The following is a 57671-nucleotide window of genomic DNA, read 5'->3' on the forward strand; positions in this document are numbered from 1 at the left end:
GCGGTTCCCGCAGGGACCGTGTTGAGAAGAGAAGAGAGGGCAACTTCTTTTAGGAGAACAGGGGGAGACAAGGGGGGGGGGGGGGCCAAAAAACCCCCCCCCCCCCCCCCCCCCCCCCGCTCAAGGCAACCTGACCCCCGCAGGATCAGCGCCGAGCACTAGCCATCACCGCGGACTGTAACCGACGTACAGGCCAGAGCCCCCCGTTGCGCCAGTTCCGCAGCATCGAGGGCATCCAGAAGACGATCCAGGTGGTATCCGGCCCCTGCGATCGTGACCAGGGAGAGACCCCAGCCCGTCTCAAGTCGGGCCGCCTCCTCCAAGCCTCCGGCCAAGAGACCGAGCCGCAGTCGTTCGGCGGCGCTCGGTCCCGCGGCGCCCGACCGGAGCGTGGCCATCGCTCACCCATGCATGTCAGTGGCCATCGATATGGTGCGGTCGTGATGGTGGGAAGCGAAGAGACGCGATTGATCGTTCTGCGCGGGAACAGCGCCTCGGGGAAGTCTGCGATCGCTGCTGGCCTGCGCGATCAGTTCGGCCGCAACCTGGCCCTGGTCGGCCAGGACAACTTGCGCCGCATTGTGCTGCGCGAGCGCGACCGTCCCGGCGCAGCCAACATCGGCTTGATCGGCATGACAGCCCGCTACGCCTTGGACTCCGGATTCCACACGGTCGTCGAGGGCATTCTGTACGCCGACCGGTATGCCGCGATGCTGGAAGACCTCGTGCGCGACCACCGCGGCATCTCTCGGTGCTACTACCTGGACGTGCCACTCCAGGAGACGCTGGTTCGTCACGCGATGAAGGCCGACCCGGAATACCTTGCCCAGGTCACCGACGAGCATCTGCGTGACTGGTATCGCGAGCGGGACCTGCTGCCCAGCGGCGTCGAGACCGTCATCGATGCCAGCAGCGGCCTGGACAACACGGTGAAACGCATCGTGCGTGAGACGGGCCTGGACAAAGTGCCAGCCATCGACCGCTGAGGGTGCTCGGACGCCGGCTGTCAGCAGCACCAAGGGTCGGCTTCGCGGAGCAGGGCGGGTTCCCTTCAGCGCCCGCAGTGCGGGCAGCGGCGACTGCGTACTCTGCGGGTGCCGATGTCTATCCCGTCGTCTCGCATCCGCGTCAGGTGGAGACTTGCGGTGGACGGGGAGATGCCGACGGCCCCTGCGAGTTCACGCACGGATGACTCTTCGCCGTACTCGGCGATCCATGCACGTTGCTTGCGCAGCCGTTCATGGCGCTGCTCAGCGGCAGGCTTCCATACGGCGCGTGTCACGAGCCCGCCTCAGGCTGGGTGCGGGCGATCTCCTTGAGAGCCATCCGGGCGGCAGGCGTCCCGGCAGGCATCTTCCAGAAGGGGTGCCCCGCGACGCGGCGGGAAAGTTCCAGCAGGCGACGACGTCGCGCCGCCGTCTGCGCCCCGGCGGGGTCAACGGCCAGTTCGTCGTAGGTCAGGTACCAGGCGATCTGATCCTTCAGAAGGTCACTGGGGAAGCGGTCACGGTCCATACGTTCAAATAGACCACATGTTCGATTTACGAGCCAAAAGTATCGCCCTATCTGTGCTGACCCGATGTGGTCGGGTAGCCGGATCACACCCGATGCGGTCGGGTAGCCGCTGTCCCGTGTCATCGAACATTGAGCGTTGTCAGCGAGACCCCGCGGCCGGCTCTACGGGCTTCGGCGGCGCGAGCCACCGCCACACCGTCCGCTTGGAGACCTCCGGCGCGTCCGCGACCGTACGGACGTGCGCGGCGGTCAGCGCCTCGTCCTCCCGTAGCCGAGACAGCCGTTCGACGGCCGTCGGCGCTTCTCCGCCGACACCCTCCCCGTGAACCGAAGTGTCAGTGGTATGCGCCCGTATCCACACGTCCGGGGGGGACCTTCGCCGAACCGGTGGCGTACGCAGGTCCGGCATGATCCGGATACGGCCGGAAGGCCGGGGTTTTGAGGGAGTGGTTGAAGGCTCTGGAGCCTCTCTCGGAGCTCGTCGGCCGGTCCTCAGAAAACGTTGGTTTCTTGACGAGAGGAGGCCGGTCTAGGCTGCGACGGTCGCTGGCCACCGAGGCCGGTGCGTCAAGGAAGGCAAACATGCCGCAAGCGCGACACGCGACCAGCCCGGCGGGCAAGCCGGGGCGCCAGACGCTTAGTGCGGTGGAAGAAGCGGCCCGGATGAACGCCGTGCGCCGCTACGACATCCTCGACACCCCACCCGACGGCGCGTTCGACCGCGTCGCGGCGATGGCCGCCCGGCTGTTCAAGGTGCCGGTGGCGAGCGTGACGATCGTGGACGAGGACCGGATCTGGTTCAAGGCCGCCCACGGCCTGGAGGGCGTTAGCGAGATTAGCCGGGAGCCGGGCCTGTGCGGCTCGGCGATCCTCGCCGACGAGACCCTGGTGATCCCCGACACTCTCACTGACCCCGTCGCCGTCAACAACGGCCTGGTCACGGGACCGATGGGCGTCCGTTTCTACGCCGCCGCGCCGATCACCACCCGTGACGGGCACCGGCTGGGCACCGTCAACATCCTCGACACCAAGCCGCGCCTGATCACCGAGGATGACACCGACACCCTCGCGGATCTGGCTGCGATCGTGCTCGATGAGCTCGAGATGCGCCTGGCGGCCCTGAACACCCTGCGCGGGGAGCAGGAGAGGCGCGTCGAGCAGGAGGAGGCCCGTGAGCGCGCGGAGCGCGACATGGCCGCCATACAGGCGTTCGCCTCCACCCTCCAGCGCACCCTGCTGCCGCCGGCACTGCCGGTGGTCCCGGGGCTGGAACTGGCCTGCCACTACGCCACCGCCTCCCCGCAGGATGTGGGCGGGGACTTCTACGACGTCTTCCCTCTCGACGACACGAGGTGGGCGTTCTTCCTCGGAGACGTGTGCGGCAAGGGCCCCGAAGCCGCTTCCGTCACCTCCCTGACCCGCTACACCCTGCGCGCCGCCGCCCTCATCGACCCCGACCCCGACAAAGTCCTCACCTCCCTGAACACGGCACTGCTCCTCGACCCGGCCGTCGGTACCCGGTTCTGCACCGCCGTCTTCGGCACCCTGGAACCCCACAAGAAGGACGGGTTCACCGTCACGGTGGCCACCGGCGGACACCCCCCGGCCTACCACCTACGCGGGCAGGGGACGGTGGAGGCGGTGCGCCCGCAGGGCGGCATGCTCATCGGTGCCCTCGCCGAGGCCCGCTTCGCCTCCCACACCCTCCACCTCGCACCGGGTGAAGGACTGCTCCTCTACACCGACGGATTGACCGAGGCCCGCACCCTGGGCGGAGAAATGATCGGAGAAGAGGGCCTGACCCGCTTCCTCTCCGCACGCACCGGGCCCATCAGCGCGGCGGAGGTCATTGGGGACACCGTCGACCTCATCGACGCCACACCCCAGGGGGCCGGTGACGACGTCGCCCTGCTGGCCCTGTCCGTCCCCCTCGCACGCGACGCGGACGGCCTCACCGCCAGCGCCACCGCCCACACCATCGCCCCCGTCGGCGAGACGCCGGAGAGCCGACCGTGACCGACTTCCGCCTCACCACACAGCACACCGACGGCGACCTCGCCCTGGTCCACATCGCCGGGGAACTCGACATGACGACCGCCCCCCGCTTGCGCGCCCAGGCACTGGCCCTGATCGAACAAGGCCACCGGCACCTGATCCTGGACCTCTCAGCCGTCACCTTCTGCGACTCCACGGGCTTCAGCGCCCTCATCGGCATCTACCGCTGCGCCAAAACCAGCGGCGGCACCCTGGCCCTCGCCGCCGTCCCCGGCCGCCTTGAGCGGCTGCTGGACCTCACCGGTCTGAGCACCCTACTGCCCGCCCACCCCACAGCCGCCCACGCCCTCGTCGCGCACACCCCCAACCCAGACACGGCCACCGCATAACCCCCTGCGGTGGCCGTCGCGCAAAAGCTGCCACCGCAGTGTCAAGAGAGGGCACGTTCAACACAGAACGGAGCCCGCAGACAACACATGCTGGGACGGCTGATCGCACTGTGACCTCTGAAAGACGGGTTAGGGGGGGTGTTCCTCAAGGCGCATCGACGAGCGGGGCGATCAAGTCGAACCGGGGACGGCTCGACCAACAGCCCTCGCCCAGGGTGAAGAAGCTGTTGTCAGTGCCGCGCCATAGGTTGGTGGGCCGTCGTGCCGATAGACGGCACAAGATCTCGGAAGGCCCCACCCGTGCCCAACGTCAAAGAGCGCCTGCGCGCGCTGGAGATACCCAGGCGGGTCAGAGGGCTGACCGAGAACCAGCAGTTCGCTATCGCGACCGGCCTCGGTTTCGCGGTGCCCATGCTCATGTTCGCAGCCATCGCCACGGGCTCCAGGGTCTGGCTGATGGTTCAGCTCCCGGTCAGCGTGGCGCTCGCACTACCCGTGCTCTGGCTGCTCAAGCCCTGGTACGAGGGGCTGCCCAAGGAGAGCCAACGCCGGTTCACCGCCGCTCCCCTGGCGTACTACCTCACCCTCGTGACGTTGTTCGCGTGGCTGGCCCTGGCCTCGGCGCCGGACGATCGCGGAAAGGCTGCCGGGCTGCTGCTGCTGGTGTGGTGCCTTCAGTTCGTATACGGGACTGGCGTTGAGCCGAGCAACTTCGCGGTGGAACGCCTTCGAGGCCGGCTCGGCAGAGCTGCGCCGGTGCGGGCCCTCGCCCTCTGGTGCGGGCTGATTGGCGTGCTGTGGTTCATGCAGTACACCCAGGATGATGCGCGGTTCCGGCCGGTTCTGCTGGGAGCGACCCTCACCTTGGGCGCGGCCGGAGCCGCCGTAACTCTGAAGGTCTTCGCCCGAGTGCGGAGGATCTGCACCACTCTGCATCTGCGCACGCAGGAGATGATCCGATCCCTGGAAGAACTCGCCCGCGCCCCAGACACCGATCGGCAGGACAAGCAGGCGGCTGCTCGGCGTGCCTGGGATGTCCTGGAAGCAACTCTCCTCACTCGGGTCGACACGGGCTTTCACCTGGCCGGTTCCTTCGTGCTTCCGACCGAATCCATCACGGAGCTGGGGCGCACACTGATGACGGTCATTGACACACCCCATCACGACGAGACCATGCAACAGCTCGCCGTGGCCGACCTCCAGGCGATCCGTGCCGCCTGCCGAGGGCGCATCGACGTTTTGGCGTAACCCTGTCTCACGAAGAGGACATGAGGGCCGCCCCGAAGGGGGCGGCCCTCATGTCTGGAGGACGCTTACTTCACGGGCCAGTCACCGAACGGGATGGGCGGCAGTTCACTCGCGCCTCGTTCCGCTTCGTCCAAGCCGCAAGGGGTGCAGATGAAGACCTCACGATCAACGGTCAGCCGGGAACGCGCGGGCCGATCACCGAGCGGGCCACCACACCGCGGACAGCAGATGTCGGGCACGGGTCACTCCTCAGGGTGCTCGCGGGCGGACTTGAGGATCAAATTCCACGTCGGGCGGGAGTACGTCTTCTCCGTCTGCTCCTGAAGCTGGGGGATCAGTTCGGCATTCGTCGCGCCGGGGTTCGCCGCGATGGCCTGTCGCGCGAGGTTCAGCCGCTCGTCTCCTTGATAGGGGTAGGCCAGTCCGCGGCGACCCGCGGGCCGTCCGCCGGCGTGACCGCGGCCCTTCCGGTCCGCGAGGTACTGCCACAGCCTCCAGCGCTTCCACTTCGGACGCCGCCGGGTCGGCAGCTCGTCCCAATCGTCCGGAGCCGGCCACCCCTCGGGCGGGTTCTTGACGTAGTGGGAAACGGTGGCGGAGTCGGCGAACCCGCAGACCTTCGCCGCTTCGGCCGGGCCCACCATCTCTTCGGGATCGCCGTCGAGTTTGGGCGGGTTGGTGGTGTTCGCGGCGGCGCGCTGACGCTGAAGCTCATGGTGCCACTTCGCCCTGACGTCGCCGTCCCAGTGCATAACGCCGTCGATGGTCTCCGCGACGGGCGGGTGTCCGTTGTTCTCCCGGTCGGTCCAGAGGTTCTGAAGCGTCGGCTCGCTGATGCCGTGGGCCTTGCGCAGGTCCGCTCGTGAGTAGAGCGTGCGGCCGGTCTTGCGGGGCACGGTCGCCTCCTGTTCCTCTTCGGGTTCGTGACCGCTCGGCGGGGTCACTGGATGTCGTCCGGTTCCGGGGCCGGCGCCCACCTACGGCTGCCGCTCGGTTCGAGTCGGGTGAGCGTGGCTATGTCGTCCAGGGCGACGGCGACGGCGGCGGCTCAGTCGGCGCGGCCGGGGTGGTCGGCAGGGAGGTTGAGCACGAGGTGTCGGCAGGTCGGGGGAGAGTCCTCGACTATGACGAAGCTGTCGGCGTGATCAGCGCCGATGCTGTTCCCCCTCTTGAGCTGGGCGATGTCGCCGGTCTAGGGACAGTCGGGGTGTCGGTCGCATAGCATGGTTGGGTTCTTTCCTGGTGAGAGCACACTGACGGCCAGCGCCTTGTTGCCCTTGTGCGCTGGCCGTCATCTGTTGTCTGGGGTGCGTGGCGCCCTGTGGGACGCACGGCCGGTCGGAGGTTGCCCGCTCCGCTGACGGCGGGGTAATTAAACCACCTTTGGGTTGAGCGGGTGGGGCCCTGATCCGGAGGACGGCGGTCATCAGAAGAGGGCGCCCTGGTCTGTGGGGCGTCGGCCCCGGTTGCTCGGTGGCCGGGTGACGCGGAGTTCGTAACGGGGGTGTCCTGCGTGCGGCGGAATGTGGGACTCACGGCGGTACCGGCGCCAGGTCAGGCCGACGGCGTCCTGGTCGATCCAGCCCGCCGGATACTGGGAGGTGAGCTGAGCCCAGCGGCTCCGGCTCTGCAGAACAGCCCACCGGTCCCCGGCCTTGGTGATCGGCGGCAGCGTCCGCCAGCCGGGGAACGCGTGGTCGTGGGCGTCCTCCACTGCTTCGGTGTAGCCATCGCCGTACCCGCTTCCGCGGTGGACGGGGCCTTCCCAGTCGCAGGCGAGGCATCCGCCCCGGAACTCCTACTCCCCCCCCCCGGCGGCCGGTCGGCCGGCTGCGGGAGAGCAGGGTTGGGGTGTGGTGTGCGGGCGGGTCCAGCTCGTGGCCGAGGTCGCAGTACGCGCCGCCGGGGTGTCCTGGCTGGATGTGCCACGCCTGTCCCGCGCTCGAGGGTGGCTGGCGTGTCCGCGCGTTGCGCACTCGCCAGTAGTACGTCTGCCGTTCCCGTGCTCCGGTCGGTTCGGCGACGGATGCAGTCACGACTTCTCACCTCCGGCGGCGGCGAGCACTTCGCGGAGAGGATCAGCGAGCACGGCCTGCTCGTTGGGGGCGTCGATGAATCGGCCGACGTACGCGCGCCGCACTGCGCGGCGGGCGTCCTGGTGGCGGTCGAGTTCCGGGTAGTACGGCGATCGGTCGAGCCCGTCATAGCCGTGCTGGGTGAGCACAGGGTCGAGAGTGGAAAGGTCGGTCTCCACCGGGGCCGCGAGGAGTGCGCGGATCAGCTCGGTCGCGCTGAGCCGGGGGCTGAGAGGCACGCTGAGCCGGTGGACGCCGTCCCGGCTGGAGGTAGCGGCTCCTCGGCGGCTCGGCGTCCTGGTGGTGCTGCGGTCTTCTGTCGTCTCGTACATCGTTGCTGGCCTTCGATGACTCGGATGATGGCGGGTGGGGGCTGTCAGAACAGGGCGTGTTCGGCGCGGGCGGCGGCGGTGCGGAATGCGCGGGCTGCGTCGGCGGCGGTGCGGCCGGGCTCGGCGCTCCACCGGTCGAGGACCTCGCGGTGCAGGACCTTGGCGGTGTCCGGCTCGTCGGCGTCGACGGGGTGACCGGTGAGGGTTTCCGCGAGGATGCCGAACGCCTGATCGCGAGCACGGCCGATGCGGTCCCAGTCGTACATCCGGCCGGCGGCTGCCCGCCCGCGACCGGCAGCGACTTCGAGGGCACCGCGCGGCCAGCACGCCAGTGTGGCCGTACGGCCCGGACCGGCGAACAGGTGCAGGCCCTGGTGAATGCCGACGTGTTCGATGTGGCAGGCGGCCCATTGCAGGATCGCGGCCGCGGTGTCTGCGATGACGATGCTTTCGGGGGTGTGGCGGGTCGGCACGGTGGTGTCCTTCGGGGAGTCGGGGGCGGCGGCGCGGTGCCGCCGCCGCCCCGGGCCCGGGCTACTGCTGGTAGGCGGCGATCAGTTGGCGGACCTTGTCTTCTCCGATGCACCCGCCCTTGTGGCGGCGCGGGCTCGGCGGCTCTCCGTTGCGCCCGCGCAGGTGGCTCCAGAACTTCGGGCCTTCCCACGGGCACAATTCACAGCTGAGGTACCAGTGGTTGTCGCTGCCCGGGAACCCGGTGAGGACTGCACGCCAGTGGTGGGCCACGAGTCCCGCGAACGCGGTCTGCGCGCTCTCGGTATTGCGGTCGTTGACCGGCATCCGCGGGTGGAGGAGAGGCACCGGCCCGCACAGCGGCGTGGGGGCCTCGGCGAGCACCTGGTCCAGGGGAACGGCCCCGATCCGACCGGCGGCGCACTCCTCCGCGAGATGGGCGGCGGCCATGTCGGTGCCAGGGGTGCCCTTCGGCGGGCGACGGAGGTTGTGTTCGCCCTCGGTGGTGAGGACGAGCCAGTCTCGGTGCCAACGGTAGGCGCGGCCGATGACCTGGTCTTCACCCACGATCACGAGGTATCGGCACTGGATGTCGGGGGCGCTGACGCGGTACGTCGGGACAGTGGTGGTTCCCACGGTCGCGGGGACGATGAGCCTGCCCGCTTCGGCGTCGGGGACGGTAGCGGTCGTGGGTCGTTCGAGGAGTTGAGTGGTCATAGTGGTGCCCTGTTCTGGTGAGAGAGGGGCCCGCCCCGTCGCGCTCGGCCGCCGGGGCGGGCGGGGCGTGGTTACGCGGCCGGGGCCTGCGGGGCGGGGGCCCATTGACGGCGCGGGGTGATGCCCAGGTCTTCAAGAACCGGGGCGAGGCTCCCGTTGTCCGGGACCCATTCCCAGTCGGCGCCTTCGGTGCCGGGCCGCTCGGTCCAAGTGAGCATGTACGAGCGGCCGGAGGTACGGGGGTCACCGCACACGGCCTGTGCCTCGCGGCGGGTCATCGCCCACAGGGCGCGCTTGCGGGATCGGCGGGAGTTCTTCGAGGCGATGAGCACCAGCGCCATGCGCTCCTGCCAGTTCGCCCCTGTGGCGGGGGCCGACGCGGGGGTCGGCTCCCCTTCGGGGGCGTGGTGACAGTGAGCGCAGCGGCGTACTTCCGCGTGCCACTGGCTGGAGTGGCACATGGGGCACGTCTCGGCCGCCGGTACCGGCTCCTCGATCGGCGGGGACTGCTCGGCCTGCTCCTGGTGTCCGGGCGGCCTCGCCCTGGGGCGGCTGCTGCATTTCGGCGGTGCTCCTGCGCCCGGATACGTCGTCGTAGGGGGCGGTCCAGGTCCAGCCGTCGTGCCGGTTGTCCGTCGCGCGGACGATGCGCTTGCCGGTGCCGTTGTGGATATACGGGATGGTGACCGACTTCGGGTTGACGCGCAGGACCTCGTACCAGGTGCCGCGGTAGAGAACGACGTCACCGCGCGTGAAGTCGGCTTTCGACCAGACCTTGAAGCCTTCGGCCTCGGCGTCCTTGATGATCTGCTGCCAGTGCTCGATCTCTTCGGTCAGTTCCTCATGCCGGATCGTCAGCTCGGGGTCGTTCGGGTTGCGGGAGTAGCCCTTGGTCGCGGCGCGGGAAGCTGCTGCTGTAGCTCTGCGGCTGTTTGACAACGAGCAGAGCTGGTCGCGGAACTGCTGGGTGTGTCGGCGGAGGAACTGGAACGCGAGGCGAAGCCTGTTACCGCCGCTCGCGCGAAGGAGATCATCGAAGTGCTGCGAGCTCGCGCTGAACGCCCGTGCTCCAGCCGCCCCCGTAAGCCCCGGACAGAAGCGTCGGCCCCGTCTCCCCCGCCCCCGGACACCACGGCCCCGGTCTTCACGCCGGACGGCAGCCGGGCTGATGCTGTCTGAGAACGAGCTTGGGCCCGGACTCTTCCCGCTCGCGGCGGTGAACGGGTCCGGGCCCGCTCTGGTAGATGGACAGCCTGCCCTCATCGGCGAACCAGCGCCCGTACGCATACCGGCGGTTGAGTGGGCGACCTGGCTGGCCGACGAGTCTGTTCAGGCCCGCTACTGGGCCAAGGTCTACCGCACCTCGTCGACTGCGGACTGCTGGTTCTTCTTCGGGGGGATCTCCAGCACTGGTCACGCCAGCTCAGAGCCGCCTCGCGGCCGGGCAGGACGCGACGCGGCACGGTGCCGGGCCACCTGTACGGCTACCAGCTCGCGCACGGCGTCATCCCTCGCCTCGGTTGGGGGTCCGACAGCCCGGCGGTCTGCCACACGTGCGTTTTCCGGCCGGGTCGGCGCCGTCCGTTCGTGATGTGCCGCTCGAGCCAAGACGAAGTGGGGGTGGGAGTTTCGTGATGGCGTGATCCGCGGCGGCCTGGTTAAGCGCGTCAGCCCCGGCCATGATCCATGCGTCCTTCGACTACTTGACGCAGGAGTATCCGCGCACCGCTGACCGACAGTCACACCGCCATGTGTCGCTCGGTGCGGTCCCGAGTCAGCCCCAGATTTCATCCAGGAGCTCGGTCAACGCGCGTACCTCGAAGCCTTGCGAGGCTGCATGCGCGACAACTGTCTGTACAGGGTGTGAACTGGTGGGGCGTGACGGCGGCGTGTGCGACTCGTTGGTGAGGTGATCATTCCTGCGACCCCAAGGATTGCCGTCGTGTCGAAGAGTGTGGGCGCTGCGCGTCACCGCCGTGTCGCCCCTCGCTCGCGTCGCTACAGCTGGTTCGTCTTCGCGGGGTGTCTGTCGGGTGGTCTGGCATGCGCGGGAGGGTTGGCGTTCGCGGGGGCGGCTGCTGGGGTGCCAGTGTCGTTCGCGGTGTCGGGGACGGCGTTCAAGGTGTCAGCTTCCCGGCTGGACGGTAAGGGGTTCGTGCAGTACGCGTCGCTGGATCATGACCGTAAGGGGGTCGGCCGCCCGGTCGCGGTGACGGGTATCCGGTCGGCCCGACTGCGTGATCTGTGTCAGTCGGTGGTCACGCCAACGCCGCTGGGCGAGGTGACGCTGCGGGTGACAGCGGGCCGTGACGAGCCGGTGCGCGTGGATGAGATGGTGATCGACTTGGAGAAGATGCGCGGCGATGTGTCATTCACCCAGTTGGAGTTGGGCAGGGATGCCGCAGACAGCCGGATGCCGCAGGCAGCGGGGGCACCAGGCACCTACAGCCAGCAGGCGTCGGGGATCGTGATCCGCGGATTGCGTCAGAACACAAGCTCGATGACGGCGGGCCAGTTCCATCTGACGGGCATGCGTCTGACAGTCGACTCCGGGCGGCACGAGTGCTTCTGACAACCCACCGTCCCGCCAGTCAGGCGGCGGGCCGGCCGTGGGCGGCTGCGGCGTTGGCGCTCTCGGCGGCCGGTGTGGTCCTCGTCCTGCCGTTGGCGCAGGTGCCGTTCCTGGCGGTGCAGCAGACGTGGGGGGTACTGCCTGTGGTGACCGCAGGAGCTTGGGTGGCGGCTGCGGTCCGGTTGCTGCGTCGGCCGGAACGGGCACGGAGCACCGGATTGATGATCATGGGGGTGGCGCTGGCCTCGTGGTTCACGACGACTTTCGGTGGGCTGGGCTTGGGCCTGCTGCTCGGCTTGGTGGCCGGTTCACTGGCGATCGCCCGCCTTCCGGCGTCCCGGTCTGAGACCGGCATCCAGGAATGATCCGGGCGGTCGCGCTCGCGGCGGTGACGGCATTGCCGTCCTGGCTGGCAGTTCCTTTGTCTCCCAACCCAGCCCCCTCCACTCCACCTGTTGCCGAGACGGGCATCGCCGGGAAGGGGGCTGCCACCGGCCCTGGACACACTCCGCCACCCGCCGACTGTGCTGGCGGCCGAGGGAAGGGGGCCGCTCAGGACGAACGGCGGGCTGCGCGGCAGATGCTGCGGTGCCTGAGCCCGCTGGTGCAGAAGCGCTCGGCTGCTCCCTCCTCGGCGGCCGGTGAGGCGGAACTGTCGGCGCGGCGCCTGGTTTTGACGGGTGTGACTCTTGACGTGGTGCCGAACGGTTCGGGCGTGGTGCTGCGCGTTCGCGCAGCCCAGGTGAGGGCGGATGGTGCGGTGTTCCGCTTTCCCGGAGTCCACGACACCACCTCTGGGGTACTGCGGGCACCGCAGCTGGTGTTGCAGGGACCGCTTGAGGTGCAGGCCCGACAGGTGCGGGGCCTGCTGCTGGGGCTGCTGCCGGTACTCCTTGAGGCACGGACACCTCATGTGCTGGCGGTGCCGTTGGTGGTGCCCCGGTTGGAGGTCACGGATGCCAGGGTGAGCGGGGTCAGCGTGCGGGCAGCGTCCGCCGCTGCGACGTCCGCTGCCCTGGGCGTTCACCAGAATGGTGGATGAGTCGCCTCACCTCACCCTCACCACGACTGACCGCGCATGGCCCCCGGCGACGATTGCTGCCGTCGCCGGGTAGCTCCCTCCTATGCCCGGCGACGGGCTAGGGCCGGGTTCTAGCGACCCGTGTGGGCCGGCTAGCACGTCAACAGCCTGGGTCAGGGACGGTCGTGAAGTTCGCGTGCAGGTGTGCCGGGACGATCCCTGAAGCAGGGGCGCCCCGGCGCCGTTGGCTGTCAGGGCTGGGAGGCGGGGTGCAGAGTGCGGTGTAGTCGTTGAGCCAGTCCGTTGACGGTGCCGGCGGCCATGAGTTCCATCAGGGGCAGTTCGCAGCCGAAGGTCTGCTGCAGAAGCACTTTGAGCTCGGCGCCCATGAGGGAGTCCAGGCCGAGGTCGGCGAGGTTGGCAGCCGGGTTGATGCGGTCTGGAGTGGTCTGCAGGATGTACGCCGCGACGCCGATGAGCGCGTCTGTGATCAGGTCCAGGCGTGACTGGTCGTTGTCAGCTGCATTCAGGCGCCGACGCAAGTCATGGGTCGCGGTGTTGCGGGCGCGATCGCTGAGGTGCCGCAGTTGTGCGGCGAAGCGCGGCACGGTCAGGGCTGGGAGGAGCTGGGTGAGGCGTTCCCAGTCCATGACGCCTACGGTTGCCGTCACGGTGGCACGGCTAAGGTGCCGGTCGAGGGCAGCCAGGGCCGTGTCAGGGCTGATGAGGCTGAGCCCCGAGCGGACGATGGTGTCTTCCAGTTGGGTACGGGCGACGTAGCCGGTGCCGCTGATGCCGCCCCACGCGAGTGCCAGGCCGGGCAACCCGAGGTCCCGGCGGGCGCGCATGAGGGACTCCAGGTGGAGGTTGGCAGCGACGTAGGGGGACTGGTGGAGGTTGCCGACCAGGGCGGTGAGGGAGGAGTAGGCGACGAAGAAATCCAGGTCACGGTCGATGGTGAGCTGGTGGAGGATCTCCGCGCCGCGGATCTTGGGCGCTAGCACGCTTTCGAAGCGGTCCGCGGTGAGGTCTTCCAGAGGGCTGTCGTCCAGGTGCAGGACGGCGTGGATGACACCGCGGACCGGCCGCCCGCAGGCGTCGGCCTGCAGGAAAATGGTGCGCACACTGTCCGGGTCGGTGATGTCTGCGACATGGGCCTGCGCGTCCACGCCCATCCGCTCCAGGTCTGCCAGCAGTCCGGGCGCTTCGGGTGAGGCCGCACCGCGGCGGCCGATGAGCGCCAGGTGGCGGGCACCTCGTGCTGCCAGGTGCCGTGCGGTGGCCGCTCCCAGCCCGCTCAGTCCGCCGCTGATGAGATAGGTCCCCGTACCGTCCAGCGGTTTGGGAACGTCGGGCTGTTCGATACGGACGGGGGAGCTGGCGGTGAAGGAGATGACGACCTTGCCCAGGTGCCGGGAATGGCGCAGAGCGGCCATGGCATCATCGATGCGCGGTGCCGGATAGCTCTGGTGGGGAAGCGGCCGGCAGACGCCGGCGGTGACACGGTCGGTGACGGTGCGGAAGGCCGCAGCTGCTTCGTCGGGGGTGTCGGCGAGCAGGCGGGTGATGTCGACGCCGAAGAAGGCCAGGTTGTTACGGAAGGGGCGAAGCAGCAGCGGCTGATTGGCGTAGATGTCTCGTTTGCCGAGTTCGACGAAACGCCCGCCTGGGCGCAGGCACTCCAGGCTGCGGGCCATGGCCTCACCCGCCAGGGAGTTCAACACGACGTCGACCCCGCGGCCACCGGTGGCCTGCCGGACGTCGTCGGCGAAGGTCAGGTCCCGGGAGTTGAACACGTGGGCGGCACCGAGCATCCGCAGCAGATCGCGTTTGGCCGGGCTTCCAGCGGTGGCGATCACGGTCGCACCGATGTGCTGGGCGTACTGCAGGGCGGCGAGGCCGATGCCGCCGGCCCCGCCATGGACCAGGAGAGTTTCGCCGGCGGTGAGGCGTGCGCAAGTCTCCAGGCTGTGCTGCACGGTCAGGTGGACCGCGGGCATCGTGGCGGCCTGGTTGTAGGACGTGCCGTCGGGGATGAGCCCGGTCTGTTCGGTGCGGACCCGCACGTGCGAAGCAAGTGTGCCGTGGCCGAAGGCGAACACCCGGTCGCCGACCGCCAGGTTGCTCACACCGGGGCCGACGCCGACCACGTCACCGGCGCATTCCAGGCCAAGCTGGGGCCCGCTGGCGGTGGCGGGTTCGGCACCGGGCGGCAGCATGCCCTCCGCGAGCATGACGTCGCGGTAGTTCAGCGCCGCTGCCCTGACCTGTACGACGACTTCACCCGGCCCGGCGCTCAGGGGTTTGTGGGCAGTCCACGACAGTCGGCGTCCGCGTCCCGGGCGGCCGAGGTGAAGACGGTAGTGATCACTCGGGCCCGCGGGGCTGGCGAGGGAGGGGACGGGGTGCAGGCGGGGTGCGAACCGTCCCCGGCGTCCGAGGATGATTTCGTCGTCCTCGGGCGGATCCATGAGCTCAGCGGCCAGTCGGCTCGCGTCCGCGGTCACAGCGCCGGAGGTATCCAAGCTGATACGCCGGATGGTCAGGGAAGGGTGCTCGTTGGCCATGACCCGGCCGATGCCCCACACCGCGGCAGCGACCGGCTCCCCCGGGCCCTCGGGTGCGGGGAACAGCCCAGTCGGCCCGGTGACCAGCCATACCTGCGTGTTCTCTTGCCGGGAGGCAGTGCAGGCCCCCGCCACCGCCTTGAGCAGACCGGCGGCACGGGTGACCGCTGCGGTTGCCGACTCGCCCTCGCCACGTGACAGCAGCACGACGACCCGCGCCCCGACATCCAAGGCGCCCGAGCCAGCCGCCCACAGGTCACCTGGCGGCACGACGACATCGGCATGTACTCCCGCTGCGGACAGTTCGCTGACCAGAGCGCCGGCCAGGTCACTGCTGGGATCCTCCGCGATGATGTTCCAGCTGTCCCGCCCGCCGGCCGGTTCCGTAGAAGGCTGCAATTCCGGCGTGGTTGTCGCGGTGAGGGGTCCGCGACGGGCCAGCAGCAGGGAGTAGTCTGCGGCCGCTTCCACGCAGTTGCTGCCGATATCGGCTACCTCTTTAAAACCGCACCGGCCCAGCAGCGGCGCCCACTCCTGCCTGCGCAGCAGCGGGCTGGTGCGCAGATCGGTGTCCGTGAAGGACCAGTACTCCTCCAGCAGCCCGAAGCAGGGACCGATGATGTCCTCGTCGTGGCTCTCGATGGCCAGCAGCTGTCCGCCTTCCTCCAACAACGAGGCAACGCGTTCAAGAGTGGCTCGCAGGTCGTTGGTGGCGTGCAGCACGTTGGAAGCGAGGACGAGGTCGTAGCTGGCCGGCTCAAGGCCCTGTTCGCCCAGGTCCTGGTTCAGGTCGAAGGTGCGGTAGTCAAGGAAATCGATGTCGCCGAAGCGGGCCTGGGCGCGGGGGAAAAAGGCCGGGGAGATGTCGCTGTAGGTGTAGCGGGTCAATTCTGGCGGCAGGATGGGCAGCAAGGCGCTGGTCAGGCTGCCCGTCCCGGCCCCGACCTCCAGGATGCGAAGCGGTCGGCCGACCGGCCACGCGGCCAGTGCCGTACTGAGCACACTGCGTACGTACTGGGTGTGCAAGCGCATCTGCGGGGTGTCGGCGTAGAAGCCGTCGACCAGGTGCCGGTCGGACTCGGTGAACAGCAACTCGCGCGGGTCGGTACGGCCGGTGAGGATGTCGGTCAGGTGCGTGTGGAACCGGGTATGGACGGCGATCGCAGTCACCCACTGTGGGCACCGACCCGCCCACGCCCGCGTGTGCTGCAGCGCGTCGGGCGCAACCCCCGTGAACCGCCACCGCCCGGACGCGGGTGTGCCGGGCACCTCCTCCAGAAGCCCGGCCCGGACGGCCATGCCGGCCACCAACTGCGCGTAAGCCATGTAATGCGGGCGGACTCCGGCTGCCAGCAGTTCCTCCGTGCCGAACTCCCGGACACCGTGCATCAGTTTGGCGAACCCGGCAGCCGCCCAGTGACTGGCAGCCGTTTTCGCCATCGGCGCGAAAACACCGTAGTCATTGGGTTGCTGCTGTTCCAACAGAGCCCGCTCTTCGACGGTTGCTGCGACCTGCCAGGCGGGCATGGGCAGTGGCACGGGACCAAGAGCGGGTTGGCCGGAACGGGGTGCGGCCCTCAGCACCGTGGCCAGCTGTTGCAGGTACCGGCCGGCCCCAGTCACGGCGCGCAGGCGACAGCCGACCATCTCCGCGGTGACGCTGCCGTCCTGTTCGGCCACGGTGACATCCACGACGGCGTCGGAGCCGGACAGTTCTCGAAGCCGTACGTGCACCATGCCCTGCGCGCCCGGCTGCTGCCAGACGCGGACGGCTCCCATGGCGGTGGGCAGGAACATGCGGCCACCTGCGGCGCGGGCGAGCAGCGGTGCGGCAGCCTGCAGCGCCCCGTCCAGGAGCACGGGGTGTGCCTGGAACGCGCCCTGGGAGCCGACGGCTGTGGCGGGCAGGGTGTAGGTGGCCCAGACTTCGCTCTCGCTCAGCTGCAGGCTGGTCAGCACCCGGAAGGCGGGCCCGTAGGCCAGTCCGGCGCGGGCGGCCTGCTCGTAGTGGACAGCGGCGTCGATCCGTACGGCGTTCTCACCCTCTCCGGCAGGGGCCGTGCCCAGGGCCGGGGCAGCGGGACTGACCAGGCGCCGTACTCGGCTGCGGGCGTGGAGTGTCCACTCTCCGTCTGCCCCGGTGCGGGAGGCGAACTGGACGATGCCGTCCTCCACGGACAGGGAGGTCTGCACCGACAGGACGCCCGGGTCGTCCTCACGGGGAAGGACAAGCGGGCGGACGATGTCCAGGTCGGTCATTTCACAACGGTCCCCCAGCGCGTACCAGCCGGCTGCCAGGGCGGCCTCGACGTAGGCAGTGGCAGGCATGATCACACCGCCGTCTACCTGATGGTCTCTCAGCCACGGCAAGCGCGAGGCACTAACCGTCTGATGCCAGACAGGTTCGGCGACCGCCGCCCGCCGGCCCAGCAGCGGGTGCACGACAGCCTTGTCCTGCGGCACGGCGGCCCACCAGTCGGCCGTGCCGTTCCAATGCCGCTCACGCTGCCACGGATAGGCCGGCAGCGACACCAGCCGCCCGGGGTGCGGAAAACAGCGTCTCCCGGGCTGCACGCCGGCCGCCATCAGCGAAGTCGCTGCCCGGCGCACTGCCGACACCCCGGGCTCGTCGCGGCAGAGCGTCGGCAGGGCTGAGCCGACCGACAGAAGACGGCGGAGATACGGGGCCAGCACCGCGTGCGGGCCGATCTCCACGAACCGCGTGCATCCTTCATCAACCAGGGCGCGTACCGCGTCGGCGAACAGCACCGGCTCCCGTACGTTGCGCCACCAGTAGCCGGGATCCAGATGCTGCCCGTCCAGCAGGCCACCGGTGACGGTGGAGGCGAACAGCCGCCGGTGCGCGCCCGGACGCAGGCTTGCCAGGGCGTCCTTCACCTGGTCCTCGATGCCATTCATAGCGCTGCTGTGGAAGGCATAGTCCAGGTCCAGCTCCCGGAAGAAGACCTCCCGCCCGCTCAACTGCCGCCCCAACTCCGCCAATGCTTCGCGATGCCCGGCGACCGTGACGTCACTGTCGCTGTTGACACCTGCCAGCTCGATCCGCCCGTGATAGGCGAACAGCTCTTTGACCGCGTCTCTCACCGGCAAGCCGACGGCTGCCATGCGGCCGCTGCCTGCGGTCGCGGCCTGTGCCTGGCTGCGCGCGGCCAGCACCGTGCATGCCTGAGCCAGATCCAGGCTGCCGCTGACATGAGCGGCGGCAATCTCACCGACGCTGTGCCCCACCACCGCGTCCGGCTCGATCCCGAAGTCCTCCAGCATCCGCACCACGCCCACCTGTACCGCGAACAGCAGCGGCTGCGCCATCTCGGTACGCGCCAGGCGCGGCGAGCCCTCCGCCAGCTCCTCGCACACCGACCAGCCCAGGCGGGGCCGCAGCTCAGCATCGACGGCTCGTACGGCGGCTTCGAAGACGGGTTCCTGGGCGAGGAGATCGGCGCCCATGCCCGCCCATTGCGAGCCGTTGCCGCTGAAGACGAACGCCACCTTGCCCGGCGGGCCCGCCACCGACGTCACGGCCGCTCCGTCGTCCTGCCCGTTGGCGAGACTGAACAGAGCGTCGGCCGCCTCCTGCGGACTGCCGGCCACGACTGCGGCGCGGTGCTCATGGTGGCGGCGCCGCAAGGTGGAGGTGTAGGAAAGGTCGTAGAAGTCGCCGTCTTCGGCAAATTGCAGATGGTGTGCCATCTGCTCGGCCGCGACCCGCAGAGCGGCCGCCGTGCGGGCGGAGACCACCACCGGAAGCCGGCCGCCCGGCTCGGAAGGAGTCGCCACGGAGCCGGGGTGGGTGAGAGCGTCGGCGGCCAGCACCAAGTGAGCGTTGGCGCCGCCGAAGCCGAAGGAGTTCACCCCGGCCAGCGGCAGGCCGGTATGCGCCAGTGGTTCGGTTCGGGTCACCGGCCGCACGCCCAGGCCGGTGAAGTCGATCGCGGGATTGAGGTCTTCTGCGTGCAAGGTGGGCGGGATCTGCCGGTGCTTGAGGACCAATAGTGCCTTGAGCAGACCGGCCATGCCGGAGGCCGCCTCCAGGTGCCCGACGTTGCTCTTCACCGACCCGATCGGGAGCGCACCCAGGCTCCGGCCCACCCCCAGAGCGCGGCCGATGGCCTCACACTCCAGCGGGTCCCCCGCCTGCGTGCCGGTGCCATGGGCCTCCAGGTAGGCCACGTCATCGGGCACCAGACCCGCACCTTCGTAGACTTCCCACAACAGCGCCTGCTGTGCCGTACTGCTGGGCAGTGCCAGCCCGGGCGTGCGGCCGTCGTTGTTGACGCCGCTGGCCACGATCACGCCGTGCACCCGGTCACCGTCGGCTCGCGCGTCGCCCAGCCGCTTCAACAACACCAGGCCCCCGCCTTCGGAGCGTACAAATCCATCCGCCTGGGAGGAGAACGCCCGACAGCGGCCGGTGGGAGACAGCATCGACGCACCGGAGAAGCCAGCGAAAATGTGAGGGTTGATCAGCGCGTTGACACCGCCTGCCACCGCCATTCGCGACCGCCCGGTCCGCACGTGCTCACATGCCTGGTGAAGCGCGGTCAGTGCCGAGGAGCACGCCGTGTCGACCGTGACGCTCTGGCCGTGCCAGTCGAAGTAGTGCGACAGGCGGTTCGAGACGATCGCCCCCGCCATACCCGAGACGCTGTAGGCGTTGCCGGACTCAGGCGAGCATTGCTGCAGTTCCCCGTAGTCATGGCTGGAACAGCCGACGAACACAGCCGTGTCTGAGCCCTCCATGCGGGCGGGGTCCATGCCTGCATCGTCAAGAACTTCCACCGCCATCTCCAACAGCAGCCGCTGCTGCGGATCCATGCGGGAAGCCTCCCGCGGCGAGATGCCGGTGAAGAACGACGCGTCGAAGCCCGTGATGTCCTCCAGGAAGCCGCCGCTCGCCGTGTAGGACTGACCTGGGCGCCGACGCCCACTGTCGACAAAATCATCGACGGGGAAGCGGTCCGCAGGGACTTCGCCGACCACATCGCGACCGGTCAACAACACCCCCCACAGATCGTCGATGTTGTTGACGCCACCGGGCAGACGACAGGCGGCCCCAACCACGGCCACAGCGTCATCGGAGAGAAGAGAGACGCGCAAGGACAACGGATGCTCCAAAATGGGCAGGAAAGGCAACAGTGAGCCAGAGCGGGGCGGGTCCACTGGTAGGAGAGCTCTGCGGCAGGACGACACGTCCGGCACCTGGGGGACCCCGCACGCAGGTCCCGGACCTCAGGTAGTGGCAGCGGTGACCGGCGCCGCGGTGCTGTCGGCGCCCACGGCACCGCCCGGCGCCAAGGCGCTGACCAAATAGGCATGATCGAGCGCGGCAGGATCCGCCAGATCCGAGGTCAGCGCCACCGTGTTCGAACGGTCATAGGTGCGCCGGTGGCGATAGCTCAAGAAGCCCGGCAGAGAAGCAGCGACGAACCGTTCGACGTCCGTGGGATCGGCGACATGATCGACGCACCTGATCCGCAGACCCGGATACCGGCTCTCGATTGCGGCCGCCAGTTGGCCCATTGATGTCTCCACCGGGTGCACGACATGGAACGTTCGCGGACCGCTACCGTGCCGGCTGTCCTGGCCGATGCGGAGCATGGCGTCGATGGCATAGCCGTCCGGGACCAGGTTGAACGTGACATCCGCGGGCACAGGCAGCCGCAGATCCAACCGGGCCCCGCTGCGCGCGGGCGCCGGGATACCCGGCGCACCGCTCCTGGCGATCGCCTCGATCATCTGCCCCAGCACGTTCAGGGGATGAGAAGGTGCCCCCGTGACGCATTCACGGTCGCTGGTGACCACGCTGGGCCGCAGCACGACCGCCAGGCGCCGGTGACGCTCCGCCCACTGCCGTACCAGCAATTCCGCTTCGAACTTGGAGGCGTCGTAATGCGTCACGAATCCGTGCGCGTCACTGAGATAGTCCTCGCCGACGACACCATCACCCAGCCCACCGGCCACGGCCATGGTGCTCATATGGACCAGACGGCATGACAGCGGGGTCACTTCCGCGAAGGCGAGCACCTCGGCAGTGCCCCGCGTATTCACCGCGTACAGCCGCTCACGCTCACCCGCCAACGCAATATCACCCGCACAGTGCCACACCGCCTCACAGCCCCGAGCGAGCCGTGCGTACAGAGCCGGAGGCAACCCCAGCCATGCCTGCGTGACATCCCCGCTGACACAGCGCAGCCGCGCCCGCGCCTGACTGTCAAGTGCCTGTCCCGACACGGCCTGCAGCACTCCAAGGAGGCGAGACCTCAAAGCGGCAGGCGTTCCTCTTCCCAACGCAACTACCTCTTGCGCCCGGGTAGTCAGTAGATCGAAGAGGAGACGCGAACCCAGAAATCCGGTAGCCCCGGTGAGCAGAATAGCCACGTTGGCAGAATGGGCCCAATGCCGCAGAAGTGCAAAATCAACGGTACCGCTATCTTCAGATAAGAAGATAAGAGCTACGCCATCCCTGCCTATGAATTTCGGACGTCCCGTCAGCTGACTGTCCATGACCTGGTGTCCGGGCACCTGTGCCGGTCTTTACCCGCAGGGGTGGAACGTTCCCATAATGGTCCCCGAGGCGGGCTCTAACGTTCCCGCACATTGCCGCGCGCCCTGATGGCGGGCGGCCTCTATTTTGAGGGCAGTGCAATGACCGCCGCCATGAGGACCAGAAGTTCAGTCTTCTCTTCGGGTAGTTCGACCAGGACCGGGACGGACAGCTCACCCGGGAGGACCTCCAAGCGACGGCGCGGGCCTTAGCTGCGGATGAGGACCACACCCACGTCACTGCCATTGACGAAGCCTTCGAGTAGTGGTGGCAGTTGCTCCTGAAGCATGCCGTCCATGTTGCAGCGGCCGACTTCGGCCGAGGGCGGCAGGAGTGATCAAACCGGTTCTGGGTGATCCAGGCCAAGGTGGTTGTGTTCGGTCGCAATCGAGACGCTGCAACAGTACCTGGGCTTCGTCGAGCAGGGCCTGACCGTGTGCCGTCGGGGCGACCGGCCGTCTGCGGGGGTTGAAGGTCGCGAAGCCCGCGGTCGTCTCCAGCTTCTTCAGACGCCCGTTGAGGGAGGTTCGGGGGATGCCGAACGTGAGTGTCGCCGCGCGGCGTGTGCGATACCCGGGAAGCAGCAGAGCAGTCCGTAGTTCTTCCAGTGCGCCCGCGCGCGTGCTGATCCGTTCGATGTCCGGCGACAGCGGCACGCCGAGGGGGGCAAAGGGACTCGGCTGCCACGCTGGAGGCGCACTGTGGCCGGCCGTATGGCGGGAGATCTCCCAGGCGTCGAGGAGCTGTGAGACGTTCGTTTCGGGGGCGGCCAGTTCGCGGGGGATGTTGGCCACCGTTCTGCCCTTGTCGGGGCACTCGGTGCGCAGCCATGCCGGGTCGACGGATCGTTTCAGTTCGCCCGCCGCGCGGCGCGGGCGCAGCGGGATGTTTGCTTGGCTTCAGCGCGGTCTTGACGATCGAGGGGGTGCATCCGGCGAGTTCGGCGCTCTGCAGCTGCTGCAGACTTTGCCGTTGGTAGAGGTCGCGCGGCTGGGCGGGTACCAGGTAGCTGGCGCGGTGGGCGGGGGTAGTTGCCCGTGGTTGCACTTGTTGTGCGGGCGGGTTTGCTCGCTCAGGCGGCGGTTCTCCATCAGCAGACGGAGCTGCCAGCGCAGCCGGTAAAGGTGGAATTGTTGGAACTGCCGGGTGCCCAGGCTCTTGCAGATGCGTGTTCTCATCGAGGAGCAACGGATTCGCCTCGTCGGCGAACAGGGCTCGGCGGCGTGCGTAGTCGATCGGCCCCTCGTGGGTGTCGAGGACGCGCGCGTAGTTGGGGCAGCGTGCTGCAGATGTGATCGACGTCGACCAAAGGCCAGCAGTGCCTCCAGGTTGCTGCGGAAGTGCGGGTGGCCCATGATCCGGGCGGCCTGACGGTATCCGGCCGGGCTCCCGGGAATGAGCATGAGGCTTGCGCAGGCGCGTCGCAGGCCGGCGACCCTCGGCTGGTGTGGGCTCTTGGGCGGCAGCAGCCGTAGCGTCCAGGACGGCCAGAGCATGGCGGGCGTCTTGGACGCCCGCACGGTGATGTCGGTCTCGCTCAGGTGGGGCTCGGCGGGCTCGGCGGTCGCTGTGTCGTAGCGCAGGCGGTCCTTGAGCGTGAGCTGGCTGTCGGACGCGGCGAGGATGCGCTTGATCAAGCGCGGGCCTGCGGTCCTCCAGTTGGGCAAGTGCCGGGTGGGGTGTTCGCGCAGCTCACCCACTTCGCGGTCCGGCGCGAGGCACATCCACGCGAACACGTCCTCGCGCAGCGGATTCTCGGGATCGGTGGCGATGGCGGCCAGGGTGGTTCCGATGGCAACGTTGCGCGCATCGTGGATCTCCATCGTCGCGGCGCCGACGAGAAGCTCTCCGCCGCAGGCCGTGATGATGTCGCGTGCGATGGGTGGCACGTCTTCGGAACGGGCGCCGATGTTGCGTAGCGCTCGTCGTCCCAGGTGTGACAGTTCGCACCCCGCAAACGCGCCCTGTTCCAGGCCGCGTTCGCCGCGGTCGGCTGCAAGTCCGACCCGTCATCGCCGGGGGGCGCACCTCATGCACGGTGGCCGTGGCGTCCGCCGGGAGGTGCCCTGCAGGCGCTGTCCCTGCGAGCCTGCTTCGCATGCTTGGCGACTCTTCCCGTGCCGGTCTCCGCCGATCGGCGCGGCGCCACCACGCACCGAACCAGCTGAGCGGCGCCACGCTTCTTATGCTAGGCCGCCCTTGACTGTGGCTCAGACTCTGCCGATCCCATGGCCCACTCCACGGCCGCCACGACCTCGTCGTCCGAGGAGTCCAAGAGATGTCCGTACCGGTCAACGGTGGTAGTGATCGACTCGTGGCCGAGGCGGGCCTGAATCACGGGCAGCGGCACTTTGCCGGCGATGAGCCAGGAAGCGTGAGTGTGGCGAAGGTCGTGGATACGCGGGCGCTTGGTGAGACCCGCGGCGTTGGCTGCATCCAGCGCAGGCTTCCAGCGGTGTGCGTAGAACACACCGGAGTGCCAGGCTCCGCCCTCTGGTGCGGTGAAAACCAGGTCGGTCGGCTTCTTTCCCAGGCAGACCCGCTGGAACAACCGCACCTGCTCCGGGGTGAGCACGAGGGTCCGGCGTGACTTCTTCGTCTTGGGGGCACCGAGGAACGCCCCTCCTTCCCCTCGCCGCTTCCACGCGCGCTGCACACGGAGCGTAGGCCGTTTGGACGCGAAGGCGAAGTCCCGGGGTTGCAGTGCCGTCACCTCGCCCCACCGGAGACCGGTACTCACCAGCGCATCGACGATGTCGACAGCGTCGGCACGCAGGTTCGTCTTGAGAAGGGCGTACTCCTCGGGTTCGAGGAAGACCTCGTCATCCTCGGTGCCGTCTCCTTAGGCAAGCGAGTGTGGGCGCACGGGTTCGAGTCACGCAAGGCAGGGTCGGCGCTCACAGCGGACTGGAAGATGCTGTAGAGCAAGCTGTGAAGGTTGGCGATCGTCTTCGGCGCGTAAGACCGGCGCACCGTACCCGCGGGGTGCAGGGGGCCCGGCTTCCCGTTCCGAAGGTCCAGAATCCACTGGCTGACGTGGTCTCGGGTGAGTCTGCTCCCTCGTCGGAGACTGACAGCTCGCCGAACCACGGAATCATGTGGTTATCAATGAACCTGGTGTAGTTAGTTCTGGTGTGGACTGATATGTCCGTCAGCAAGCCTACGTAGGCGTGCGCGTAGACCGAGAACTTTTCCGCGTCCGGCATCGGCGGCTCACCCGGCTCGACGAACCCCTCCCCCTTGACCCACCCCGGCGGCCATTGCTGTCCGTGACCGTTGACCAGATCCCGGAAACGTTCCGCCTGCTTCTCATCGTCGAAGGTCTCGCGGCACCAGTCCCCCGTGCGGGACCCGCCGGCCCGCCACACGACGGTGTAAGAGGGGTCTCCGGACTTCCGGGGATTGGTCTTGATCGAAGCCATGAGAGAAAACGTACGGGGCTTCGGTGTGGCGCTCGTGTGGCGAACGCGGTGTCTGCGCTAAAACGCTCTTCGGCCGCTGGCGACGTCCGGAGGCCCACTACCGGAACGAACGATGCCTTTGCTACGCCCCCGTCGAAGCCAGACGGCCAGCGGCAGGTGCATCGGTGAACGACGCCTATGGAGAAGGCCGAAGGGGTAGCCCGGGTCACTCGTCTGAGACCAAGATCCGGACCATCTGCGGACCACGTTCTCACCCGCCCACCTGCACCGCACTGTCACCGCAGGTCAGCGAGGGGACTACTCGTGTACCACCAAGAGACGAAGAACGTTCTGACACGTACAGCCCGAAGAAGCTCGGCTTCTTCTAGGGCTTCCCGCCCGATTGCCTGGAGACGCAGAGGCCCTCCAGGCAACCCACGGCGTCATCGGCCACGACCGCCCAGGCCAGGCCCCTCCGACCGGCCCGCACCCGCCCCGACCGGTCCGACCCCGACCGGATAAAGTGCGCGCGACGGCAGCCTGGTTGCTTGAGAAGGGCACGCGTGACCGACACCAGCGAAACCCAATCCGCCGACAATGCCGCGCACACGGCTCAGCACAGTCCGCTGCGCCGCCTGATGCGCTACATCCCCTTGGTCGCACCCGTCCTGCTGTGGGCCGTGCCCTGCTGGGTGCTGTTGCACACCGGCCAGCGCTGGCCGGTGCCTGTCGCTCTGGGCGGCACAGCCCTGTTCGCCCTCGGTCTGGTCGGTATGCCGATCGCGATGATGCGCGGCCATGGCCGACGCCAGCAGGACCGGGCCGCGATCGTCGGGGACACCCTGCTGGGCTCCGCCTGGGTCCTGTTCACGTGGTCCGTCGTGCTCGGCCTCCTGCTGCGCCTCGCGCTGGCCGCGGCCGGCGTCGGCGAGGGTCAGGACCGGGCCCGGATCGTCACGTGGGCGATCCTCGGTGTCACCGCCGTGCTCCTCGCCTGGGGTTACTTCGAGGCGCGCCGGGTGCCTCGGGTGCGCCGTCTCGATGTGGAACTCCCGCGGCTGGGGGCCGGATTGGACGGCACCCGCGTCGTCCTCATCACCGACACCCACTACGGCCCGCTCGACCGTGCACGCTGGTCGGCGAAGGTCTGCGAGACGGTGAACACCCTGGAGGCCGATCTCGTCTGCCACACCGGCGACATCGCGGACGGCACGGCCGAACGCCGTCGCGCCCAGGCCGCCCCGCTCGCCACCGTGCGGGCCACCCGGGCGAAGGTCTACGTCACCGGCAACCACGAGTACTACAGCGAGGCCCAAGGCTGGGTCGACCTGATGGACGAGCTGGGATGGGAGCCGCTGCGCAACCGCCATCTGCTGCTCGAACGCGGCGGTGACACTCTCGTGGTCGCCGGCGTCGACGACGTCACCGCCGAGTCCTCCGGCCTGGCCGGCCACCGCGCCCACCTCGACGGAGCACTGGACGGTGCCGACCCCGAGCTGCCCGTCCTGCTTCTGGCCCACCAGCCCAAGTTCATCGACCGGGCGGCAGCCGGCGGCGTCGATCTCCAGCTCTCCGGCCACACCCACGGCGGCCAGATCTGGCCCTTCCACTACCTGGTCCGCCTCGACCAGCCCGCCGTCGCGGGCCTCAGCCGCCACGGCGCCCGCACCCTCCTCTACACGAGCCGTGGCACCGGATTCTGGGGCCCGCCCTTCCGCGTCTTCGCGCCCAGCGAGATCACCCTGCTCGTGCTGCGCTCGCCGGGACGGCCCTCGTCACCGTAGGACCAGGTCAGAGCCCCTCGGCCTCGAACGTGCGCAGCAGATCCGCGGCGACGCTCACCGCGATGGTCGCGGGTTCCTTGCCGGTGACGTCCGCGAGGCCGATCGGTGTCTTGATCCGGCCGATGGTGGACTCGTCGTGACCGCCCTCGGTGGTGAGGCGGTGGCGGAAGCGCACCCACTTGGCCGCCGACCCGATCAGCCCGATGGAGCCGAGATGGCTCGTGCGCAAGGCGGCGTCGCACAGTGCGGCGTCCTCGGCATGATCATGGGTCATGATCAGGACGTGGGTGCCGCGCGGCAACTCCTCCAGCACCGCCTCGGGCAACAGCGGAGTGTGGTGTACGTGCACCTGCCCCACCGCGTCTGCCAGCACGTCGAGCCGCTCCTCGGTGAGGATGTCGGAGCGGGTGTCGATCAGATGGAGGTCCAGGTCCTGACGTGCCAAGATGCGTGCCAGTTCCAGGCCGACGTGTCCTACGCCGAAGATCGCCACGGCCCGTACCACCGCCAGCGGTTCGAGCAGCACCGAGACCGTGCCGCCGCAGCACTGCACGCCGTGCCGGTTGGTCACCTTGTCGTTCAGGGCGAAATCGATCAGCTCCGGCGTAGAGGTGGACGCGGACGTGTAGGTGGAACCGGACATGGACGTGGCGATCATCTCCCGGGCCCGGTCGATCGCGACGGCCTCGACGTTGCCGCCACCGATCGAGCCCCACGCCTCCGTCTCCCCCACCACGAGCTTCGCGCCTGCGTCGCGCGGGGCGTGTCCGCGCACGGACGCGACGGTCACGAGCACGCCGGGCTCCCGGCGTGCTCGCAACCGCGCGACCGCGGCGATCCACGTCATGTCAGGCACCGCTCAACGTTTTTGCGTCGGCCGCGTCCGGTGCGCCGGTTCGGACCTCGCCGTTGAGGGCGAGCCCGTCGCGGCGTACGTCGGCCAGGTGAGTCTCGCGAGCCTGGCGCGCCCCCTCGATCGCCCAGTACACCGCCTCCGGAGTCGCGGGCGAGGCCAACTCGACGCTGATCCCGCTCGGCCCGAACGCGGCGGCAGCCTGCCGCAAGGCTTCCCGTACGCAGAACGCCAGCATCAGCGGAGGCTCGCCCACCGCCTTGGAGCCGTACACCGCGCCCTTTTCGGTGGCGTTCTCCAGGAGTGCCACGTTGAACTCCTCGGGCATCTCCGAGAAGCTCGGCAGCTTGTAGGTGCTGGCGGCCTGGGTCAGCAGGCGGCCCCGGCTCGGCCCGTCTCCCGCGTCCCAGCGCAGGTCCTCGAGCGTCAGCCACCCCGCGCCCTGCACGAAGCCGCCCTCGACCTGACCGATGTCGATCATCGGGGACAGGCTGTCGCCGACGTCGTGCACGATGTCCACGCGTCGGATGCGGTACGCGCCGGTGAAGCCGTCCACCTCCACCTCGGCCGCGGCGGCGCCGATGGCGAAGTACTTGAACGGGGAGCCGGTGAAGGACTTCGCGTCCCAGTGCAGCCCCTCGGTGCGGTAGAAACCGGCGGCCGACAGCTGAACGCGCTGGAAGTACGCGGTGCGCACCAGGTCGTCCCAGGCCAGTGCCTTGTCGCTGCCGAGAGCGCGGGCGACGCCGTCGACGATACGTACGTCCGCGGCACTCGAACCCAACTGGGTGGCGGCCACCTGCAACAGTCGCTCGCGCAGTTGGTGGCAGGCGTTCTTCACCGCCGCGCCGTTGAGATCCGCTCCGGCGCTCGCCGCCGTGGCAGAGGTGTTGGGAACCTTGTCGGTTCGCGTGGGGGCCAGCCGTACCTTGTGCAGCGGGATGCCCAGCGTGGTCGCGGCCACCTGCAGCATCTTCGTGTGCAGGCCCTGGCCCATCTCGGTGCCGCCGTGGTTGATCAGGACCGAGCCGTCCTTGTAGATCAGCACCAGCGCGCCGCCCTGGTTGAAGGCGGTGAGGTTGAACGAGATCCCGAACTTCACGCCGGTGATCGCGAGCGCCCGCTTGGTGTGGGGGTGCGCGGCGTTGAAGGCGACGATCTCGCGCCTCCGATCGGCGAGATCGCCGTTGTGCTTGACCTGCTCCCATACGGCGGAGATCCGTTCGGGCTGAGTTACGGGCTGTCCGTACGGCGTCGACTGGCCCGGCCGGTAGAAGTTGCGCTCGCGCAACTCCGTGGGATCCAGGCCGAGCAGCGGCGCGCACCGGCCCATGATGTCCTCGATCACCAGCATTCCCTGCGGCCCGCCGAAACCCCGGAAGGCGGTGTTGGACGCCTTGTTGGTCTTGGCGATGCGACCGGCGACACGCGCGTTCGGAATCCAGTAGGTGTTGTCGATGTGGCACAGCGCACGAGCCACCACCGGTTCGGACAGGTCCAGGCTCCAGCCGCCGTCGGCGGTCAACTCGGCGTCGAGGGCCTGGATGCGGCCCTCGGCGTCGAAGCCGATCTTCCACTGGGCGTGGAACCCGTGGCGCTTGCCGGACATGGTCAGGTCCTGCGTCCGGTTGAGTCGCAGCCGTACCGGACGGCCGGTGAGCTTGGCGCCGAGGGCTGCGATGGCCGCGAACCCGTGCGGCTGCATCTCCTTGCCGCCGAAGCCGCCGCCCATCCGCAGACACTGCACGGTCACTTCGTGGCTGTGCAGGCCGAGTACGTGCGCGACGATCTCCTGGGTCTCCGAAGGGTGCTGGGTGCTGCTCTGGACGAAGACCTGCTCGGCCTCGTCGATGTGGGCCAGCGCCGCGTGCGTCTCCAGGTAGAAGTGTTCCTGGTCGGAGAACTGGAACTCGCCGGTGAACACGTGCGCGGAGTCGGCGAAGCCTGCCTCGACGTCGCCGGCCAGCATCATGGGGCGGGCACCGTGAAAACTGTCGGCCGCGATCGCGTCCTGAAGGGTGATCAGGGAGGGCTGTTCGTCGAGTTCCACCTCGACGGCCGCCGCACCGAGCCGGGCCGCTTCCAGCGTCTCGGCGAGCACCCAGGCGACTGCGTGCCCATGGAACATGACCACATCGGGGAAGAGCGGTTCGTCGTGCTTCATCCCGGCATCGTTGAGGCCGGGTACGTCTGCGCCAGTCAGTACGCGGACCACGCCCGGCACGTCGAGTGCGGGCTCGGTGCGCAGGGCGGTGATCCTGCCGTGGGCCTGAGTGGCCTGGACCGGGTAGGCGTGCAGCACGTCCTTGGTGCGGTGGATCAGGTCGTCGGTGTAGAGCGCGCTGCCGGTGACGTGCTGGACAGCACTCTCGTGCGGCACGGAAATGCCGACGACGGGCTTCTCGGGGCGCTCGGACAGATGGCTCATGACGACACACCCTCGGTGGTTTGTGCGTACAGCTTCAGCAGACTCTGGCCGAGCATCGCGGAACGGTAAAGGGCGCTGGCGCGGTGATCGTTCATCGGCGTGCCCTCCGCCCGCAGCACCCGGGCGGCGGCTTCGACGGTCTCCGCATCCCACGGCTTGCCCTCCAGGGCCGCCTCGGTGGCGAGGGAGCGGATCGGCGTGGCGGCCACGCCGCCCAGGCCGATGCGCGCCTTGCGTACGAGCCCGTCCTCGATGTCGAGCGCGTAGGCGACCGCGACGCTGGAGATGTCGTCGAAACGCCGCTTGGCGATCTTGTGGAAGCCCACGACCGGCGAAAGCGGCAGGGGAAAACGCACCGCGCGGATGAGCTCGCCGGGACTGCGCACGCTCTGCCGGTATCCGGTGAAGTAGTCCGCCAGCGGGACTTCGCGCTCGCCGTCGGCGTCGGCGAGGACCACCGATGCCTCAAGGGCGAGCAGCGCCGGGGGGCTGTCACCGATGGGCGAGCCGGTACCCAGGTTGCCGCCGAGGGTCGCGCTGTTACGGATGAGCCGGGACGCGAACTGCGGGAACAGCTGGCCCAGCAGCGGCACTTGGCCGTCCAGGCGGCGCTCGATCTCGGTGAGCGTCAGTGCCGCCCCGATCTCGATATGGCCGGATTCGACGCGCAGCTCCCGCAGTTCGGGCAATCGATCGATGGCGACCACGCAATCCGCCCTGCGGGCGCGGATGTTGACCTCCACGCCCCAGTCGGTGGAACCGGCGACGACCACCGCGTCCGGCTGCTCACGCAGCAGCCGCAGTACGTCCGCCAGGGTGCCCGGCCGAAGGAACGCCTTGTCGTCACGGGTGTATTCGGTGGCGGCCGGCGGGGGCGGGGACTGCTCACGACGCTGCGCGAGGTGGTCCTCGTCGGTGGGCGTGCCGACGGCGAACGCGGCATCGCGGATCGGGCGGTAGCCGGTGCAGCGGCACAGGTTTCCGCTCAGCGCATGAAGGTCGAACCCGTTCGGACCGTGCTCGGCGTCGGTGTCTCCGATCGAACCGTCGCTCTGGGCCGAGTCCGTGGGAGCCGCGTGCGCGCACCGGTCAGGGCGGTAGTACTCAGCGGCCATGCTGCAGATGAATCCCGGTGTGCAGTAACCGCATTGGGAGCCGCCGCGCACCGCCATTTCCTCCTGGACCGGGTGCAGCGTGCGCGGTGTGCCGGGTTCGCCGACGGCGGCGAGGCCCTCGGAGGTCACGATCTCCTGTCCGTCCAGGGCCGCGGCCGGGACCAGGCAGGCGTTGATCGCCACCCAGTCGGTCGGCTTGTTCACCCCGGGGCGGGCCACCAGGACCGAACAGGCCCCGCATTCGCCCTCGGCGCATCCCTCCTTGGCGCCGGTGAGACCACGCTCGCGCAGGAAGTCCAGCGCCGAGGTGTGGGACGCGGTCGGGGAGATCGGTGTTTCTTTCCCGTTGACGGTGATGCGCGCCGCTGTCATGAGAGGCCTTCGCTTCGATGCGCGATCGGTTGATGCATCTGACTCATCTGATTCTTCATGTTCGCCAACTTCAGGCAGCTTTCTGTGTTCAGACGCGCCACGCGGGAGGGGCGCACGACAGCACGCGGCAGTGACGTGCCGGAAGGCGGTGGTGAGGTGATGGGGTGGTGGTGATGGGGTACGCGAACGGCGCCCGAGACGGCCGACGTTGATGTGCTGCCGACAGCAGGCACACGCATGTGCCACAGACGGGCACATCAGAAGGGCTTACTCGGGCGCCGTGGAGGCGTACTCAGGCGCCGTGCGCGATCCGACCCGGAACCCAGACAGTGCGCTGGGCGAGGCGACCAAGATCAGAGCTGGTGTTCATCCGCTGGGTCGCCCCCTTTCGGTCGTGACAGGTCGATGGCCACCGAAAAGTAGTTCGCCGGAGCCACCGAGGTCAAGGGGTGCGGTCGGGCGATCCGTGCCCCCGGCGACCGCGGCGCCTACCGCGTGGCCAGGGCCTCCCCCGTCCACGCGGCGCGCAGCGCCTTCTTGTCCACCTTGCCGACCTTGGTCGTCGGCAGCCGGTCAAGCAGGACCGTCTTGCGGGGCGTGTAGAGCTCTCCCAACTCGGCGGTCACCGCCGCGCCGACGGTGTCCGGGTCGACGTCGGCGCCTTCTGCCGTGGCCAGGAAGATCTGTACGGCCTCCCCGAACTCCTCGTCCGGTACGCCAAGAGCCGCCGCGTTGCGCACCCCGGGAAGCGTGAGCAGGAAGTCCTCGAGAACCCTGGAGTAGACGTTGTCGCTGGTGCTGCCGGTGACGATGATGTCCTTGGCCCGGTCGACGAGAAAGAGGTACCCGTCGGCGTCGAGATAGCCCAGGTCTCCCGTCCGCAGCCAGCCTTCGTGCAGCGCCTGCGCGGTGCGCTCCGGGTCCTCGTAGTAGCCGAGCATCACCGTCTCGCCCCGGACACACACCTCGCCGACCTGCCTGGCGGGCAGTGCGGCCGCGCTGTCCTCGCCGCGGATCTCGATCTCGGTGTCGGATATCGCGCGACCGCAGCTGCGCCACAGCTCGGGCCGGCGAGCCCCCTCCACGGCGAGGTCGTCCGCGCCGAACGCGGCGATGCCGAGCGCCTCCGACTGTCCGTACCCCTGGCTGAGGACCGGTCCGAAGACCTCGACCGCCTGCTGCAGACGGCTGGGCGACGAGGCCGCGCCGCCCACGACGATGCGTCGCAGCGCGGGCAGGGCGCCCGCCACGCACTCCGGGTGGTCGAGCAGCGCGTACAGCATCGGCGGCACGAACATGGTGGCGGTGATCCGCTCCTCGCGCAGCACCGTCAGGGCCGCGCTCGCCTCGAATTCGGGCAGCACGACGAGGGCGGCCCCTGTCACCAGGGCCTGTATCGAGGTGAGGTGACCGCTGCCGTGGGTGAGCAGCGTGGAGGTGAGCACCCTGTCCGTGCCCGGGTTCGCGGTCGGGAAGACCGCGGGGCTCGCGTCCTGTCGTCCTTCCGCCAGGTCCACCAGTGCGTCGTACAGCCGGTGGCTGTGTGCTGCGAGCTTGGGGCGGCCCAGGGTGCCGCCGGTGTAGAGGACGGTAACGGCTTCGTCGGGTCCCGGGGCGGGCACCCCCTCGGGACGTTCCGCGGGGCATTCGGCCGCCACGGCCAGCAGGTCCGTGCAGCGCCGTTCGCAGGGCCCCAGGCTGAGCAGCACGGGGGCGTGGACGCTGCGGTCCGCCGCGTCGGCGGCCCGCTCGGCGAAGAGCGGGTCGGTGACCACGGCGCGCGCCCGGGACTGCTCGACCAGCGCGGCGAGCTCCCCGGGCCCGGGTTCGGGCGGCAGGAACACGACGCGGCAGCCGATGAGATGGACCGCGAGCTGGACCAGGACGGAGTCCACACGGTTGGCCAGGAACAGCCCCACTCCGTCGCCGGGCGCGAGCCCTTGGCGACGCAGCGCATGCCCCAACTGGAACAGCCGCCGCCGAGCCTCCGCTCGGGTCAGCCGCTGGGCGCCCTGGACGAGCGCCTCGGCGTTCTCGTCCGTGTGCCACTGCTCCAGGACGCGGTCCACGTACGTCTGCGGCCCGGATGTTTGCTGTGCGTTAATGATCATGGACACATGCAAACATGTCGCTTAGGTGCCGTGTCCTTATAGGGGGTCAATTCGGCCATCGGACCACGGAGTACTATGCCCCGGCCCGGGAGGGGGCGTGGCCTTCGACCGCATGGCCTTCGCCCCGGACCTAGAACCCCCGGCGGCTCTCCCGTACCAGCAGCACCAGCAGGTACGCCCCACCTACGCACACGGTGACCGCGCCGGTCGGCAGCAGCACGCCCGGGATCGTGTGCTGCGCCGCGATGTCCGCCCCGAGCAGCAGGACCGCGCCGACGAGCGCCGAGCCGGCGAGGTCGACGGAGGCCCCGTGCCCGGTGAGGCGGCGGGCGATCTGCGGGGCCGCAAGCGCGACGAACGCGATGGGTCCCGCCGCGGCGGTCACCGCGGAGGTCGCGACCACGCCGAGGACGACAAGCAGCACCTTCGTGCGTTCGACGGGTATGCCCAGCATCGACGCGGTGTCGTCGCCCAGTTCGAGCCGCCGCATCCGGCGCTGCGCCACCGGGGACGCGATCGCCACCGCCACGAGCACGACGGCAGCCAGGGCGATGGCGGGCCACCCGATGCCGCTCAGTGATCCCGCGCCCCACACGGCGGCCCGCAGCGCGGTGTCGACGTCGGCCTCACCGAGAACCACGTGTAGACCGAGGACAGCAGCGCGCCGACCGCGATACCCACGATGATGAGCCGAAAGCCCTGTACCCCCCGCCGGAACGCCAGCAGATACACGGCGAAGGCGGTGACGAGTCCGCACACGAGCGAGGCCACGCTGCTCCTCACCCTGCTCGCCGACTGGACCCGGACGGCGGTCCTCGTCGAGGCCTCCCGCCCCGACGGCCTGAGCCCGCACGCGACCGAGGCTGCCTTGCGCGCGTATGCCGCCACCGGCAGCCCCCTGCGCGACTCCGCCGCCATCACCGCCCTGGCACAAGGATCAGGCTGGTACGTCGACCGCACCATCGCCCTCGGCTGGGGCGCGGAGGCGACGGTGCTTCGCCGGCCCTGACCCCGGGATGTCAGGGCCTGCCCAGTGTCAGGTCTCCCGCGGCCCGTCGCGCCAGCGCGGCGGGTCGATCCGGCCCTCGTACAGCGGGAGTTCGAGGGGCGGGCGGTCGTGGGCGAACGGGTCCCAGACCCGGGTGAGGCCCGCTGTGCCGTGGGTGCGGACCCGGCTTACCTCGGCGAGGTCGAGGACGTCCGTCACGACGATCTCGGGTTCGGGGCCCGACTCGGCGCGGACCCGGCCCTCGGGGTCCACGACGACGCTGCGGCCGATGCCGTCCGGGGGCGCCGCGTTCACACTGGCGAGGAACACCTGGTTGACGATCGCGTTGGCGCGGGCGAGGACGATTTCCTGGGCGCGGTCGACGGTCGGTGTGCGCACCAGGTTCACCACGAGGTCGGCGCCCTGCCACGCCAGGTGGCGCGTGACCTCGGGGAACCACGCGTCGTAGCAGATCGACAGGCCGACCCGTCCGTGGCCCTCCAGGTCGAAGACGACGAAGCTGCTGCCCGCGGCCGTCGTCTCGCAGGGGAGCCAGGGGAAGACCTTGCGGTACGCGGCGACGCGCCGCCCCTCGGGCGAGTACACCGGTGCCGTGTTGTAGATCTGGCCGTCGGCAGCGCGCTCGTACACGCTTCCGGGGATGAGCCACAGTCCGAGTTCGCGGGCCAGGCCCGCCAGCATCCCGCCCCGGGGGCCGTCGATGTCCTGGGCGGCCGCGGACATGACCCGCTCGGGGTCCTCGTCCGGCCGGTGGCCGCACACGTGCAGCTCCGGGAACGCGAAAAGGCGCGCTCCCGGATAGGCGCGGGCGAGGCGGCGCAGCTGGTCCGCGAACGTGTCGAGGCTGTCGTCGGCGTGATGGAGGGCGGCCGCCTGCACCAGGCCGATCGGCAGTGGGGTGGGCATGGGGAGGGGGCACCTTCCGCGTTCGGGGGTGTCCGGGCGAGGGACGTGCAGCAGGTAATCACCCGGCTGCCGACGGGACAAGATCCCCATTTCCTGTGCGAACCACAGGACAATCCTGCGGGTGCGCGGACGCCACGGTTTCGCCGGGCGGGTGTACCGCAGTTGTGCCCGTCCCGGGGACAGCGGATTCTGTAGGGGATGAACGGGGCTGATGTGGCGCCATGAAGGCATGGAACGAGGAGCAGGGTGCTGAATTTCGTGGTCCCCTCGACGTCACCAGGGCGGCCACGGTGGTCGTCGATGCCCAGGACACGGTCATCGGCTGGAGCCCCGCGGCGGAGCGGCTCCTCGGATACCCGCCGCAGGAGATCGTCGGCAGGCCCCTGACCACGTTCCTGTCCCCCGGCCCGACGCCCTCCTTCCTCCCTCTCCCTCCTCAGGTCCGGGGGAACGAGCTGCACGTCGCCCGGCATCAGGACGGGCGTGACCTGATCGTCGCCACCGCGGTGTGCCCCCTGCCCGGCGCGGGCCCGGCCGCGCGCGTCCTCGTCGCGACGGAGCTGCAGGATCTGCGGCTGTGGGAGTCCCGCCTTGCGCTGCTGCAGGGCCTGGCCACCCAGTCACCCGTCGGTCTGGGCATCTACGACTCCGACCTGCGCCTGACCTGGTGCAACGCGGCGTACGAACGAGAGATAGGGCGTCCGTTCGCCGAGTTCCGTGGCCTTCGGGCCGATCAGCTGTACTCCGGCGGGAAATTCGTGAGCAAGGGGCATCCGCCCACGCTCGAAGAGGTCATGCGGCACGTCCTGGACACCGGAGAGCCGTTTCTGGACCTCCACTTCAAGGGCAGGCCGCCCAGCGACCCGGAGACGGACCACCTCTGGTCGTGCGCCTACTACCGGCTTCAGGACGCCGACGGGCGTGTCATCGGGGTGTGCGAGGACGCCTTCGACATCTCCGACCGCTACAAGGCCCAGCGACGTCTTGCGCTGCTCGTCGAGGCGGGCCGCGGCATCGGGACCGCCCTCGATGTGCGGGCGACCGCGGAGAAGATCACCGAGGTGGCGGTGCCGGAGTTCGCCACCACGGTGACGGTCGATCTCGCCCGGGAGGTCCTCGAGGGCGAGGTGCCCCCCACCATCGGCGCGGCGGCGGCATCCCTGGTGCGGGTCGCCCGCTGCTCGGCCGAGGAAGCCGAACGGCTCGAGCCGGGAGGTCATCCTTCCCACTGCAGGCCCAGTGACCGCGGTCCCGCCGATCGCGGGCGCGCCGCTCCCGCCGAGAACCACCCGCCGGTGGAGTACCCGCCCGGTTCGCCGCAGCATCGCAGCCTCTCCTCGGGCGGGCTCGTGCTCGACGACGCGGCTCTGGTCGTGCCGCTGCGGGCCGGGAACAGCACGCTGGGGCTCGTCACCTTCGTCCGCGACACCGGATCGGCCACCTTCGACAGCGGCGAAGTGGCTCTGGCCGACGAGCTGGTCGCTCGTACGGCGGTGTCCATCGACAACGCCCGCCGATTCACCCGTGAGCGCACCGCGTCTCTGGCCCTGCAGCGCCAGCTGCTGCCGCGGCACGTTCCGGAGCAGTCGGCGGTCGAGGTCGCGCACCGCTATCTGCCCACGGACGACGTGACGGGCGTCGGCGGCGACTGGTTCGACGTCATCCCGCTGTCCGGCACCCGCGTCGGGCTCGTGGTCGGGGACGTGGTGGGCCACGGCCTGCAGGCGGCCGCCACCATGGGCCGACTCCGTACGACCGTACGGGCGTTCGCTCAGATGGACATGGACCCCGTCGAGCTCCTGTCGCGGCTCGACGATCTGGTGGCGCAGTCCGCGGAGGAGCAGCGCAGCGAGCTGGGCACACCCGACGCGACATACGCCGATGTGACCACCGGGGCGACCTGTCTGTACGCGGTGTACGACCCGGTCTCGCGGCGCTGCGTCATGGCCAGGGCCGGGCACCTGCCGCCGGCCGTGGTCACCCCGGAAGGGCCGCCGACCTTCCCCGACCTGCCGGCAGGACCGCCGCTCGGCCTCGGCGGTCTGCCGTTCGAGTCGGCGGAGATCGAGCTGCCGGTGGGCAGCCTCCTCGCCCTCTTCACCGACGGCCTGGTCGAGGCGCGCGACCGCGACATCGATCACGGACTCGACACACTGGGCCAGGTGCTCAGCGACCGGCACGCATCGCTGGAGGAACTGTGCGACCGGGCCGTGGCGGAGCTGCTGCCGAGCGGCTCGACGGCCGACGACACGGCCCTGCTGCTCGTCCGTACCCGCGAACTCGACACCGCGCAGGTCACCGAATGGGAGCTGCCCCCCGAGCCTGTCGCCGCAGGACAGGCCCGGGAGCTGGCGACCCAGCAACTGCATCGATGGGGCCTCGAGGAACTGGCGTTCGCGACCGAGCTCGTCGTCAGCGAGCTGGTCACCAACGCGGTCAGGTACGCCGAAGGCCCGATCCAGGTGCGCCTCATCCGTGACCGCACCCTCTTGTGCGAGGTCGCGGACCGGGGCCACACCTCGCCCCACCTGCGCCACAGCGGCGATGAGGACGAAGGCGGGCGCGGCCTGTTCATCGTCGCGCAGCTCGTGCAGAGGTGGGGGACGCGCTACACCCGCTCCGGCAAGACCATCTGGACGGAACTGGCCTTCCCCACGACGGTGTGAGGCCGAGTTTCAGCCGTTGAAGCGATCCGGGTCCGGGCCGGTCCGCTCGTCACGGTTCAGGGCGGAGATCTCGCCGATGTCGCCCTGGCTGAGCTCGAAGTCGAAGACGTCGAAGTTCTCCTCGATGCGCTTCTGGGTCCCGGACTTGGGGAAGACGATGTCTCCGCGCTGGAGGTGCCAGCGCAGGGTCACCTGGGCGGGCGTCTTGCCGACGCGCTGTGCGATGCGGTTGATCGTCGGGTCGTCGAGGACCTTGCCCTGCGCGATGGGCGACCAGGCCTCGGTGGCGATGTCGTGCTCGGCGCCGAAGGCCCTGACGTCGTCCTGGGTGAGGTAGGGGTGCACCTCGATCTGGTTGACCGCGGGGACCACGTCGCTGCCCTCAAGCAGCCGGCGCAGGTGGTGGGGCTGGAAGTTGGAGACCCCGATGGCCTTGGAGCGTCCCGAGCGGTAGATCTCCTCCAGGGCCTTCCAGGTCTCCACGAAGTCGCCCTCGCCGGGCAGTGGCCAGTGGATGAGGAAGAGGTCCAGGTAGTCGAGGCCCAGATCGTCCATCGTCCGGTCGAACGCCTTGAGGGCGTCGTCGTGCGCGTGGGCGCCGTTGTTGAGCTTGCTGGTCACGAAGACGTCGGCGCGGTCGATGCCGGAGTCACGGACCGCCTGGCCGACCTCCTTCTCGTTGCCGTACATCTGTGCCGTGTCGATGTGGCGGTAGCCGGCCTCAAGGGCGGCCAGCGTCGTCTCCCGGGTCTCCTCCGGCTCGATCTGGAAGGTGCCGAAGCCGAGCTGGGGGATCTGCACGGCGTTGTTGAGGGTGATGGCGGGTACTGCGGTCACGGTGGCTCCTTGCTTTGCTGGTTTCGCGGGCGGAGGACGCCATGGGCTCTCTGTCAGAACGGCTTGCCGTTCACTCAGCCGCAAAACACACCTATGGTCATCTTTTGTCCCGCCGTGGACGGGCGGGCGGTACGGGCGATGCAGGCTGTACGGGCAATGCAGGCTGTACCGGCGGGGGCGCCGGATCGCTCAGCCTGCGATGCCGTGCAGCTCCGCGTCGGGCGGCAGGATCCGGACGAGCTTGCGGTTCACGAATTCCCGCATGCCGAGCTTCGAGAGCTCGCGCCCGTAGCCGGAGCGCTTGATGCCGCCGAACGGCAGGTCGGGCTGGGTCGAGGTCGGGTGGTTCACCCAGACCATGCCGGTCTCCACGCGCTCCGCCACCCGGCGGCCGCGCTCCACGTCCGCGCAGAACACGGATCCGCCGAGGCCGTACTGGCTGTCGTTGGCGAGGGCGATCGCCTCGTCCTCGTCGGCGACGCGGTAGATGACCGCGGCGGGACCGAAGAGCTCCTCGGCGTAGGCGCGCATGCCCGGCTTGACGCCGGTGATAACCGTCGGTTCGACGAAGGCGCCCGGACGGTCGATCCGATGGCCGCCGGTGACCAGTTCCGCGCCTTGCTCCACCGTCTCGCGGATCTGGTCGGCCAGGTCCGAGGCGGCCTGTTCGGAAGAGAGCGGGCCCAGGGTGGTCGACTCGTCCGCGGGGTCGCCCGGCCGCAGCTCCTCGAACTGGCGGCGCATCCCCTCGACGAAGTCGTCGTACACGTCCTCAAGGACGATGAAGCGCTTCGAGGCGACGCAGCTCTGGCCGGTGTTCGCCATCCGGCCTGCCACCGCCGCCCCGATCGTGCGCTCGAGGTGCTCGCCGTCGAGGACGATGAAGACGTCACTGCCGCCGAGTTCGAGGAGGCTGGGCTTCATGTTCCGCCCGGCCCGTTCCGCGACCTTGGCCCCCGCTCCCTCGCTGCCGGTCAGGGAGGCTCCGCGGACCACGGGGCTGTCGATGATGCGGGAGATCTCCTCGTGGCTCACGAAGAGGTTCGTGTAGACACCTTCCGGGGCCTGCGCGTCACGGAAAAGCGCCTCCAGGGCGAGGGCGGACTGCGGGCAGATGCCGGCGTGCTTGACCAGCACGGTGTTGCCGAGCACCAGGTTCGGGCCCGCGAAACGGACCACCTGGTAGAGCGGGAAGTTCCACGGCATGACGCCGAGGAGCACACCGAGGGGTTCGCTGACGAGGTACGCCTCTCCCTCGCCCTCGAAGTCCAGCGGCTCGGCGGCGGCGAAGTCCGGCCCGTGCCGCGCGTAGTACTCCAGGATCGACGCGGCGAGGTCGACCTCTCCGCGCGCCTCGGAGATGAGCTTGCCCATCTCCAGGGTGATGAGCTGGGCCAGCTCTTCCTTGCGTTCCTTCATCAGGTCGGCCGCGCGTGCGACGACGGCCGCGCGCTCCGCGATCGGGCGCTCGCGCCACGCGTCGAACGCGTGGCCCGCGGTCTCCAGCACCGCGTCGACTTCTCCGCCCTCGATGACCGGGAACTCCACGAGGGTCTCCCCCGTGTACGGGCTCACGGTCGCGAACGAACTTTTGCGCTGATCCGACATGAACTCTCCAGAGCGACGAGTGCGGGCATGGGGCGGAACGTCACGTTCCGGCCCCATCCCGGGGTACCCGTCACCACGAGACGCAAACAGCTCATATGCCAAAAACAGCGCATATGCCCACGGTGCGAGGCGGGCTTTCGGCTCGCGTCATCCCCGGCTGTCCGCCCGCACCGCGGGGCCCAGATGAATGCGCAGGTCACCGACCCGACGGGACGGCCAGTCGCGCGCGTAGCCCGGCGGCCGGTCCTTCTCCGGGACAAGAGTGGCCGTCGGCGTCCGCTGCGCCGTCCGGAGGAGGTCCGCCTGAGTCGTGCTCGCGTTGTGCCCCTGGGTCTGGGCGGAGGAGCACCCGGCGTAGAAGCCGATCGGGAGAGCCTCATGCCCGTTCACCACACAGGGCGGCCGTACGCCGAGCTGGTGCAGCGCGGCCGCCGTACGGGCCCACTCCTGGCGACCGGCGGTCGAGCGGGCCACGGTGTCCTCGAGGACCACGTACTGCATGGCCAGATGCCCGGCGAAGAGCAGTGCCGCCAGCGTCACCGCCACCGGCCGCCACGTCCGGCGCACGGTGGTGACCAGGTGAACGAGTGCGTCGGCGACCGGGATGGCGAGCAGTGCGTAGAACGGCAGCAGGAAGCGCGGGGCGGCGTATCCGATCATGAAGAGGTACGGGATGCCCGCCGTCGTGGCGCAGGCCAGCGGCAGAAGCGTGCGCGCAGTGCGCCGACCCTTGACCGCGACGGCGAGGCCCAGCGCGGCGAGCACCGGCAGGGCGAACCACCACGCGATCAGCTCCGGGGCCGGAAGCGGGCTGTCGCACGGGCGGCACAGGGTCTGGCCGCCAAGGCCGCGCAGTTGGTCCAGGACGGCGATGTTCCAGCCGAGGCCGCCCTGGATCCGGGAGGCGTCGGCCAGGCGCGCGTCGAGCCCACCGAAGCTGGCGTACGCCTCGGCCACCCAGCCGACGGCCCCCGACCCGAGACCCACGACGAGCGCCGCGAGGAGCCGCGGCCGCCGCCACCGGCGTACGCACAGCAGCAGCACGAACAGCGGCAGGACCACCCAGACGGCGTCGGTGGGCCGCATCCAGGCAAGCAGCGCCGCGCTCGCGCCCGCTCCCCACAGCGCGGCCCGATCGCGGCGGTCGGCCTGGACCCGCAGGAAGCAGCCGACCGCGGCCAGGGCGCCGATCGCGACCCAGTAGTTGGGCATGACCTCAGGGCCGTAGAAGACGGTCACCCAGAGCGTGGCGAACAGGACGCCGGCCAGGATCACCACCCGCTGCGGGAAGAGCCCGCGCCAGACGCGCAGCGCCAGGAAGAGGCCGAGGCCGGACAGCAGGGCCATGTAGACCCGCAGGAGTGAGGTGGACGACGACCAGGAGGCGATCGGCGCGGCCAGCAGGGAGACCCCGCGGGAGCGTGGCGCACTGAAGAACGCCGGCGGAGCGTGACCGCTGACCTGGCTGACGTACACCGCCTCGTCCCAGCCGAGCCCCATGCCGGGGCGCACGAGGGCCAATTGGACCAGCGCGAAAGCCACCGCCACGGCAGCCAGCCACCCCTGACCGGCGGCGCGTCGCGGCGTACGGACGATCGGCGTCGGGCCGCGGCTCTGCACTCCGACGAGCGGGGCACTCAAGGTCTTGACCATCGCCTGCCTTCCCCCTACCCGCGGCAGGGCTCCCCTTTCGGCCCATAAGACGCAGGACGAAAGGCGTAAGTCGGAAAAACGTCCACAAACTAACCCGACTTACTGGGGAGCGCAGCGCGAAGGTCCGGGGCGTGTTCCGATGACGGAGGCAGGGGCGGGAGAACCAGCAGGCCAAAGGGCGCCTGTCTCTCCCGGACGGGGACCGGAACAATGACCCTTCCGGGTGTGATCGCCCTGCCCATGGCCGCCGACACCCAGCGCAGATGGCCCGTCTGACGGCCCGTCTGCTGCGTCCCCGCCTTGGCGCCGAGCACCGAGGCGGGGGCACAAACGTCCGGGAGTGTCAGGGGCGCCCGCTGAACCTCCACGTCCCGTGCGGCGCGCGGTACACCGCGTAACCCGGTTCCGTGCGCACGAACTCAGCGCCCTGGGGTGCCTGTGCCGCCTTGCGCGACCCGGCCGGTACGTGGACCTCGGCAGTCGCGCCCACCGGGACCCGCACCGTGAGGCGTACGGTCTCGTCGACGCGGGACCAGGACACCTCCGCGGGACCGCGTACGGTGTGGAACTCGGTGCGCGCCCACGTCACGCCCGTACGCGCGTCGGGCCGCACGGTGAAGGTGCGATACCCCTCGTCACCGGGACGCAGCCCCGCCACGTTCTCGTACAGCCACTGCACCACGGTGCCCTGGAAGTAGTGGTCGCGCGAGCGTGAGTCGAGCGGCCACATCTCCCACATCGTGTCCGCGCCGTTGTCGAGCCAGTGGCCCCAACTCGGGTACGTGCGTTGGGTGGCGATGGCGTGGGCCACGTCGGAGTGGCCCTGCGCGCTGAGACAGCGGAGCAGCACGCTCGTGCCGAGGCAGCCCGTGTTGAGGTGGTTGCCCCGCTTCTTGATGTCGTCGAGGAGCGAAGCGGTGACGCTTGCCCGCGCGCCGGGCGGCACCAGCCCGAAGGCCAGCGGGATGCAGTTGTTGGTCTGGCGGTACTCGGGGTCCTTGGCCGTACGGTAGTGACCTTCCGGGGCCAGGAACGTCGCGTTGAGGTTCTTCTTCAACTCCTCGGCGGTTTCGAGGAAGCGCCGCCGGACATCGTTGTCACCCGCTATGCGTGCCATCTCCGCGGTGTCGGTGAGCGCCCGGTGCAGATACGCGGTCGCGGTGAGCCGCGTGTCCTCGGGCGGGTTGCCCCCGTAGCCGGGTGAGAGATAGTCACCGAGGGCCGTGACCGCAAGACCGTCCTTCAGCCGGTCGGTCTCCCAGTCCAAGTACCGCACCAGCGTGGGCAGATGCTGGTCGATGACGCGCTCGTCGCCGTAGACGCGGTACATCTCGCGCACCAGGAACGGGTAGACCGTGGTCCACTCCGGGGACGGGCCGAGGTCCCCGTACCCCCAGCCTCCGCTCGGCACGATCACCGGCAGCTGGCCGTCCTTGTTCTGGCTGTCCCGCAGGTCGCCGAGCCACTTGCTCAGGAACCGGTGCATGCCCAGGGCGTACATCATGACGGGCGCGCCCACCTGCGCGTCCCCTGTCCAGCCGTTCTTCTCGTACATCGGCGTGTCCGTGGGGATGCCGTGCAGGTTGTTCTGGATCGTGCGCCGCATGGCCTTTTCGAGGCGCTCGTAGAACGGCTCGGAGCACGTGAAGGTGCCGGTGTCATCGACGGGCGTGTGCACAAGGCGGCCGAGCACGTCGTCCAGGTCGGGTTTGCCCGGCAGCCCGCTGATCTGCACATAGCGGAAGCCTTTGTACGAGAAGCGGGGCTCCCACACCTCGTCGGCGCCGCCGCCCGCGCAGATGTACTCGTCGGTCTGGAACCGGCCGGGCACGTGCCCCGTCTCGGCGTGCACGCTTCCGTCGTCCTTGAGCTTCTCGCCGTGCGCGAGCCGCACGAGGGTGCCCGCGCCGGCACGCACACGCAGTCGCGTCCACCCCGCCATGGTGCGTCCCATGTCGACGATCCAGTCGTCACCGTGCGCCTTCACCGCCACAGGGCGCACGGTGTCGATGACCTCGATCGCGTCGTGGGGCTGCGCCCGCAGCTCACCCTTCGGGGGGTCACGGCGTACGGGCCGCTGCCATCCCCCGTCGTCGAACCCCGGCTCGGCCCACTGCCGGGGATGTCTGCGGGCATCATAAGTCTCGCCCGCATAGAGGGAGTTGAGGAGGGTCGGGCCCTCCGTGATCCGCCACGAGCTGTCCGTGGCGACGGTGGTGCGGGAGCCGTCCGGGTGATCGATCTCCAGCTGCCCGAGGAGTTGGGGCTCCCCGTGCCACGGCGGCTTGTGCCAGTTCCATACGTTGGGCGTCGTCATGCCGTAGAAACCACGGCCGAGCGTGACGCCGATGGCATTGGAGCCCCGACGGATCTGGTCCGTCACGTCGTGCACGGCGTAGAACACCGTCTCGTCGTAGTCCGTGAACCCCGGGTCGAGCACCTGTCGGCCGACCCGTCGGCCGTTGAGGTGAGCCTCGTAGTAGGCCAGACCGCTGACGTAGAGGCGGGCGCGCATCACGGGCTTGCGGACGGTGAACTCGCGGCGCAGCAACGGCGCGGGCTGCTCGGTCGCCGGAACCTGTGCGGCGCTGCCCCAGGGTCCTTCACCGTACGGCGCGAGCACCTTCGCCTCGGGCCAGCCGCTGTCGTCGAAGTCGGCCCCCTGCCAGCCGTCCTGCTCGGACTCGGCACATCGCCATCCCGCCCCGGTCACCAACTCGTGGGAGTCGCCGCCGGATCGCATCAGCAGACGGACGAGCAGGCCGCCGGGGTTGACCGAGGCGCTGCCGCGGTTCGTCGCGCGGGCGGCGACCACCACTCGCCGGCCTGCGCCTCGCACGCGCTCGGTCACATCGGCCAGCCGCGCGGTCCGCCAGCCGTCGGTCTGCTCCGGGGCGTGCAGCGCCTCCTCGCCGTCCACGTAGAGGGTGAAGTCGTCGTCGGCGGTGGCCACGACCTGGGCGGCGGAGACATCGATCCCCTCGGGCAGCTCCAGGACGCCTCGGAACCACCTCGCCCCCGCCGGCGCGTCCTCCACGGTGGAGCCGGGCGACCAGATCCATGACGCCCCTTCGAAGCCCGGCGGGTTCGGGGCCGCGCTCGCGCCGATCCAGTGCCCCCGCCAAGCGTCCTTGGCCAGCGCGGTCTCCCACCAGCCCGTGGTACTCCAGGCGGAGGCCCGGCCGTCGGCACCCCAGACCCGCACCTGCCAGTGATAGCGCGTACGAGGCTTCAACGAGGGCCCGCCGTACGGGACTCCGAGGGTCCGCGAGGAAGTGACGCGACCGGAGTCCCACACCGCTGCGGCGCCCTTGCCGCTCTCGCCACCCTTGCCGCCGCCCGCGCCGAGCGAGACCCTGATCTGATACGCGCTCTGCCGGGCGCCATGGCCAGGCGCCGAGAGTTCCCAGCTCAGCCGGGGCTCGGCGACGTCCGTACCGAGGACGGACGTCGCGTACTCAACCGTGGTGCGCTCGACTCTCAGCACCCCTCCCGCCGACTCCCCTTGGCCCCCGTGCTCGTCCGCGGCGGCTGCGTCGATGCCCTGGCCCAGCCCGATGACGCCCACTCCGGCGCCGACCGCGGAGGTCCGCAGAAAGGCCCGCCGGTTCCACGCACTGCCGCGCGTCGTCTCACGCTCTTCGCTCATCACACGTCCCTTGGATGATGAATCCGAGTGCCCACAACATAAATGAAACGTTTCATTCGGGGCACGGCAAGCCTAGGTCGAGCACGGCGGGCAACTCAAGAGGTGTGCGGGGCAAGAGGTGTGCGGGGCAAGAGGTGTGCAGTGACGGGCGGTTGCGCAACAGCCCCGCCCGGCACACGCCGAGCGGGGGCTCGTCGGGCACGGTCAGGACCGCCACAGCTTGCGGCTGATGGGGCATCAAGTGCCAGGCGACTCACGCTAGTTCACCGGCACAAGGCGGCATCCACGACCTTGTCGACGCGCTCTCTGCCCGCCGCGTCATCCAGTTGCATGGTCACCGCGACATTGACCGCGCGGCCGTCGTCGGTGGCTCCACCCCGGGTCTCGTAGCCGGGGAAGCTGCCGCCGTGGCCCCAGTAGAGGCCGTCGCCACACGGCAGCGGCTTGCTCACAAGTCCCAGGCCATAGCGGGCGCCGGGGCCGAAGGTCTCTTCGGCGGGGCGGGTGGAGCCGCGCATCTGGGTGAGCTGGGCCCGCGGCAGGAGGTCGCCGCCCAGGAGTGCGGAGTAGAAGCGGTTCAGGTCGGAGTTGGTGGAGATCAACTGCCCCGCGGCCCACCCCCAGGAGGGGTCGATCTCCGTGATGTCCCGCAGCGGCGCGTCGGGCGAGTCCCGGTAGTAGCCGTGAGGGTGGGGGCCTCGGATGCTCGCGTCGCCGGGGGCGGGGAAGTAGGTGTGGCGCAGCCCGACGCGCTTGATGATGCGCCGGTCCATCTCCTCGGCGAGGGGGTGGCCGGTGATCTTCTCGACGAGCAGGCCGGCCAGCACGTAATTCGTGTTGCTGTACGCCCACTTCTTCCCGGGGTCGAAGTCGGCCTTGTGCCTCAGTGCGATGTCGAGGAGTTCACGGGGCGCGAAGTACCGGACGTCGTCGCCGAGGTAGTTGCTGTAGTTGGGGAGACCGCTGGTCTGCTGCAGGAGGTGGCGGACGGTGATGCGGCTGCCGTCGATGCCGTCCCCGCGGACGAGGCCCGGCAGATAGGTGTCGATCGAGGTGTCGAGGCCGATCTTCCCCTCGCCGACCAGTTGCAGCACGACCACCGCGGTGAAGGCCTTGGTGTTGCTGCCGATCCGTACATGACCGTCCCTCGGCACCTTCGAGCCGGTGGCCACATCGCCGACCCCCGCGGTGTAGCTACGGGTGCGGTCCTCGCGGCTCTGCACACTGGCCAGCGCAGCGGGCAGCCCGTCGGAGCCCACCAACCTGTCAAGACCCCGCTGGACGCTGTCGACGGCGTACGGCCTGGCGTCGGATACAGCGGGTGGCGCGAGGGCGCCCGCCGTCATGACGCCGACGACCACTGCGACCGCGACCGGGAGTGCTCTGCGCGGACCTCCCTGCCGCCGGGAAGAACGGAACCTCTGCCATGCCTGCTCACGCACGCGCCAACTCCTGGGGATACATGGGGAAACCTGCGGCATTTGCCGTTCCCAGCATGTCCGGGGGCGACGGCCCGGCACGATCCTGCTGGCTGCCCGGACCGGGTGGGGATAACCCGAGGACACAGCTCACCATCTAGGACAGCTGCTGGCCTATATGCCTCCTAATGTGTTCCTTGACCGGCGAGACAGGCACACCGGAAGGCGAAAGAACCATGACTGCGACCGAAGCGACCACCACCCCCGACGCCGACGAAGCGACCCCGGCTGTCACCGGCGAGCGCGCCGAGTGGCTGGAGACGCTGGCCAAGCACCGGCATTTCCTGCGCTTCACCGCACGTGACCTCACCGACGAGCAGGCCGGGCAGCGGACCACCGCCAGTGAGCTGTGCATCGGCGGCCTGATCAAGCACGTCACCGCGGTGGAGGAGTCCTGGGTGGACTTCATTCTGGACGGCCCGTCGGCGATGCCGGACTTCATGGCCATGACCGAGGCCGACTGGGCCGCCCACAAGGACAGCTTCCGGGTGCTTCCGGGCGAGACGCTGGCAGGCGTGCTGGCCGACTACACAGAGGTGGCCCGCCGGACCGACGAAGTGGTCGCCACCTTGCCCGACTTGGACGTCTCGTGGCCGCTGCCGAAAGCGCCGTGGTTCCAGGAGGACGCGCAGTGGTCGGTCCGGCGGACCCTGATGCACATCGTCACGGAGACAGCACAGCACTCGGGCCACGCCGACATCATCCGCGAGTCCCTGGACGGTGCGACGAGCATGGCGTGAGGTGGGCGGGGCTGCCACCGACTGCCGGGACGTGCAGCTGACCTAATTTTCAGCGGTGGAAGAATCCGTCCCCGTGCCGCTATTTCTCCTGCAGCAGCGCCAGCTCGGCGTCAAGGGCGCCGCGCATCAGGTCACGCGCGTGGTCGATGCGCAACCCGCCGCTGAGCCAGCGCATGCTGAGTCCTTCGAGCAGGGCCGTGAGCCGCTCGGCCGCCGCGGCCAGGGCGGGCGCCGGGGCGGTCGGTTGCACCTGCCCGAGGAGGGCCGCCACCTCCTGCACCCACACGAGGGTCGCCCTGGCGAGGTCTTCGCGCAGCACCTCGTCGAAAACGGCGCTCGCCCGCAGCTCGCCCCACGCGGTGCTGTTCTCCCTGACCACCTGGGTGTCCTGCAGTTCAAGGAGGAGGGTCTCGTCCAGTTCCGCACGCGGGGACAGCGGTTCGGCGTCCGCCGCGCGGCCGGTGGTGTAGCGCTCGGCGCGGTCGTTGATGAACTCCAGCGTGTGGCGCAGGATCCCGGTGCGGTCCTTGAAGTGGTAGTAGATCAACCCGGTCGACACCCCCGCCTCGGCGGCGAGTTCTTCGACGCGCAGGCCGCGGACGCCGCGGCGGGCGATGAGCCGCGCGGCCGCTTCGAGGATCTGAGTGTTGCGAGACGCCATGGATCCCCACCCTATCGGGCCCTTCGGGGTGCGGCGCCCCGGGATACACCTCGTTTTTGACTGAATTTTCAGTTTGTGTCAGAGTCGAGGATCATCACAGCCGTGTGACCCCCTCGAATGTCCGGAGCGCACCGTGTCCCCCCTCTTCCCCTCTCGCCGCACGACCCTCCGGACGCTCGCCGGAATCGGCACCGCCGCCCTCGGCACTTCGGCGTGCGGGCCGGGCGCCGAGGCCACGGCCGGCAAGGGGCTGCGCATGGGTGCCGAGTGGGAGAGTCACGCGCGCACCTTCATGTCGTGGCCCGCCCTGGAGTCGGTATGGGAGGAGGACCTCCCGTACATTCGCGAGGACATCGCCCGCGTCGCCCGTGCCGTCGCGGAGTACGAGTACGTCGTGATGCTGGCCAGGCCCGAGCAGCGGAAGGCCGCCCAGCAGGCCTGCGGGCGCGACGTCGAGGTCATCTCCCTGGCCGTCGACGATCTGTGGGCCCGTGACACCGTCCCCGTGTTCGTGGAGCAGGACGGTGACGTGGTCGGCGTCGACCTCCACTTCAACGGGTGGGGGAACAAGCAAAAGCACACGAACGACGCCCGCGTGGGCCGCACCCTCCTGTCGAAGTACGACATCCCGCGCCGGGAGGCTCCTCTGGTCGCCGAGGGCGGCTCCTTCGAGACCGACGGCGAGGGGACCCTCCTCATCACCGAGAGCTCGATCGTCAACGACAACCGCAACCGGGGGAAGAGCCGGGACCAAATCGAGTCCGAGCTCAAGCGGACGCTGGGCATCGAGAAGGTGATCTGGCTGGCCGGCGTGCGCGGCGAGGACATCACCGACGCGCACGTGGACAGCCTCGTGCGGTTCACCGCGCCGGGGGTGGTGCTCCTGGACCGCGCGGTCCCGGACATGCCCGCCGACTCCTGGTCGCGAGCGGCCGATCAGGCGAATGCCGTGCTCGGTGAGGCCGAGGACGCCAAGGGCCGGTCCTTCGAGGTCATCGATCTGCCGCAGCCCGACCCGGACAGGATCAGGGGTGAGGGCGACGACTTCGTCTCGACGTACGCCAATTTCTACGTCGCCAACGACGCGGTGTTCCTGCCCGAGTTCGGGGACCGGAAGGCCGACTCACGCGCGCGGAGCATCCTGCGGGAGCACTTCCCCAAGCGGGACGTCGTGCCCGTCCGGATCGACACCATCGCCTCTGGCGGGGGCGGCATCCACTGCGCCACCCATGATCAGCCCGGCGAGCCGGTCGACTGACGGGCGTTCACCGCGGCGCCTCCCGCCCTGGGGCGATCGGCGCCGCGATGGTCACGGCCCCCCTCTCTCAGGGCTCCACACGCTCCTCAGTTGCCGCCCGCGCCGATCTCGGCACCGACCGCCGCCAGTGCGGTGGTCACTGGCTGGAAGAAGGTCTCGCCGCCCGCGGTGCAGTCGCCGCTGCCGCCCGAGGTGAGGCCGACCGCGCTGCCGTCGGCGGTGAACAACGAGCCCCCGCTGTCTCCGGGTTCGGCACACACGTCGGTCTGGATGAGCCCGCTGACGGTGCCTTCCGGATAGTTCACGGTGGCGTTGAGGCCGGTGACCGCGCCGGACTGGAGGCCGGTGGTGCTGCCCATGCGGGACACCTCCTGGCCGACCGCCGCCTCGGCGGCCTGCACGATCTCCACGGTCTGGCCGTCGCCGGTGTTGACCGTGCTGGGGGCCTCCGTCGCCGGGTCGTCGTACGTGACCAGCGCGAAGTCGCCGTCACCGGGGAAGGTGGCGGCCTGGACGGTTCCGATGGCCGCACCGTCCTGGGCGTCCGACCAGCTTTCGGCGGCCACCCCGCAGTGCCCCGCCGTGAGGAAGCCGGGACTGCCGTCCTCGGTGGTCACGTTGAAGCCGAGCGAGCAGCGTGCGCCGCCTCCGAAAATGGCGTCGCCGCCCGCCGCGAAGGGCTTGAACTCCCCCGCGGACTTCTGGATGCGGGCCATGCCCGAGCCGAGAGAATCGACGGTCGCCTCGAGCTTGTCCCAGCGTTCGCCGGTGACGGTGCGGTCGGCCGTGACGACGATCTGATTCGTCCTGGGATCGGTGGCCCACGCGGTGCCGGACATCGTGGCCCGGCTGGCCAACGTCTGGGTGGCCGAGCCCAGTTCACCGGAACTGTTGTCGACGCTGCGCACCACCGCTCCAGCTCTCTTCACCTGTACGTCGACCGCGTTGTTGTCGCCCACGACGTTGACTACGAGCTGCTGCTTCGCCTCGTCGTAGTACGCCCCGGCGTAGGCGTCACCCAGCTGCGAGGCCAACGGCTCGACCAGCTTCGTCGCCGACGCCGCGCTGAGCCTCTTGGCAGCGGCCCCTGAACCGGTCTCCGACCCGGACTGCGAGGCGTTGGCCTGCTGCAGCAGGACGGCCGTCGCGACCATGCCCAATGCCGCAGCCCCTGCCAGCACGGCCTTTCGCTTGGGTATTCGCTTGTGCCTCAACTCGTCGCCTCCTGTGGGGGATTCCGAATACGCTCACCGGCCGGAGCCGGGGACATGTCCGGTCCTAGATACGGGTGCGACGAGAGTTGTGTTCATCGAACGGGAGTTGCGTTTCCCGGGCGGCTCACGGCTCAGGGCATCTCGACGCCCGGTGAAGGCGGGGTAGTTGGGGCCGCCGCGTGGAGTCTCTCCGCCAGCACGCGACAGCGTTCGCCCAGTTCCGGTGGATCGAGCACCTCGAAGTCATGCCCAAGGAGGAGGACGTGCATGAGCACGGCGTCGAGGTGCTCGGCACCGCTGAGCACCTCGCAGCTCCCGCTCCCCCGCGGCCGGACGACCGCCGCCGACGCCGGGATCTGCCCGCGCACCGTGGCGGTCGGCGCGTGCACGAGGAAGCGCGCCCGATGCGTATAGACCCGGCTGGCCACACCTTCTTGTACGTACGCCGCGGCGTCGGGCGCCTCGCGCGGGCTGAAACGGAAGGTCCGCGCGGACGCGTCGGTCATCCGGTCGACGCGGAAGCTGCGCCAGCCGTCGCGGTCGAGGTCGTAGGCCAGGAGATACCAACGCCGGTCGGAGGCGACCAGGCGGTAGGGCTCGACCCGCCGCCCTCGCACCTCGCCGTTGGACGGGTAGTCGAAACCGGCCTCGACCTCGTCGCGGCACGCCCTGGCGAGCGTCACGAGCACCCCGGGATCGACGGGCGCGCGGCCACCCTCGAAGAACTCCACCGAGTCGGAGAGCGCGCGCACCTCGTGCCGCAGCCGCGCGGGCAGCACCTGGTCGAGCTTGGACAGGGCCCGAAGCGCGGCCTCACCGGCACCGGCGACCCCGCCGCCCGCCCCCGCGAGCAGGGAGACCGCGGTGGCGATCGCCTCCTGGTCGTCGAGCAGCAGCGGCGGCAGCTCCCGCCCCGGGCCGAGCCGGTAGCCGCCGCCGACGCCCTGGCCCGCGTACACCGGATAGCCGAGTGTGCGCAGGCGCTCCACATCGCGCCGTACGGTGCGCGTCGTGACCCCGAGCCGGTCGGCGAGCTCGGGGCCGGTCCATACCTGGCGTTGCTGCAGCAGCCCGAGCAGGGTGAGCACGCGCTCGGTCGTACCCAGTTCACCGTCGGGTGCCTCGTCCATGAGGTCACCCTGCCAGGTATGGCGGACCGATCCTGTCCGCCATACCTGGCAGGGTGACCTCATGGGTACCGCCACGAACGGAGCAAGCCGATGAGCCGCCACATTCAGATCACCTTCGACGCCCACGACCCGCGGGCACTGTCCTCCTTCTGGCGCGACGCGCTGGGCTACGTCCACCCCGGCCCGCCCGGAGTCGACCTGCCCGAAGGAGCCGACGCGCTCGCGGCGTGGGATGAGTTCCTCGCGCGGATCGGCGTACCGGAGGATCAGCGCAACGCGAAGTCGGCCATCGAGGACCCGGAAGGGGACGGGCCGCGTGTGTTCTTCCAGCAGGTCCCGGAGGACAAGATCGCCAAGAACCGCGTCCACCTCGACGTCCGTGCGGCCCCCGGCCTACAGGGGGAGGAACGCATGGCGGCACTTGAGGCCGAATGCGACCGCCTCGTCGCGCTCGGAGCCAAGCGCGTGCGTCGCGACGAGCCCGCTCCCCCGATGAGCGCCGGTTTCCTGGTGATGACCGACCCCGAGGGCAACGAGTTCTGCCTGGACTGAGCAACCCGTCACGGTGTGTGACGGCTGGACGGGCGAGGTCTCCATGTCCCCCTTACGTTGAACGCAGAGGCCCACACCGTGGGTGACACCCGGTGGGCGCTGTACCGACAAAGGAGTGGTCATGGCTGACAAGGGCGGCATGGACAAGATGAAGGGCAAGGCCAAGGAGATGACCGGCAAGGTCACCGGCGACCGCGGCAAGCAGGCCGAGGGCAAGATGGACCAGGCGAAGGGCGAGGCCAAGAAGTCCATGGGCGACGCCCGTGACCGCGCCGAGGAAGCGCGCGACAACATGAAGCGCCGCGACGCCTGACCAGACTTCCGCAGAAGCCCCCGCCCACTCCCGTGCGGGGGCTTCTGCCGTTCCAGGTGGCCTCCCGGCCGTCTCCCGGTTGTCTCTAGGCCGCCGAGATGAATCGTTCCGCTCGCCACAGCGTGTCGGGTGCGTGGGGTCCGCCCGCCGGGAGGGTGTGCGGCATCGTCGCCCCGGTGGTCCGTGAAGGGGGGAGGGTTTGGGGGGGGGGGGGGGGGGGGGGGGGGGGTTGGTTTTCTTCCCCCCCCCCCCCCCCCCCCCCCCCTGAGCGGCTGCGGCGGCGTCCAGGAGCGCGAGGATTCCGCGTCGGCGGTCGTGCTCCGCTTCCAGGAACACCTGCGGAAGCCGGTCGGCTCGGCCCATGACTCGACCGGGGTCGAGGGCGGCTGAGGCCACCGGCGGCGACTGCCTTGCCGGTCAGTCCTGCCCGTCCGCCCGTGTGTACGGAGCGATGCCCGCCTCGCCCGCCGCCTCCCGCAGGACGTCCTTGAGCATGTCCGGGGTCAACCGGCCGGTGAACGTGTTCCGCTGGCTGACGTGGAAGCAGCCGTACAGGGTGACGGGGCCCAGCCCGGATTCCCCGGGCGCGACGGCCCCCGAGCGCCCTCCGGTTTCCTCCGCGCCCGCACGTTCCAGCGTCACCCGCGCTCCGTGCGCGAACCGCGGCCGTGGCTTCGGCACGCGCCAGCCCGCCGCCGCGAACGCCGGCAGGGCGGCCTGCCAGCCGAACGCCCCCAGGATCACGGCCGACCGCAGCCGCGGCCCCAGCAGCTCCATCTCCCGTACGAGCCATGGCCTGCACGTGTCGCGCTCGGCAGGGGTCGGCTTGTTCTCCGGCGGCGCACAGTGCACCGGGGAGGTCACCCGCACCCCGCGCAGCGTCAGGCCGTCGTCGATGGACACCGCGTGCGGACTCGACGCGAGGCCCAGGTCGTACATCGCCCGGTAGAGGACGTCTCCGGAACGGTCGCCCGTGAACATCCGGCCCGTCCGGTTACCGCCGTGCGCCGCGGGCGCGAGCCCGATGACGAGCATGGAGGCATCGGGCGGCCCGAACCCGGGCACCGGCCGGGCCCAGTACGTCCAGTCCATGAAGGCGGCCCGCTTGACGCGCCCCACCTCCTCCCGCCACTCGACGAGGCGGGGGCAGGCGAAGCACCCCGCGACACGCGCGTCCAGTTCGTCCAGCGGGTTCATGCGGACCCGAACAGCGCCTCGTCGGTGGAACGGACCAGGCGCGCCTGCATATTCCGTTCCATCATCTGCAGCGCGGCCGCCGCGAGGTCACCGTGGATGCTCGCGCAGGCGTCCTCGGCCACGACGACGTCCAGGTGCCTGATGTGCGCGTCGAGCGCCGAGTAGAGGACGCACTGCTCGGTCACCTGCCCGCACAGGAGCACGGACTCGATGCCGCGCTGGCTGAGCAGGTACTCCAGAGGGGTGTCGTAGAAGATCGAGTGCCGGGCCTTCACCACGAAGAGCGAGTCGCCCGTGGGACGGATCGGGGTGACCAGATCGGCGTGCGGGCCGCTCAGGGCGATGTCGAGCAGTTCGTCGTGGTGCGAGCGCCACAGGCCGAAATTGTCGTTGGCGTAGATCACCGCGATGTCTTCCTGCCGCGCCCGCTCGATCAGTCTGCGGATGTTGGGCAGGACTTCCTCGACCGACTTACGGAGGATTTCCGCATCGGGGTGCTCGTACGTGTTGATCATGTCGATGACGATGAGAGCCTCTACAGCCATGCTCAGAGTCCATCATGTGCCGCACCCTGATCGACGGACGCCCCGCCTGAGAGCGCGGTGGGGCCTGCCTCACGGGCCGACCGGAACCGCTTCGACCGCGAGGTGGATGTCCAGGCGGCGGCCGGTCATGCCCTTGGCCGTGGTCACACCGAACGCGTACCGGTCGACGGTGGCCGTGCCCTCGACGGTCAGGCGCCGTCCGTTCAGCTCGACCGCCCCGACCGTGACGGCCACGGGCCGCGTGACACCTCGTACCGTCAACTCCCCCTGGAGCATTGCCGTGCCCGTCGCGGACCGCGTCACCTGCCGGCTGCGGAACTCGATCTCCGGGTGCCTGGCCGCGTCGAGGTAGTCGGCGGACGTGACGTGCCGGTCGCGGCGCTCCAGGCCGGAGTCGAACGAGGCCGCCCCGACGGTGACGTCCACCGAAGAGGCGTCGACGGGGTCGGCCACGGTGATCTGCCCCCGGCTGATGCCGAAGGTGCCCCGGACCGGGAACAGGCCGAAGATGGTGCGCGTCCGGAAGCGCACCGTCGAAGCCGCCGCGTCGATCTCGTACGTCCCGCTCATCGGCGTCCTCTGCTGTGTCGGACTCGACAGAACCATGGCCTCAGCGCCTCCCTCTGCTGCCGTCCGCGGTGGCTCGGGCACCCCGCGGTCCTCTCAGCGTGCCTGCGGGGCGAGGCGCATGGCAGATCCGGATGTCGCCGGTCCGCCAGTACAAATGTCCCGCCTCGGAAGGTCAGTGGCCGCCCGTGAGTTCGCCGGTGAGCTTCTCGTGGATCTGGGCGCTCGGCTTGTTCAGGCCGATGATCTGCACGGTCTTGCCGCGCTGGGCGTACTTGTTCTCGATCGCGTCCAGGGCGGCCACGGAGGAGGCGTCCCAGATGTGGGCGGCCGTCAGATCGATGACGACCTTGTCGGGGTCGCCCGCGTAGTCGAACTGTCCGACGATGTCGTTGGACGAGGCGAAGAACAGCTCGCCGGTGACGGCATAGGTCACCCGGCCGCCGTCCGGGTCGGTGGAGGCGGTGACCTCGGCGAGGTGGGCGACGCGCTTGGCGAAGATGACCATCGCGGTGACCGATCCCGCGACCACGCCGACGGCGAGGTTGTGCGTGGCGACCACGCACACGACGGTGACCACCATGACCGTGATCTCACCGGCCGGCATCCGCTTGAGCGTCTTCGGGGCGACGGAGTGCCAGTCGAAGGTCGCGAAGCAGACCATCACCATCACGGCGACCAGCGCGGCCATGGGGATGTCGGAGACGACGGGGCCGAAGACGATGCACAGGACCATCAGGAAGGCGCCCGCGAGGAAGGTGGAAAGGCGCGTGCGGGCCCCGGACACCTTCACGTTGATCATCGTCTGGCCGATCATGGCGCAGCCGCCCATGCCGCCGAAGAAGCCGGTGACGATGTTGGCGATGCCCTGGCCGATGGACTCACGGGTCTTGGAGGAATGGGTGTCGGTGATGTCGTCGACGAGCTTGGCGGTCATCAGGGACTCCATCAGGCCGACCAGCGCCATGGCGAACGCGTAGGGCGCGACGGTCGTCAACGTGTCCATGGTGAACGGCACGTCGGGCAGGCCGGGCACCGGCAGGGAGGACGGCAGCTCGCCCTTGTCTCCGACGGTCGGCACCGCGATCCCGGCGCCGACCGTGATGACCGTGAGGATCACGATGGACGCGAGCGGTGCCGGGATCACCTTGGTGACCTTCGGGAAGAACACCATGAGGGCGAGCCCGGCCGCGATCAGCGGATAGACGGGCCAGGGCACGTCGTGCATCTCGGGGACCTGCGCCATGAAGATGAGGATGGCGAGGGAGTTGACGAAGCCGACCATCACGCTGCGGGGCACGAACCGCATCAGCTTGGCGACACCGAGCGCGCCGAGGGCGATCTGGAAGACACCGGCCAGGATGACGGCCGCGACGAGGTACCCGAGTCCGTGCTCGCGGTTGAGCGGGGCGATGACCAGGGCCACCGCGCCGGTCGCGGCGGAGATCATCGCGCGGCGTCCGCCGACGATCGAGATGGTCACGGCCATGGTGCAGGAGGCGAAGAGACCGATCGCGGGGTCCACCCCGGCGATCACGGAGAACGAGATCGCCTCGGGAATCAGCGCGAGCGCGACCACCAAGCCGGCGAGCACCTCGGTGCGCCACACCTTCGGGTCGGAGAGCCAGCCGGGGCGCAGGCCGCGCAGCCGGGCGGCCTGGGACGGTGCGGACGTGGACAAGAGTGGTACCTGTCATGCTCGGGCAGCGCCTGGCATCACCCTGGGCGTGCGGGAAAAGGGCGCCGGGAGCGCTGCGCTCGACGGCTGCGACACGGCGGGGGAGGTCCCCCAGCCTAACCGGGCGGCGAGCCCGTAAAGATCGGTGAGGACCCCGCGACGCCGCGCGCGTCCCCCGCTCCGAGCCTCAGCAGTCGGCGCCCTTTCCGATGTAGAGCTCGGCGAACGCGGCCGCGGCCGCCGGCGAGCCGAGGATCCTGCGCAGCCGGGCGGTCGCGATGCCCGCCTGGAACGGGTCGCCCGACGACGCCCCGTGCAGCAGCTCCGAGAGCCACCGGGAGAACTCCTGGTACTGCCACACCCGTGGCAGGCAGGCTTCCGAGTAACCGCTCAGGCCGCTCTCGTCCCCTGCCGTGCAGGAGGCGACGAGAGCGTCCCCGAGCAACAGGGCGTCGTGGAGGGCCAGGTTCATGCCCTTC

Annotated in this window: 43 protein-coding genes and 6 pseudogenes (1 of these 49 only partly in view); 15 read left to right on the plus strand and 34 right to left on the minus strand. The window is 69.6% G+C overall.

The window, feature by feature from the left end; translation table 11 throughout:
- The first annotated feature begins 443 nt into the window (after positions 1–443).
- Positions 444–986 (plus strand): AAA family ATPase, encoded by a 543-nt coding sequence (locus tag ACZ5U5_RS02640; protein ID WP_469016877.1) that lies wholly within the window; start codon positions 444–446, stop codon positions 984–986.
- A 65-nt stretch (positions 987–1051) separates the two neighbouring features.
- On the opposite strand, the gene ACZ5U5_RS02645 is transcribed toward ACZ5U5_RS02640, so the two are convergent.
- Positions 1052–1282 (minus strand): winged helix-turn-helix transcriptional regulator, encoded by a 231-nt coding sequence (locus ACZ5U5_RS02645; RefSeq protein ID WP_469015311.1) that lies wholly within the window; start codon positions 1280–1282, stop codon positions 1052–1054.
- The gene (locus tag ACZ5U5_RS02650) at positions 1279–1515 is read right to left on the minus strand and encodes a hypothetical protein (RefSeq protein WP_469015313.1); all 237 of its coding nucleotides are present in this window, start codon (positions 1513–1515) and stop codon (positions 1279–1281) included. Before ACZ5U5_RS02650 ends, ACZ5U5_RS02645 begins: the two co-directional genes overlap by 4 nt.
- A gap of 582 nt (positions 1516–2097) precedes the next feature.
- On the opposite strand from ACZ5U5_RS02650, the gene ACZ5U5_RS02655 reads away from it, so the two are divergent.
- The 3 genes from ACZ5U5_RS02655 to ACZ5U5_RS02665 all read left to right on the plus strand — a co-directional run bounded on the left by ACZ5U5_RS02655 (position 2098) and on the right by ACZ5U5_RS02665 (position 5147).
- Positions 2098–3531: a PP2C family protein-serine/threonine phosphatase gene (locus ACZ5U5_RS02655; RefSeq protein WP_469015316.1), complete on the plus strand. Its 1434-nt coding sequence runs from the start codon at positions 2098–2100 to the stop codon at positions 3529–3531.
- Complete coding sequence (locus tag ACZ5U5_RS02660; protein WP_469015318.1) at positions 3528–3899, plus strand: STAS domain-containing protein; 372 nt, start codon at positions 3528–3530, stop codon at positions 3897–3899. The genes ACZ5U5_RS02655 and ACZ5U5_RS02660 overlap by 4 nt, the downstream gene beginning before the upstream one ends.
- Positions 3900–4199: 300 nt before the next feature.
- A complete protein-coding gene (locus ACZ5U5_RS02665; RefSeq protein ID WP_469015319.1) occupies positions 4200–5147 on the plus strand; it encodes a hypothetical protein in 948 nt (315 codons plus the stop codon).
- Positions 5148–5389: 242 nt separating this feature from the next.
- Here the strand turns inward: ACZ5U5_RS02665 and ACZ5U5_RS02670 are convergent, their stop codons facing one another.
- From ACZ5U5_RS02670 to ACZ5U5_RS02710, 9 genes and pseudogenes are all read right to left on the minus strand, one after another.
- Positions 5390–6043, minus strand: coding sequence for a hypothetical protein (locus ACZ5U5_RS02670; protein WP_469015321.1), 654 nt, complete (start codon positions 6041–6043; stop codon positions 5390–5392).
- A 44-nt stretch (positions 6044–6087) separates the two neighbouring features.
- Positions 6088–6330, minus strand: a pseudogene (locus ACZ5U5_RS02675) (DUF6211 family protein).
- 243 nt (positions 6331–6573) lie between these two features.
- Positions 6574–6933 (minus strand): annotated as a pseudogene (locus tag ACZ5U5_RS02680) (DUF6349 family protein); the annotation flags it as partial.
- Between the two features lie 37 nt (positions 6934–6970).
- Positions 6971–7183, minus strand: a pseudogene (locus tag ACZ5U5_RS02685) (DUF6349 family protein); the annotation flags it as partial.
- On the minus strand, positions 7180–7554 hold the full coding sequence (locus ACZ5U5_RS02690; protein ID WP_469015324.1) for a DUF6181 family protein: 375 nt from the start codon (positions 7552–7554) through the stop codon (positions 7180–7182). The pseudogene ACZ5U5_RS02685 and the gene ACZ5U5_RS02690, both read right to left, overlap by 4 nt.
- A gap of 44 nt (positions 7555–7598) precedes the next feature.
- Positions 7599–8027: a DUF6197 family protein gene (locus ACZ5U5_RS02695; protein ID WP_469015326.1), complete on the minus strand. Its 429-nt coding sequence runs from the start codon at positions 8025–8027 to the stop codon at positions 7599–7601.
- A 61-nt stretch (positions 8028–8088) separates the two neighbouring features.
- The gene (locus ACZ5U5_RS02700; RefSeq protein ID WP_469015328.1) at positions 8089–8742 is read right to left on the minus strand and encodes a hypothetical protein; all 654 of its coding nucleotides are present in this window, start codon (positions 8740–8742) and stop codon (positions 8089–8091) included.
- Between the two features lie 71 nt (positions 8743–8813).
- A complete protein-coding gene (locus ACZ5U5_RS02705; protein ID WP_469015330.1) occupies positions 8814–9020 on the minus strand; it encodes a hypothetical protein in 207 nt (68 codons plus the stop codon).
- Complete coding sequence (locus tag ACZ5U5_RS02710; protein WP_469015332.1) at positions 8986–9681, minus strand: hypothetical protein; 696 nt, start codon at positions 9679–9681, stop codon at positions 8986–8988. The genes ACZ5U5_RS02705 and ACZ5U5_RS02710 overlap by 35 nt, the downstream gene beginning before the upstream one ends.
- Before the next feature lie 1150 nt (positions 9682–10831).
- On the opposite strand from ACZ5U5_RS02710, the gene ACZ5U5_RS02715 reads away from it, so the two are divergent.
- The 3 genes from ACZ5U5_RS02715 (at position 10832) to ACZ5U5_RS02725 (ending at position 12356) form a co-directional block, all read left to right on the plus strand.
- Positions 10832–11314, plus strand: a complete 483-nt coding sequence (locus ACZ5U5_RS02715) for a DUF6230 family protein (protein ID WP_469015334.1) — start codon at positions 10832–10834, stop codon at positions 11312–11314.
- A gap of 74 nt (positions 11315–11388) precedes the next feature.
- Positions 11389–11679 (plus strand): DUF6114 domain-containing protein, encoded by a 291-nt coding sequence (locus tag ACZ5U5_RS02720; RefSeq protein ID WP_469016880.1) that lies wholly within the window; start codon positions 11389–11391, stop codon positions 11677–11679.
- Between the two features lie 239 nt (positions 11680–11918).
- Complete coding sequence (locus ACZ5U5_RS02725) at positions 11919–12356, plus strand: hypothetical protein (protein WP_469015337.1); 438 nt, start codon at positions 11919–11921, stop codon at positions 12354–12356.
- A gap of 230 nt (positions 12357–12586) precedes the next feature.
- Here ACZ5U5_RS02725 and ACZ5U5_RS02730 read toward each other — a convergent pair whose 3' ends face one another.
- The 4 genes from ACZ5U5_RS02730 to ACZ5U5_RS02745 form a co-directional block, all read right to left on the minus strand.
- The gene (locus tag ACZ5U5_RS02730; RefSeq protein ID WP_469015338.1) at positions 12587–19990 is read right to left on the minus strand and encodes an SDR family NAD(P)-dependent oxidoreductase; all 7404 of its coding nucleotides are present in this window, start codon (positions 19988–19990) and stop codon (positions 12587–12589) included.
- Between the two features lie 162 nt (positions 19991–20152).
- Positions 20153–21301, minus strand: coding sequence for an SDR family oxidoreductase (locus ACZ5U5_RS02735; RefSeq protein ID WP_469015339.1), 1149 nt, complete (start codon positions 21299–21301; stop codon positions 20153–20155).
- 1065 nt (positions 21302–22366) lie between these two features.
- Positions 22367–23356, minus strand: coding sequence for a hypothetical protein (locus ACZ5U5_RS02740; protein WP_469015341.1), 990 nt, complete (start codon positions 23354–23356; stop codon positions 22367–22369).
- 299 nt (positions 23357–23655) lie between these two features.
- Entirely contained in the window at positions 23656–24207 is a 552-nt protein-coding gene (locus ACZ5U5_RS02745; RefSeq protein ID WP_469015342.1) for a site-specific integrase, read from the minus strand.
- On the opposite strand from ACZ5U5_RS02745, the gene ACZ5U5_RS02750 reads away from it, so the two are divergent.
- Positions 24166–24390, plus strand: a complete 225-nt coding sequence (locus ACZ5U5_RS02750) for a hypothetical protein (RefSeq protein ID WP_469017008.1) — start codon at positions 24166–24168, stop codon at positions 24388–24390. The two genes, ACZ5U5_RS02745 and ACZ5U5_RS02750, sit on opposite strands and share 42 nt — an antisense overlap.
- Positions 24391–25431: 1041 nt before the next feature.
- Positions 25432–26652 carry a metallophosphoesterase gene (locus tag ACZ5U5_RS02755; protein WP_469015344.1) on the plus strand — a complete coding sequence of 407 codons (1221 nt, stop codon included), beginning with the start codon at positions 25432–25434 and terminating at the stop codon, positions 26650–26652.
- Positions 26653–26659: 7 nt separating this feature from the next.
- On the opposite strand, the gene xdhC is transcribed toward ACZ5U5_RS02755, so the two are convergent.
- The 5 genes and pseudogenes from xdhC to ACZ5U5_RS02780 all read right to left on the minus strand — a co-directional run.
- Positions 26660–27499: a xanthine dehydrogenase accessory protein XdhC gene (xdhC, locus tag ACZ5U5_RS02760; protein WP_469016882.1), complete on the minus strand. Its 840-nt coding sequence runs from the start codon at positions 27497–27499 to the stop codon at positions 26660–26662.
- 1 nt (position 27500) lies between these two features.
- On the minus strand, positions 27501–29933 hold the full coding sequence (xdhB, locus tag ACZ5U5_RS02765) for a xanthine dehydrogenase molybdopterin binding subunit (protein ID WP_469015346.1): 2433 nt from the start codon (positions 29931–29933) through the stop codon (positions 27501–27503).
- Positions 29930–31420 (minus strand): xanthine dehydrogenase small subunit, encoded by a 1491-nt coding sequence (locus tag ACZ5U5_RS02770; RefSeq protein WP_469015349.1) that lies wholly within the window; start codon positions 31418–31420, stop codon positions 29930–29932. The genes xdhB and ACZ5U5_RS02770 overlap by 4 nt, the downstream gene beginning before the upstream one ends.
- Before the next feature lie 488 nt (positions 31421–31908).
- Positions 31909–33531, minus strand: coding sequence for a class I adenylate-forming enzyme family protein (locus ACZ5U5_RS02775; protein ID WP_469015352.1), 1623 nt, complete (start codon positions 33529–33531; stop codon positions 31909–31911).
- Positions 33532–33661: 130 nt separating this feature from the next.
- A pseudogene (locus tag ACZ5U5_RS02780) lies at positions 33662–34293 on the minus strand (FecCD family ABC transporter permease); the annotation flags it as partial.
- Between the two features lies 1 nt (position 34294).
- On the opposite strand from ACZ5U5_RS02780, the pseudogene ACZ5U5_RS02785 reads away from it, so the two are divergent.
- Positions 34295–34540 (plus strand): annotated as a pseudogene (locus ACZ5U5_RS02785) (siderophore-interacting protein); the annotation flags it as partial.
- Positions 34541–34567: 27 nt separating this feature from the next.
- Here ACZ5U5_RS02785 and ACZ5U5_RS02790 read toward each other — a convergent pair.
- Positions 34568–35446 (minus strand): carbon-nitrogen hydrolase family protein, encoded by an 879-nt coding sequence (locus ACZ5U5_RS02790; protein ID WP_469015353.1) that lies wholly within the window; start codon positions 35444–35446, stop codon positions 34568–34570.
- Between the two features lie 221 nt (positions 35447–35667).
- Here ACZ5U5_RS02790 and ACZ5U5_RS02795 point away from each other — a divergent pair, with 221 nt between their 5' ends.
- Positions 35668–38112 carry a SpoIIE family protein phosphatase gene (locus tag ACZ5U5_RS02795; RefSeq protein WP_469015356.1) on the plus strand — a complete coding sequence of 815 codons (2445 nt, stop codon included), beginning with the start codon at positions 35668–35670 and terminating at the stop codon, positions 38110–38112.
- Between the two features lie 9 nt (positions 38113–38121).
- Here ACZ5U5_RS02795 and ACZ5U5_RS02800 read toward each other — a convergent pair whose 3' ends face one another.
- The 5 genes from ACZ5U5_RS02800 to ACZ5U5_RS02820 form a co-directional block, all read right to left on the minus strand.
- On the minus strand, positions 38122–38949 hold the full coding sequence (locus ACZ5U5_RS02800) for an aldo/keto reductase (RefSeq protein WP_469015357.1): 828 nt from the start codon (positions 38947–38949) through the stop codon (positions 38122–38124).
- Between the two features lie 189 nt (positions 38950–39138).
- The gene (locus ACZ5U5_RS02805; protein ID WP_469015359.1) at positions 39139–40557 is read right to left on the minus strand and encodes an NAD-dependent succinate-semialdehyde dehydrogenase; all 1419 of its coding nucleotides are present in this window, start codon (positions 40555–40557) and stop codon (positions 39139–39141) included.
- Positions 40558–40704: 147 nt separating this feature from the next.
- Positions 40705–42210: a hypothetical protein gene (locus tag ACZ5U5_RS02810; RefSeq protein ID WP_469015362.1), complete on the minus strand. Its 1506-nt coding sequence runs from the start codon at positions 42208–42210 to the stop codon at positions 40705–40707.
- A gap of 343 nt (positions 42211–42553) precedes the next feature.
- Positions 42554–45859: a family 78 glycoside hydrolase catalytic domain gene (locus ACZ5U5_RS02815; protein ID WP_469015364.1), complete on the minus strand. Its 3306-nt coding sequence runs from the start codon at positions 45857–45859 to the stop codon at positions 42554–42556.
- A 263-nt stretch (positions 45860–46122) separates the two neighbouring features.
- A complete protein-coding gene (locus ACZ5U5_RS02820) occupies positions 46123–47301 on the minus strand; it encodes a serine hydrolase domain-containing protein (RefSeq protein ID WP_469015366.1) in 1179 nt (392 codons plus the stop codon).
- Between the two features lie 212 nt (positions 47302–47513).
- Here ACZ5U5_RS02820 and ACZ5U5_RS02825 point away from each other — a divergent pair, with 212 nt between their 5' ends.
- Entirely contained in the window at positions 47514–48077 is a 564-nt protein-coding gene (locus tag ACZ5U5_RS02825) for a DinB family protein (protein WP_469015368.1), read from the plus strand.
- A 79-nt stretch (positions 48078–48156) separates the two neighbouring features.
- On the opposite strand, the gene ACZ5U5_RS02830 is transcribed toward ACZ5U5_RS02825, so the two are convergent.
- Positions 48157–48738: a TetR/AcrR family transcriptional regulator gene (locus ACZ5U5_RS02830; protein WP_469015370.1), complete on the minus strand. Its 582-nt coding sequence runs from the start codon at positions 48736–48738 to the stop codon at positions 48157–48159.
- Positions 48739–48871: 133 nt separating this feature from the next.
- Between ACZ5U5_RS02830 and ACZ5U5_RS02835 the strand changes: the two genes are divergently transcribed.
- Positions 48872–49996 (plus strand): agmatine deiminase family protein, encoded by a 1125-nt coding sequence (locus ACZ5U5_RS02835; protein ID WP_469015373.1) that lies wholly within the window; start codon positions 48872–48874, stop codon positions 49994–49996.
- On the opposite strand, the pseudogene ACZ5U5_RS02840 reads toward ACZ5U5_RS02835, so the two are convergent.
- Together ACZ5U5_RS02840 and ACZ5U5_RS02845 are read right to left on the minus strand one after the other, a co-directional pair.
- A pseudogene (locus ACZ5U5_RS02840) lies at positions 49972–51210 on the minus strand (S1 family peptidase). The gene ACZ5U5_RS02835 and the pseudogene ACZ5U5_RS02840 sit on opposite strands and share 25 nt — an antisense overlap.
- Before the next feature lie 131 nt (positions 51211–51341).
- Positions 51342–52340 (minus strand): helix-turn-helix transcriptional regulator, encoded by a 999-nt coding sequence (locus ACZ5U5_RS02845; RefSeq protein WP_469015375.1) that lies wholly within the window; start codon positions 52338–52340, stop codon positions 51342–51344.
- Positions 52341–52430: 90 nt separating this feature from the next.
- On the opposite strand from ACZ5U5_RS02845, the gene ACZ5U5_RS02850 reads away from it, so the two are divergent.
- Together ACZ5U5_RS02850 and ACZ5U5_RS02855 are read left to right on the plus strand one after the other, a co-directional pair.
- Positions 52431–52892, plus strand: coding sequence for a VOC family protein (locus tag ACZ5U5_RS02850; protein ID WP_469015377.1), 462 nt, complete (start codon positions 52431–52433; stop codon positions 52890–52892).
- Positions 52893–53013: 121 nt separating this feature from the next.
- Entirely contained in the window at positions 53014–53205 is a 192-nt protein-coding gene (locus ACZ5U5_RS02855) for a CsbD family protein (protein ID WP_469015380.1), read from the plus strand.
- A gap of 417 nt (positions 53206–53622) precedes the next feature.
- On the opposite strand, the gene ACZ5U5_RS02860 is transcribed toward ACZ5U5_RS02855, so the two are convergent.
- From ACZ5U5_RS02860 to ACZ5U5_RS02880, 5 genes are all read right to left on the minus strand, one after another.
- The gene (locus ACZ5U5_RS02860; RefSeq protein WP_469015383.1) at positions 53623–54402 is read right to left on the minus strand and encodes a uracil-DNA glycosylase; all 780 of its coding nucleotides are present in this window, start codon (positions 54400–54402) and stop codon (positions 53623–53625) included.
- Positions 54399–54947, minus strand: coding sequence for a cysteine hydrolase family protein (locus ACZ5U5_RS02865; RefSeq protein WP_469015386.1), 549 nt, complete (start codon positions 54945–54947; stop codon positions 54399–54401). Before ACZ5U5_RS02865 ends, ACZ5U5_RS02860 begins: the two co-directional genes overlap by 4 nt.
- Positions 54948–55016: 69 nt before the next feature.
- Positions 55017–55553 carry a YceI family protein gene (locus ACZ5U5_RS02870; RefSeq protein WP_469015388.1) on the minus strand — a complete coding sequence of 179 codons (537 nt, stop codon included), beginning with the start codon at positions 55551–55553 and terminating at the stop codon, positions 55017–55019.
- 136 nt (positions 55554–55689) lie between these two features.
- Entirely contained in the window at positions 55690–57195 is a 1506-nt protein-coding gene (locus ACZ5U5_RS02875) for a SulP family inorganic anion transporter (RefSeq protein ID WP_469015390.1), read from the minus strand.
- A 184-nt stretch (positions 57196–57379) separates the two neighbouring features.
- On the minus strand, positions 57380–57671 hold the final stretch of the coding sequence (locus ACZ5U5_RS02880) for a 4-hydroxybenzoate 3-monooxygenase (protein ID WP_469015393.1). 932 nt of this gene lie beyond the right edge of the window; 292 of the gene's 1224 nt are visible here — the last part of the coding sequence; the start codon falls outside the window, past its right edge; it ends in the stop codon at positions 57380–57382.

It is taken from the genome of Streptomyces sp. NPDC033177, assembly GCF_055577715.1.

What these genes read in the sequence shown, in the direction of transcription:
- ACZ5U5_RS02640 (WP_469016877.1), top strand. Translation starts at nt 444, where the DNA reads ATGGTGGGAAGCGAAGAGACGCGATTGATCGTTCTGCGCGGGAACAGC.
- ACZ5U5_RS02650 (WP_469015313.1), bottom strand. Translation starts at nt 1,515, where the DNA reads ATGGACCGTGACCGCTTCCCCAGTGACCTTCTGAAGGATCAGATCGCC.
- ACZ5U5_RS02655 (WP_469015316.1), top strand. Translation starts at nt 2,098, where the DNA reads ATGCCGCAAGCGCGACACGCGACCAGCCCGGCGGGCAAGCCGGGGCGC.
- ACZ5U5_RS02690 (WP_469015324.1), bottom strand. Translation starts at nt 7,554, where the DNA reads ATGTACGAGACGACAGAAGACCGCAGCACCACCAGGACGCCGAGCCGC.
- ACZ5U5_RS02700 (WP_469015328.1), bottom strand. Translation starts at nt 8,742, where the DNA reads ATGACCACTCAACTCCTCGAACGACCCACGACCGCTACCGTCCCCGAC.
- ACZ5U5_RS02705 (WP_469015330.1), bottom strand. Translation starts at nt 9,020, where the DNA reads ATGACCCGCCGCGAGGCACAGGCCGTGTGCGGTGACCCCCGTACCTCC.
- xdhC (WP_469016882.1), bottom strand. Translation starts at nt 27,499, where the DNA reads ATGACGTGGATCGCCGCGGTCGCGCGGTTGCGAGCACGCCGGGAGCCC.
- xdhB (WP_469015346.1), bottom strand. Translation starts at nt 29,933, where the DNA reads ATGAGCCATCTGTCCGAGCGCCCCGAGAAGCCCGTCGTCGGCATTTCC.
- ACZ5U5_RS02770 (WP_469015349.1), bottom strand. Translation starts at nt 31,420, where the DNA reads ATGACAGCGGCGCGCATCACCGTCAACGGGAAAGAAACACCGATCTCC.
- ACZ5U5_RS02775 (WP_469015352.1), bottom strand. Translation starts at nt 33,531, where the DNA reads ATGATCATTAACGCACAGCAAACATCCGGGCCGCAGACGTACGTGGAC.
- ACZ5U5_RS02790 (WP_469015353.1), bottom strand. Translation starts at nt 35,446, where the DNA reads ATGCCCACCCCACTGCCGATCGGCCTGGTGCAGGCGGCCGCCCTCCAT.
- ACZ5U5_RS02795 (WP_469015356.1), top strand. Translation starts at nt 35,668, where the DNA reads ATGAAGGCATGGAACGAGGAGCAGGGTGCTGAATTTCGTGGTCCCCTC.
- ACZ5U5_RS02805 (WP_469015359.1), bottom strand. Translation starts at nt 40,557, where the DNA reads ATGTCGGATCAGCGCAAAAGTTCGTTCGCGACCGTGAGCCCGTACACG.
- ACZ5U5_RS02810 (WP_469015362.1), bottom strand. Translation starts at nt 42,210, where the DNA reads ATGGTCAAGACCTTGAGTGCCCCGCTCGTCGGAGTGCAGAGCCGCGGC.
- ACZ5U5_RS02815 (WP_469015364.1), bottom strand. Translation starts at nt 45,859, where the DNA reads ATGAGCGAAGAGCGTGAGACGACGCGCGGCAGTGCGTGGAACCGGCGG.
- ACZ5U5_RS02825 (WP_469015368.1), top strand. Translation starts at nt 47,514, where the DNA reads ATGACTGCGACCGAAGCGACCACCACCCCCGACGCCGACGAAGCGACC.
- ACZ5U5_RS02830 (WP_469015370.1), bottom strand. Translation starts at nt 48,738, where the DNA reads ATGGCGTCTCGCAACACTCAGATCCTCGAAGCGGCCGCGCGGCTCATC.
- ACZ5U5_RS02845 (WP_469015375.1), bottom strand. Translation starts at nt 52,340, where the DNA reads ATGGACGAGGCACCCGACGGTGAACTGGGTACGACCGAGCGCGTGCTC.
- ACZ5U5_RS02850 (WP_469015377.1), top strand. Translation starts at nt 52,431, where the DNA reads ATGAGCCGCCACATTCAGATCACCTTCGACGCCCACGACCCGCGGGCA.
- ACZ5U5_RS02855 (WP_469015380.1), top strand. Translation starts at nt 53,014, where the DNA reads ATGGCTGACAAGGGCGGCATGGACAAGATGAAGGGCAAGGCCAAGGAG.
- ACZ5U5_RS02860 (WP_469015383.1), bottom strand. Translation starts at nt 54,402, where the DNA reads ATGAACCCGCTGGACGAACTGGACGCGCGTGTCGCGGGGTGCTTCGCC.
- ACZ5U5_RS02865 (WP_469015386.1), bottom strand. Translation starts at nt 54,947, where the DNA reads ATGGCTGTAGAGGCTCTCATCGTCATCGACATGATCAACACGTACGAG.
- ACZ5U5_RS02870 (WP_469015388.1), bottom strand. Translation starts at nt 55,553, where the DNA reads ATGGTTCTGTCGAGTCCGACACAGCAGAGGACGCCGATGAGCGGGACG.